At 67.2% G+C, this 57,671-nt stretch carries 40 protein-coding genes and 1 riboswitch (1 of these 41 running past the window's edge); of the genes, 10 read left to right on the top strand and 30 right to left on the bottom strand.

Annotation, left to right across the window (positions count from 1 at the left end):
- The 11 genes from BSZ40_RS07445 to dnaK all read right to left on the bottom strand — a co-directional run.
- Positions 1–2,267: the 5' portion of a transglutaminase-like domain-containing protein gene (locus BSZ40_RS07445; RefSeq protein WP_073824777.1), read on the bottom strand. 1 nt of this gene lie to the left of the window's left edge; 2,267 of the gene's 2,268 nt are visible here — the first part of the coding sequence; it begins with the start codon at positions 2,265–2,267; only part of the stop codon is in view: it crosses the left edge, with 2 bases visible at positions 1–2.
- Positions 2,267–3,433: a DUF58 domain-containing protein gene (locus tag BSZ40_RS07440; RefSeq protein WP_073824774.1), complete on the bottom strand. Its 1,167-nt coding sequence runs from the start codon at positions 3,431–3,433 to the stop codon at positions 2,267–2,269. The genes BSZ40_RS07445 and BSZ40_RS07440 overlap by 1 nt, the downstream gene beginning before the upstream one ends.
- A 9-nt stretch (positions 3,434–3,442) precedes the next feature.
- Positions 3,443–4,408, bottom strand: a complete 966-nt coding sequence (locus tag BSZ40_RS07435) for an AAA family ATPase (RefSeq protein ID WP_073824771.1) — start codon at positions 4,406–4,408, stop codon at positions 3,443–3,445.
- 9 nt (positions 4,409–4,417) lie between these two features.
- On the bottom strand, positions 4,418–10,495 hold the full coding sequence (locus BSZ40_RS07430; RefSeq protein ID WP_073824768.1) for an Ig-like domain-containing protein: 6,078 nt from the start codon (positions 10,493–10,495) through the stop codon (positions 4,418–4,420).
- 79 nt (positions 10,496–10,574) lie between these two features.
- Positions 10,575–12,311 (bottom strand): FHA domain-containing protein, encoded by a 1,737-nt coding sequence (locus BSZ40_RS07425; RefSeq protein ID WP_143180912.1) that lies wholly within the window; start codon positions 12,309–12,311, stop codon positions 10,575–10,577.
- Positions 12,312–12,501: 190 nt separating this feature from the next.
- The gene (locus BSZ40_RS07420; protein ID WP_073824762.1) at positions 12,502–14,580 is read right to left on the bottom strand and encodes a prolyl oligopeptidase family serine peptidase; all 2,079 of its coding nucleotides are present in this window, start codon (positions 14,578–14,580) and stop codon (positions 12,502–12,504) included.
- A 403-nt stretch (positions 14,581–14,983) separates the two neighbouring features.
- Entirely contained in the window at positions 14,984–16,402 is a 1,419-nt protein-coding gene (locus BSZ40_RS07415; RefSeq protein ID WP_073824760.1) for a L,D-transpeptidase family protein, read from the bottom strand.
- Between the two features lie 63 nt (positions 16,403–16,465).
- Entirely contained in the window at positions 16,466–16,966 is a 501-nt protein-coding gene (locus BSZ40_RS07410; RefSeq protein WP_073824757.1) for a heat shock protein transcriptional repressor HspR, read from the bottom strand.
- Entirely contained in the window at positions 16,963–17,946 is a 984-nt protein-coding gene (locus tag BSZ40_RS07405; protein WP_073824754.1) for a DnaJ C-terminal domain-containing protein, read from the bottom strand. The genes BSZ40_RS07410 and BSZ40_RS07405 overlap by 4 nt, the downstream gene beginning before the upstream one ends.
- Before the next feature lie 54 nt (positions 17,947–18,000).
- Positions 18,001–18,642: a nucleotide exchange factor GrpE gene (locus tag BSZ40_RS07400; protein WP_073824751.1), complete on the bottom strand. Its 642-nt coding sequence runs from the start codon at positions 18,640–18,642 to the stop codon at positions 18,001–18,003.
- Positions 18,643–18,697: 55 nt separating this feature from the next.
- Entirely contained in the window at positions 18,698–20,524 is a 1,827-nt protein-coding gene (gene dnaK / locus BSZ40_RS07395; RefSeq protein ID WP_073824748.1) for a molecular chaperone DnaK, read from the bottom strand.
- Between the two features lie 595 nt (positions 20,525–21,119).
- Between dnaK and BSZ40_RS07390 the strand changes: the two genes are divergently transcribed.
- The gene (locus BSZ40_RS07390; RefSeq protein ID WP_073824745.1) at positions 21,120–22,022 is read left to right on the top strand and encodes a PDDEXK family nuclease; all 903 of its coding nucleotides are present in this window, start codon (positions 21,120–21,122) and stop codon (positions 22,020–22,022) included.
- A gap of 170 nt (positions 22,023–22,192) precedes the next feature.
- On the opposite strand, the gene BSZ40_RS11595 is transcribed toward BSZ40_RS07390, so the two are convergent.
- The gene (locus BSZ40_RS11595; protein ID WP_143180911.1) at positions 22,193–22,480 is read right to left on the bottom strand and encodes a hypothetical protein; all 288 of its coding nucleotides are present in this window, start codon (positions 22,478–22,480) and stop codon (positions 22,193–22,195) included.
- 111 nt (positions 22,481–22,591) lie between these two features.
- Between BSZ40_RS11595 and BSZ40_RS07385 the strand changes: the two genes are divergently transcribed.
- The 4 genes from BSZ40_RS07385 (at position 22,592) to BSZ40_RS07370 (ending at position 25,648) form a co-directional block, all read left to right on the top strand.
- Positions 22,592–23,704 carry a methyltransferase domain-containing protein gene (locus tag BSZ40_RS07385; RefSeq protein ID WP_073824742.1) on the top strand — a complete coding sequence of 371 codons (1,113 nt, stop codon included), beginning with the start codon at positions 22,592–22,594 and terminating at the stop codon, positions 23,702–23,704.
- Positions 23,705–23,745: 41 nt separating this feature from the next.
- On the top strand, positions 23,746–24,231 hold the full coding sequence (locus tag BSZ40_RS07380; RefSeq protein WP_124851973.1) for a rhodanese-like domain-containing protein: 486 nt from the start codon (positions 23,746–23,748) through the stop codon (positions 24,229–24,231).
- Between the two features lie 93 nt (positions 24,232–24,324).
- Positions 24,325–24,768 (top strand): GNAT family N-acetyltransferase, encoded by a 444-nt coding sequence (locus BSZ40_RS07375; RefSeq protein WP_073824736.1) that lies wholly within the window; start codon positions 24,325–24,327, stop codon positions 24,766–24,768.
- 37 nt (positions 24,769–24,805) lie between these two features.
- Positions 24,806–25,648, top strand: a complete 843-nt coding sequence (locus BSZ40_RS07370) for an aldo/keto reductase (RefSeq protein ID WP_073824733.1) — start codon at positions 24,806–24,808, stop codon at positions 25,646–25,648.
- Here the strand turns inward: BSZ40_RS07370 and BSZ40_RS07365 are convergent.
- Complete coding sequence (locus BSZ40_RS07365) at positions 25,645–27,042, bottom strand: alpha/beta hydrolase family protein (RefSeq protein ID WP_073824730.1); 1,398 nt, start codon at positions 27,040–27,042, stop codon at positions 25,645–25,647. The genes BSZ40_RS07370 and BSZ40_RS07365 overlap by 4 nt on opposite strands.
- Before the next feature lie 125 nt (positions 27,043–27,167).
- Here BSZ40_RS07365 and BSZ40_RS07360 point away from each other — a divergent pair, with 125 nt between their 5' ends.
- A complete protein-coding gene (locus tag BSZ40_RS07360; protein ID WP_073824727.1) occupies positions 27,168–27,887 on the top strand; it encodes a M50 family metallopeptidase in 720 nt (239 codons plus the stop codon).
- Positions 27,888–28,322: 435 nt separating this feature from the next.
- On the opposite strand, the gene BSZ40_RS11320 is transcribed toward BSZ40_RS07360, so the two are convergent.
- Positions 28,323–34,103 carry an endo-alpha-N-acetylgalactosaminidase family protein gene (locus tag BSZ40_RS11320; RefSeq protein WP_084542704.1) on the bottom strand — a complete coding sequence of 1,927 codons (5,781 nt, stop codon included), beginning with the start codon at positions 34,101–34,103 and terminating at the stop codon, positions 28,323–28,325.
- Positions 34,104–34,273: 170 nt separating this feature from the next.
- On the opposite strand from BSZ40_RS11320, the gene BSZ40_RS07315 reads away from it, so the two are divergent.
- Positions 34,274–35,398 (top strand): oxidoreductase, encoded by a 1,125-nt coding sequence (locus tag BSZ40_RS07315; RefSeq protein WP_073824724.1) that lies wholly within the window; start codon positions 34,274–34,276, stop codon positions 35,396–35,398.
- Here the strand turns inward: BSZ40_RS07315 and BSZ40_RS07310 are convergent.
- Positions 35,395–35,835 carry a hypothetical protein gene (locus BSZ40_RS07310; protein ID WP_073824723.1) on the bottom strand — a complete coding sequence of 147 codons (441 nt, stop codon included), beginning with the start codon at positions 35,833–35,835 and terminating at the stop codon, positions 35,395–35,397. The two genes, BSZ40_RS07315 and BSZ40_RS07310, sit on opposite strands and share 4 nt — an antisense overlap.
- Before the next feature lie 97 nt (positions 35,836–35,932).
- Here BSZ40_RS07310 and BSZ40_RS07305 point away from each other — a divergent pair, with 97 nt between their 5' ends.
- A complete protein-coding gene (locus BSZ40_RS07305; protein ID WP_073824720.1) occupies positions 35,933–36,361 on the top strand; it encodes a cupin domain-containing protein in 429 nt (142 codons plus the stop codon).
- Between the two features lie 373 nt (positions 36,362–36,734).
- Entirely contained in the window at positions 36,735–38,042 is a 1,308-nt protein-coding gene (locus tag BSZ40_RS07300) for a DUF4921 family protein (RefSeq protein WP_073824717.1), read from the top strand.
- Between the two features lie 44 nt (positions 38,043–38,086).
- Here the strand turns inward: BSZ40_RS07300 and BSZ40_RS07295 are convergent, their stop codons facing one another.
- The 15 genes from BSZ40_RS07295 to BSZ40_RS07225 form a co-directional block, all read right to left on the bottom strand.
- Complete coding sequence (locus tag BSZ40_RS07295) at positions 38,087–39,736, bottom strand: dipeptide ABC transporter ATP-binding protein (protein ID WP_073824714.1); 1,650 nt, start codon at positions 39,734–39,736, stop codon at positions 38,087–38,089.
- A complete protein-coding gene (locus tag BSZ40_RS07290) occupies positions 39,733–41,403 on the bottom strand; it encodes an ABC transporter substrate-binding protein (RefSeq protein WP_073824711.1) in 1,671 nt (556 codons plus the stop codon). Before BSZ40_RS07290 ends, BSZ40_RS07295 begins: the two co-directional genes overlap by 4 nt.
- Positions 41,404–41,422: 19 nt before the next feature.
- Complete coding sequence (locus BSZ40_RS07285) at positions 41,423–42,424, bottom strand: ABC transporter permease (protein ID WP_073824709.1); 1,002 nt, start codon at positions 42,422–42,424, stop codon at positions 41,423–41,425.
- Positions 42,421–43,296: an ABC transporter permease gene (locus BSZ40_RS07280; RefSeq protein WP_245793956.1), complete on the bottom strand. Its 876-nt coding sequence runs from the start codon at positions 43,294–43,296 to the stop codon at positions 42,421–42,423. The genes BSZ40_RS07285 and BSZ40_RS07280 overlap by 4 nt, the downstream gene beginning before the upstream one ends.
- A 121-nt stretch (positions 43,297–43,417) precedes the next feature.
- Entirely contained in the window at positions 43,418–44,188 is a 771-nt protein-coding gene (locus BSZ40_RS07275) for a glutathione S-transferase family protein (protein ID WP_073824705.1), read from the bottom strand.
- An 80-nt stretch (positions 44,189–44,268) separates the two neighbouring features.
- Positions 44,269–45,009 carry an ABC transporter ATP-binding protein gene (locus BSZ40_RS07270; RefSeq protein WP_073824702.1) on the bottom strand — a complete coding sequence of 247 codons (741 nt, stop codon included), beginning with the start codon at positions 45,007–45,009 and terminating at the stop codon, positions 44,269–44,271.
- Entirely contained in the window at positions 45,003–46,646 is a 1,644-nt protein-coding gene (locus BSZ40_RS07265) for an ABC transporter permease (protein WP_222842757.1), read from the bottom strand. The genes BSZ40_RS07270 and BSZ40_RS07265 overlap by 7 nt, the downstream gene beginning before the upstream one ends.
- 5 nt (positions 46,647–46,651) lie before the next feature.
- Entirely contained in the window at positions 46,652–47,713 is a 1,062-nt protein-coding gene (locus BSZ40_RS07260) for a thiamine ABC transporter substrate-binding protein (protein ID WP_073824698.1), read from the bottom strand.
- 24 nt (positions 47,714–47,737) lie between these two features.
- A riboswitch (TPP riboswitch) is annotated at positions 47,738–47,846 on the bottom strand.
- A 76-nt stretch (positions 47,847–47,922) separates the two neighbouring features.
- The gene (locus BSZ40_RS07255; RefSeq protein ID WP_073824697.1) at positions 47,923–48,174 is read right to left on the bottom strand and encodes a DUF4235 domain-containing protein; all 252 of its coding nucleotides are present in this window, start codon (positions 48,172–48,174) and stop codon (positions 47,923–47,925) included.
- Positions 48,171–48,572, bottom strand: coding sequence for a monovalent cation/H(+) antiporter subunit G (mnhG, locus tag BSZ40_RS07250; RefSeq protein WP_073824694.1), 402 nt, complete (start codon positions 48,570–48,572; stop codon positions 48,171–48,173). The genes BSZ40_RS07255 and mnhG overlap by 4 nt, the downstream gene beginning before the upstream one ends.
- Entirely contained in the window at positions 48,569–49,096 is a 528-nt protein-coding gene (locus BSZ40_RS07245; RefSeq protein WP_073824693.1) for an MrpF/PhaF family protein, read from the bottom strand. Before BSZ40_RS07245 ends, mnhG begins: the two co-directional genes overlap by 4 nt.
- Positions 49,093–49,707: a Na+/H+ antiporter subunit E gene (locus BSZ40_RS07240; RefSeq protein WP_084542703.1), complete on the bottom strand. Its 615-nt coding sequence runs from the start codon at positions 49,705–49,707 to the stop codon at positions 49,093–49,095. The genes BSZ40_RS07245 and BSZ40_RS07240 overlap by 4 nt, the downstream gene beginning before the upstream one ends.
- Positions 49,704–51,338, bottom strand: coding sequence for a Na+/H+ antiporter subunit D (locus BSZ40_RS07235; RefSeq protein ID WP_073824690.1), 1,635 nt, complete (start codon positions 51,336–51,338; stop codon positions 49,704–49,706). Before BSZ40_RS07235 ends, BSZ40_RS07240 begins: the two co-directional genes overlap by 4 nt.
- Entirely contained in the window at positions 51,335–51,874 is a 540-nt protein-coding gene (locus tag BSZ40_RS07230) for a Na(+)/H(+) antiporter subunit C (RefSeq protein WP_073824689.1), read from the bottom strand. The genes BSZ40_RS07235 and BSZ40_RS07230 overlap by 4 nt, the downstream gene beginning before the upstream one ends.
- Positions 51,871–54,888, bottom strand: a complete 3,018-nt coding sequence (locus BSZ40_RS07225; RefSeq protein ID WP_073824686.1) for a Na+/H+ antiporter subunit A — start codon at positions 54,886–54,888, stop codon at positions 51,871–51,873. The genes BSZ40_RS07230 and BSZ40_RS07225 overlap by 4 nt, the downstream gene beginning before the upstream one ends.
- Before the next feature lie 153 nt (positions 54,889–55,041).
- Between BSZ40_RS07225 and BSZ40_RS07220 the strand changes: the two genes are divergently transcribed.
- Positions 55,042–57,360: a (Fe-S)-binding protein gene (locus tag BSZ40_RS07220; RefSeq protein ID WP_073824684.1), complete on the top strand. Its 2,319-nt coding sequence runs from the start codon at positions 55,042–55,044 to the stop codon at positions 57,358–57,360.
- Positions 57,361–57,671: the final 311 nt, after the last annotated feature.

Raw genomic sequence — 57,671 nt, 5'->3', positions numbered from 1 at the left:
TATGTCCGACGGTCGCGCCGCCCGTCGAGCTGCAAGAAGCGTTGCCGCTTGCGGGCCGCCAGGGACAACGGGGCGAGGGCTTTTCGCCACCAAGGCACTGGGAGCGACCGACGGGCCTCTCGCGCAGCTTGCCAGGCGGCAGTGACATCGTAAGCGTTGGGGACAGTCGGCCCATAGTCCCCTTCGTCTACCAAAGTGGCAAGGTGACGCACTTCATTGGTGCCCAGCTTTTGGGCGACCTCCCGCCGGGTGGCCCGCAGGGGAATCTCTATCCCCCGTTCCACCATTTGGTCAACAAATTCGTCAAACGATCCGCGCAGGGCGAGGCGCGGGGCGCGGCGCCGCCGATTCCAGGCCCGCCAGGCCTTGGCGGCGGCCAGGAGTGCCAGCGGCAGGAGCAGCAGCCCGAAACCACCGACCACGTACAAAACAGTACGGTCAATCAGCGCTGGTTCGTCTTGTTTGCTCTTGTCGGTGTCCTGATCGGCAGCCTCAGGGGCCAACTCCACCAGGCTCTTCGGCGGGGGCGGCGGCTGCAGCACCTGCGGCTTGTCGATCTGTTTGGGCGACTGGGACTGCGAGCGTGGCAGCTGGTCGGTGGGCGGGGTCGGGTCGAAGGGGACCCAACCGGCGCCCTCAAAGGCGATCTCCACCCACACGTGTACGTCCGAACCGTGCAACACCAAGGGCTGGCCGGGGGCCAGCTGCTCGGACCCCGAATGGTAGGCCCCCATCACTACGCGGGCGGGCAGCCCCACCGAGCGGGCCAGCAGCATCATAAGGACGGCGTACTGCTCGTCGTCCCCCACCAGCTGATCGGCGCTCAGCATGCGGCTAATGCGGTCGGCGCTGTGGCCCGGAATCGGATCGGTCTTGGGGCCAGCATAGAAGCCCTTGTCCCGCAGATACTGCTCCAGGGCCCGCGCCCGTCCCAGCGCCGTTACTTCGGACGAAGAAATCTCGGATGCCAGGGACGCCACTAGCACCGGCACGCCGGTTAACGGCGGCAGGGACACGTTGGCGACGTCAAGGCTCTTGAGCTGGGCATCGGTCCACGCGCGGGGGGCCACCCCGGTGGCCCGGTAGGTCGCTCCGTTCAGACCGCCGCTAGCCACGAGGGCGCTGTAGAGGTTCGAGTCGGCGTACAGCGAGCGGCCGTAGGTGGTCTCGCCCTCGCCCGCAAACTCCACCGACTTCGTCGCCCCGATTGTCGGCAGCCACGGCAGCTGATAGTTCGACAAGTGCACCTGGTAGGCCACCGGGTGCCCCTCGGGGACTTGCGCGGCGGGAAACTCGCTCCCGACCTTCCGGAAGCCCTCCCCAATATCGCGCCGGTCAGAGACCGAGGCGATGATGCCGTCGTAGCTGTCCATCGTGGCAAACCGGATACGTTCCCCGGGCGCGACCCCGGAAACCACCAGGATCTCGGAGGTGGCCAGCGTCCGATTCAAGTGAAAGAAAGACGCCAACGGGCTCGGGTACTCGTGCAGCTCCAGCGGTGGGGCGACGGCGGTGCGCAAGACGTCGCGCGAATTACCGGGCTGCAGCTGGCCGACGGCGAGAGCCGAACCGGCCCCGGCCACGGCCAGGGTGAGGGCGGCAGCTACCACCGTGCGCAACCGCCAGGCTGGCCTGCGGCGGGGGGAAGGGTCGGCGGCCAGCAGTTCGGCAGCCTGCGCCGCGCTGGCACCGAGTTTCCGGTCAGCCTGCAGGTGGGAGATCGCCCACCACGCCAGTACCCCAAGCATCCAGGCCGCAGCCCACGGGGCCCCCAACCGGGTGGTGACGGTGGAGAAGGCGATAGCCACGGCGTAGTTCGCCGCCAGGGGAAGTACCGCCCAGGCTCGTCCGTGCCGCACCGGCAGCACGAGCCCCGCTGCCAGCGACAAGAGCAGCGAGCTGACGTAGGGGACCACGGCCGGGCCAATGAAATTGCCGGCGGGCGGGGTCAACGTCAACAAATCCATCCAACCGTCCACCAACTGGGTGGCCAGCGTGACGAAGGTGGCGGGAGTGGGCACAAAACCCAACACCGTGGTAGACGGCACGGCGGCCACTCCCCCGCAGGCGAAGAAAACCAGTCCCGTCGCCGCGATGATGCCGAGCGCCGAAAATTTGAAGCGGTGCGCCAACCACGCCAGGATGCTGCCCAGCAGCAGCCCGCTGCCGGCCGGCAGCAGCGCCCTGACCCCGGTACCAAAGACTTCGGCGTGCACCACCACGGTGGGGAGGAACAGCAGCCCCAAGATGAGACGATCCAGCAGCATCAGGTGAGGCTCCTCGCGATGGCCCGCTGAGCAGACTTCAGGGATTCCACAGACAAGATTTCGATACCGAGGACGGTGTGGCGCAGCAACTTAGTGCCCGCCACGCGCACCCCCAATTTGCGCACGTTCGGTCCCGCCAGGCGCAGCGCCCCAGCGATCTCTCGCTCGGAGTTGGCTTGCCCCGTGATGACCGTCAGCATGGAGATCGACGGGTAGAGCCCGAGCGCCGCCGACACGGAATGGGCCAGGCTCTGCCCCGAGTCTTCCAGCTCCAGACGGGCGCAGGCATCTAGCAAAGCCAGCGGCGAGTGGCTGGGCAGCCGCAGCCCGTTGGCCACCACCGCTACCCCCCGCGACAGCAACAAGCCCTGGGTCGCCAGGGACGCGGCGACGGCGATGGCGATGTCTTCGCTGTAGTTGAGGTAGCCCGCGGCCTCCGTGTCGATGACGATGAGGTGGCGGGAACGCTTGGTGGCCTCAAACTGGCGCACCACCAGGTGCCCGACGCGGGCCGTGGAGCGCCAGTGCACCGAGCGCCGATCATCACCGGGCACGTAATCCCGCAGTGCGTGGAAGGCCACGTCAGAGGAGGTGCGTTCCTGGGTGACAACTCCCTCGACGTCGCGTTGCGAACCGGTGGCGTCGTGGGGAATGCGCGCGGTCTCGGGGTGCACGAGGATTTCCACTTGCTCCCCCCAGGACTTCTCCTGCCGCAGCAGCCCGAACGGGTCCTGCCGCACGGTGCGGGGAGGGCCCAGCGTGACCACGCCGCGCCGCGTGGTCGGCACCGCGAAGGGTTCCTCCGCTTGTTTGCCCGCTGGCAGGGCCCCGATGATGAACCGCTCGGCCACCCCGTTGATCGGCACCTCCAACGGCAGGTGCGTCACGCGCCGCGTGGTCGGGTTGTGCACGACGATATTGCCCAGCGCAATTTCGCCCGCCACGACCCGGCGGCTGGCTAGTTCCAGGTGGACGCTGTGCGGGCTGCGGCGCACGACGCTGACCAAAGCCGCCATTAGCGCCACCAGGCACACGGCAGCCACTGCCAGGCCCGAACGCCAGGTCCAGGCCCAGCTGGCTAGCGCGCCGCCCACCAGCAGGACCACGCAGACCCAGCCGGCGGCGGTCAGCCGCGGCCACGACGGAGGGTAAGGGATGCGATTCATGGGCGAGGTTCAGGCCCCTACGGTCGGCACAGCCACGTTGGCTAGGGCCCGCTCGACGACGGCGGTCGAGGTGGCACCGGTGAAGGCCGCGTCGGGGTCCATGATGATGCGGTGCGGCCAGACGACGGGCGCCAAGGCCTTGACGTCGTCGGGCAGCACGTAGTTCCGTCCCTGGGCGATGGCCCACACGCGCGCCATGCGCACCATGCCGAGCGCCCCCCGGGTGGAGACCCCGAGCAGCGTCTGGGGGTCGTTTCGGGTCGCCTCCACGAGCGCCTGAATGTAGGCCAGGATCGCGGGATCGGTGTGGTTGTGGGAAGCGACCCAGATCATCTCGGCCACCTCGCGGGCCGTGATCACGGGTCGCAGATTGAGGGAGCGGTCCGGGGTGGCTGCCCCCGCGAGCACTGCCACGGCCGCCTCTCCGCTCGGGTAGCCGACAGAGGCTTTGACCAGGAAACGGTCCAGCTGGGCCTCGGGCAACGGATAGGTACCGGCCTGCTCGACCGGGTTCTGGGTGGCGATGACCAGGAACGGCTTACCGGCGTCGTGCCGCACCCCGTCGACCGTGACCTTGCCTTCCTCCATGACTTCCAGCAGCGCCGACTGGGTCTTGGGCGAGGCGCGGTTGATCTCGTCGGCCAGCACGATGGAGGCAAAAATGGGGCCGCGGTGGAACTCCCAGTCCTGGCTCTTCTGGTCGTAGATCGTCACGCCCGTGATATCGGTGGGCAACAGGTCGGGCGTGAACTGGATACGCGAAGAGGTCGAGTCGATAGTGCGGGAGACGGCCCGCGCCAAAGCAGTCTTCCCGGTGCCGGGCGCGTCCTCCAGGAGCACGTGCCCTTCGGCGAACAGGGCGGAAAGCACCAGCCGAATGACTGACGCCTTACCGAGCAGGGCGTGGCCAACGTTCTCGACCATGCGCGCGTAAATGCGCGCAAACTCCACGGCCTGATCCCTCGAAACTTCCATCAAAACCTCTCATTGCCAATCGCAGTACAACTTGCCTGCGTTAATTGCGTAGTCGAAGAGCCCGGCGCTATCGAACGCGGTGCGCCAGTTGGTGGTTTGCACGCCGGCATTGGCTGGCATCGTAATGGTTCGGCTGGCGCCGTCGATATCCGAGGTGTAGGTGCACACCCCGGACTTGCCGGCCGGCACCCCCCGCAGCTGGAACTGCACGACGTTGCACGGTGGGGCGGGCTCGTCGTCTTCATCGTCGGCCGGGGGCAGCGCGGGCTGGGCCGCCCCCGGGTCGGGGCACGCCACCGCCGCCACGTCGGTGACCTGCAACTCCACCCGCACTTGGCTGGACGCCCCAACCCATCCCCCGCAGGCTCCATCAGCGACGCAGGCCCGGGCCTCAATGCTGCGCTCGGCAGCCGGGTCACCCGGCATCTCCACCACGGCGGTGGCACCATCGACCCGGGTGGCGGCCCCGCCCGGGGTGCGCCACTCGATGGCTACCACGCTCCGGCCGTTGCCCGCCTCGGCACCGTTGATGGCGAACACCACCTTGCCGACCTCGCTCTGCGCCGTGATCGTGGGCTGCCAGACGGGTCCATACGGCACGGCCTGCCCGGAGGCAGCCGAAGCCGCCGAGACGTAGGTGACGCCGTCGCGGTGCCCCACGGCCCGCACTTGGAAGCTGACTGGCACCCCGTTGGGCAGGCCGCCGACGACGGCGGACAGCGGGCGCCACGCCCCCGCGCCAGTGGGGCTGATCTCGTAGCTCAGCTCGGCCGCCGACCAGCCGTTGCCGCCCACAGACGGGCGGGAGAACGACACGGCCAACTCCCCGTCGTTACCGGTGGGGGTCAAGCCGACGGTGGGCGGCGTGGGCGGCGGCCCCAGCGCGGTCACTGGCCCGGAGGGAGTGAAGGTCGAGGTGCCTCCCTCGCTGCGGGCAGCCACCGCGGCGGAGAAAGCCGGCCCGAAGGGCACGTAGACCGTGTGGGTCAACTGGCCGGCAGGCACCTCCACCTCTGTGGCGCCGTAGCGGACCAGGTAGGACTGGATCGGCCGCCCGTTCGCGTTGAGCGGGGGATCCCAGCTAATGGTCATGGACACGGTGCCGCCGCCGATGTTCTGCTCACCGGATGTCACCCGCACTGCCGCGGGCGGGCCGGGCATGCCGAACGGGATGGCGGGGACCGACTGCTCGGAGAACTGGGACGGCTCGCTGGCGGCGTTAACTGCCTGCACGCTGGCGGTGTAGGCGGTGCCATTGGTCAGCCCCGTGAACTCGGTCTGCAGCGTCGCCGCGTCGACCTCGCGCACCTCGCCGGTCGGTTGCAGCACGACGACGTACTTCCGGATGGCCGAGCCTCGGTTGCCGGGGGGCTGCCAAGACACCCGCACCAGCCCATCCCCCGGGCTGACGCCGGGCGCGGCCGGGGTGTCGGGCCGCTCGTCAACCAGCACCGTGTTAGACGGCCCAGACGACGGCGACAGGCCGACCGCGTTGCGGGCCACCACCGTGAAGGTGTATTCGACCCCGTTGGTGAGCCCGGACACCGTGCACTTAGTGCCGCGGCAGGGGAACGTCTCGCCGGACGGCTGGGCGGTGATGATGAACTCCTCGACGGGGGCCCCGTGCGGGTCTCCCTCGATCCACTCCACCACCGCGGTGGAGGCGCCCTCGGCCCGCGCAAAGACGGAATGCGGGGCCTCCGGCACCGAGCGGACGGTCAGGCTCACGGTGCCCTCCACCCGTCGCGACGGGTCACCGGTGGCATCAACCACGAAGAAACGCACCCGCATGGTGCCCACTTGACTCTCGTCGGGGCGGATAGTGATCGTGCTGCCTTGGGCATCGACCTGCCCGTTGCCCACCGAGACGGCCACGGACGAACCGACCACCTCGATGGGGCTCTCGGGGAACGGGTTAGTGGCGTAGGACGCCACGTCCACCGTCACCGGTTCTCCCGCGTTGACGCCCCCCAGGTCGATGGGCGCCACCTGGATGAGGGGGCGCGACGACGGGGCGATCGTCACGGGAATGCTGGTCGATTTGGTCCCGGAGGGGTCCTCCACCGTGATCTCGATGCTGCCGACCGGTCCCTTATTGCTTTGCGTACCCGCCGACACCGTCAACATGTAGCCGTTCAGGCTCGCCGAGACTTCCGACGGGGAGGAGCCCATGCGGTAGGTCATGGCGCTCGGATCGTCCCCATCTGGGTCCTCCACCATGAGCCGCAGGTCCACCTCCACGGGCGGCTCGCCCGCCCCCACCGTGATCGGCGTCGGACGCAGCAGCGGCGGCAGGTTACGGGTCGCCCGCACATCGATGGGGACGGTGAGGGTCGAGGTCAGGCCCGATCTGTCCTCTCCGGCTGCCCCGTCCGTCACCTCAAAGCTAATGGAGGTACGGCCCGAGAACTCGGGATCTATCTGGGCCACCAGCACGTTTTCGTTGCGCACCTGCACCTGACCGGCGATCCCGGGGGCGGTGGAGATGGTTGCCGGATCGGTGATGCGCGGGGTGGTGCCCTTGCGGGTGATCACGAAGCCCCGCAGGTCTATCTGCACTTCCTGCCCGGCCTTCACCCGCAACGGAATACGGGCCGGATTAATGCGGGGGCGCTCCTCGATGCGACCCGGGACGTAGACGAGCGCCGAGGCGGACAGTCCATCGGTGTCGGTAATGGTGTAGACCAGGGCTTGGCGCTGCTCCTTCACCTCCACCAGCAGCTGGTTATCTTCCACCCGCACGCCCGGCTCGTCGCTGGAGACGGTGAGGGCTTCCACCTCGCCGTCGGGGTCATCGTCGTTGGCGCGGACATCCACCCGCACGATGTTGTTTTGGGCCCCGACCACCTGCTCGGAGGTGACGATGTCGTCGCGCGCCTGCGGGGGGCGCAGCTCGGCGTCCTGCTCCACTCGCACCGTCAGCAAGCCGTCTGCCACCCCACCCCGGTTGTCGGTGATCTGGTGCAAGATCCGGTAGGTTCCCGGCTGCGACGGGGACACGAAGACGATCCGGTTGTCGCGCAGGCTCGCGGTGATCTGCCCCTCCGGGGTCTGCACCGAGTTGCGCACAACGGCGATCGGGTCCCCGTCAGGGTCGATATCGTTGGCAGTAACCGGCATCGACACTTCACGGCTCGGCCGCACCACGAGGACGTCAGCCACGGCGGTCGGCACCTGGTTGCGCTCCGAACGCGGTGCCACCCCGACCCGCACCCGGCCGATGCCCTGCCCGCCGAGTCGGTCCTCCACCACGTAGGTGAAAGTATCGGTGCCGCGAGCGCTCTCGAATGGGGTGTACTCGATATAGCCCACCCCCAGACTGACGGTGCCGTGCGTCGGGGTCTTGTCGATAGCCACCAGCGAGACCGAATCCCCATCCGAGTCGATACCGCTGAGCGGCACCGGGATGCGCACCGGCACCCCCGCCACCGCCCAGCCGGTCAGGTCCTGGGGGGTCGGGGCCGAGTTGGCGGCCGACGCGGCGATGATCTCTATGGAGACGCTGGCCGACGACACCCGTCCGGCCGTGTCCTGCACCGTGTAGTTCAAGGTGACGGTGCCCGGCGTCTGCCCGGCCCGGAACCGCACCTCGTTGCCCGTAACAAACGCCAACCCGGTGGAAGCCTCCACGCTGTGCTGCAGCTCCGGCAGCAGGCTCAAGGCCAGCCCCGAGGGCGACAGGTCGTTGTCCAAGACCGCGATGGAGGCGACATCACCCACCCGCACGCGGGCCTTATCTTCCTGCGCCACGGGCGGCAAATCGATCTCGCCGTCCCCGCCGGGCAACACGGTGACCCGCCCGGTGGCCGAGGCCGCCCCGTTGGACACCACGTACGAGAACCAGGCCGGCGCCTCCAGGCCGCTGGGGGCCGTGACCCGCAGCAGGTGGTGATCCACCAGGGTGACGATCAGCGGTGAGCCGGCCGGGACCGACACTGACTGGATGACGAGCACCCCACCCGAGGGATCGATGTCGTTAGCCAGCACCTCGCCCAGACCGATACCCCCGGTCGGCAGCACGATCAAGTCGTCCTCCGCCACCGGCGCCGCATTGGCGTCCACCGGCTCCACGTCGATGCGCACGATACCCGTGGAGGTCTCGGGGCCATCGGTGACGGTATAAGTCAGGTAATAGGTGCCCACGCGGGAGGCAACAAAGTCAAACGTGCCCGTCTCAATGCTCGGGTTGACGCTCGAACCGGCCGGTGGGGTGGACAGACTCACCAAACGCAGCCGGTCGTTATTGGGATCGACGTCGTTGGCCAACGGGGAAACCGTCAGCGTCTCCCCCACCCGCGCCACATAGAAGTCGCCGTTGGCAACCGGGGCGGCATTGCCCTGCTCCCGCACGTTAATGCGCAGTTCATCTTCCCCCACCTCGCGGCCATCGGACACGCTGATGCGGGAGGTCTTCACCCCCGGCTCGGAGTTCAGGTCGCGTACCACCACCTGGCCTTCGGCCCGGTGCTGCACCTGCATCGACTCGGGGCTGGTGGCACCCGCCAGGTAGAACGGATCCCCGTCTGGGTCATACCAGTCCGTCAACACGTTGTACTCCACGCGGGCCCCCTGCACCACCGTCGTCTGCGACGGCCGCAACCGGGCCGGGGCATTGTTTTCGTCCTCGGCCCGCACCGTCAGCCTCACCGTGGCGGTGTCCGTTCCGCCGCGCCCGTCAGAAGCCTCGTAGACGAAGGACGACTGTCCGCGGGCGTCGGCCGCCACCTCGATCTGCAATGCTGCCCCGCCGCGCACCTGCCGCACCTTGCCGAGGGACGGTTGTGTTTGCGCCACCGCCGTCAGCAGGTCGCCGTCAGAATCGGAGTCGTTGGCATGCACCGGCAGCAACACGGTCCGGCCCGGCCGCACCCCAAACTCGTCATCCGTGGCGTCCGGCGGGGTGTTATTGGCCTGCCGGTTACTCTCCGCGATCTCGTCCGTCAGCTGCGGCGACAGCTGCTCTTCGTCGTTCTGCTCCAAATCCTGGTCAATCTGCACCCAGTCATCTATGAGCACCATGTTCTCGTCGGCCAACCACACCGGCCCCGACTTCGTGTCGTTCAAAACAATCAGGTCCCGGTTGATGCGGAAGCGCGGGTCGCGGGCCTTGTCCAGGTTTTCGGCCTGCAACGCCACGGGCGGCGCCCCATCGTTGCACAAACGCAGAAAACGACCCGAGCCTGCCCACGCCGCGTAGTCACACCCCTTCACGCGCGCCGGCGCCGCCGGCGCCCCGGGGACCGGCCCCGCCTCCTGCCCGCCCGCAGGCAGCTTCTCCACCGCCGCCGACTGCAGGTTGACACGCAGCAGGTTGGCGTCGGAGGCCACCAGCACGTGCGAGGCCTGCGGGCCAGGCAGCTGCAACCGGGTATTCGACTCCCCCAGGTCTATGACCCGGTCCGGCAGGTGCAGTTGATTGTTCTGTTTGTCGAGCACCACCGGCAAGCTGCCCACCAGCGAGACCTCGATCTCGGTGCCCGCCTGCAGTTGCGCCAACGCGAACGGCTTAATGGCACCGGCCGGGTCGATGACGACCCCCCGGCCACTTTCCGCCGAGGCCGCCACCAGCGTGCCATCGTAGGCCGCCGCCACCTGGCCATTGGCCAGCTCCGCGGCCACCGCCTGCGGCTCCTCCGGTGCAAACCCTGCCAGCTCGCCCACCGACATGGCCCACAGCAGGCCCTTCTTCGGGTCCAAAATTGCCACCCGCTGCCCACCGTGGGCGGCCCGAGCTCCCTCCGGCAAGGACGTGGCCACCCCGGTTTTCACGATCGCCGGGTCGATCGGCGACATCGCGCCCGACGACAAGTCGTTAAGCAGCACCGTCGTGCCCGCCTGCGACACGTCGAACTCAGTGGTCGACGTGCGTAACGCCGAGTCGATGCGGCGCGCCGGGTAGTTCAACCGGCCCACGATCCGCAGATCCTGGTTCGTCACCCAAATGCCGCCATCGTTCAACTCGACATCCGCGTTAGCCACCCCCCGGTGTGTCACCGCGAAATAGGCGGCCACCAAAGACACGACCACCAGCACCGTCCACGGCAACCGCGAGGTTGAAAAAATGCGCGACGCGCGGCCCCACTTCATCAACTGCCCCACCCTGTAAACCCGGTCCCCGCCTGCGCGGCGGGGCCGGGGACAACTCTGCCTACCGTCAGCTCGCTCGTCAGGACTCCAACGAAGTGCCGATCCGATGGTTGCCGAGCCAAATCACCGTGCCCGGCTCCACGTCCATGCCCGGGCCCGCCGCATCGACCTTGTAGACGCCGTATGTGGTCTGCACGGTCGTGCCATTGGTGGAGCCCAAATCCCGCACGTGGATGACCCCGCCATCCCAGTTGAGGACCACGTGCTGCTTGGACAACGTGCGGGTCTCGTCGGGAATAGCCACCAAATGCTTCGGGCTCAGGCCCGCCGGCGGGCTGGGGCGGCGCCCAATGATGACCATGCCGTCGACGACAATCTGCTGCCCCGCGGGCATCGTCAACACCAAACGCTTGCCCTCCTGCCCCGGCGCACTCGGTGCCAACTGGCCCTCCGGCGTCGGGCCGCCCCCCGGCGGCAACGGCAACGAGTCGGAGTCAGCGTGCACCGCCGGCGCGATCGGAGACGCCGCAGGCGTGAAAGAACCATTAGCCGGGAATGCGGCCGGAATGGGCGATCCCGGCGGCGCAAACGGCGAAGCCCCGGGGGCCGACGGCGGCCCGGGACGCTGCGGCGGCGGCGGATTCACCCCGCTCGGCGGCTCCGCTGGCGGCGCGGGCATCGCGGCGATCGGATGCGCGGGGACAAACGGCTGCGTGTTCGACGGCGGGGTGTAAGGCTGCCCCTGGCCCGGATAGCCGAACTGCGGCCTGCCAGAGCCGTCCGGCACCGGCAGCGGGCCCGAATCGGGGTCAGCGAAGAACGTCTGCAGGTCGGCAGTGTGTCCACTCGGGCGCGACTCAAACGCCTCGCCGATGGCCTGCCCGGCGCCCGCCACGTCACTCACGGCAGCCTGCCAGTCCTCCCCGGCGGCCTCCACCGACCCGAAGGCGTCCTGCACCTTGCCGAAAGCCTCCTGCGCCTGGGAGACGCGCGCCGCTCCCTTGCGCAGCTTCCCGAAGAAAGACTTCTTACCACTGTCCTCACTGGTGGCGGGCGGTACCGCCGGGCCCGGCCACGGCGCCGCCGCCTGGGCAGGCAACGGCCCCGGCGCCCCCTGGGCAGGCCACGCCCCGGGGGCAGGGGCCGCGCCCGGCGCGACCGGCGGCCACTGGCCACCCTGCGGCCACTGCGCACCAGCCCCGTCCGGCAGCGGAGTCTGACCAGCGTTTTGCTGCCACGGGTTGTTCATGCTACTTGCCCCCAAATCGAGAAGTTTCGTCGCTGCTGTGGAAGGCGGACGCTCGGATTCATCTGGCGGCTCCTGCCGCAGTTCTTCGCATCCCAGACGGCTTTCCAGCGTGGGGGTTCCCCCCACCACTGGGCTGCCTGCCTGCTGGCTAGCAAACTTTACTGGCCCATCATCGCTCGTTGGACCGGAAAACGCCACCGCCGTTCCGGCGGCCCAGGACGGAGAGGAGCCAGCCGGGCCAGCCACCCGCGTATCGCGCAGATAGGCCCCCACCGTCTCCCCCAGGGCACCAGCAGACCAGGCGGTCGCCAGCGCCGCACCAAACCCGGCCATGCCGCCGTCGCGCCGCACCACCGTGCCTCCCAGCACCGCCAAGCCCAGGGTGCGCGAATTGGCCAACAGCATCCAGGTGCCAATAGCGGCCACCAAGGAAGTGGCCACCAAACACGTGGCGACCACCACTTGGGTCTGCCGCCACCCGTAGGCAACCGCCAGCGGGAGCGCCACAGCGAGCAGATCGAGCAACACCGCACCCACTGCCTTACCAGTCGGTAAACGCCCGGTCATTCCCGTAGCACCCCCTTCCGAGGCCAAAACCAGCTCATCCAGCCTACCAACCGGAGCCAGGGCCATCGGACCCTAAACTCCCCCTGCATTGTGCCCCACAAACGCCCCTAAAGTCAGGGGCCGCGAGACAAACCCGGTATATAACGGCTCAGCGCCAGCCTGCACCAGATAAATCAACTAAAACGGTCGCCTACAGGCGGGTCAGAAAGAACTGTTTCTCCAACGCCCCCATGAAAGCTGCCTGCGCATTGGTGGAGGCCCCTCCGTGACCGCCCTCAATGTTCTCGTAATACGTTACGTCTTTGTCGGCGGCCAACATCTGGTGCGCCATGGTCCGCGCATGCGCCGGGTGCACCCGATCATCTTTCGTCGAAGTGGTAAACAAAATCGGCGGGTAGGTGCGCTCCGGGTCGAACAGATGATAAGGAGAAAACTTAGCGATGAACTCCCACTGCGCCGGATCGTCGGGATCCCCATATTCCGCCATCCACGAGGCACCCGCCAGCAGCCGGTTAAACCGCCGCATGTCCAGCAGCGGCACCTGGCACACGATCGCACCGAACAACTCCGGGTACTGCGTCAACATGTTGCCCATCAGCAGCCCACCGTTGGAGCCGCCCTGCGCCCCGAGGCGGGCGTGCGTCGTAAACCCGCGCGCCACCAAATCCCGCGCCACCGCCGCGAAATCCTCGTAAGCCCGGTGCCGATTTTCCTTCAACGCCGCCGCATGCCAAGTCGGCCCGTACTCACCACCGCCCCGAATGTTGGCGATCGCATATACGCCACCCCGCGCCACCCACGTGGCCGCCGTCGCCGCCAAGTAAGACGGCGTCAAAGACACCTCAAAACCGCCATAGCCGTACAACACCGCCGGAGCAGACCCGTCCGCCACAAAATCGGGCGGAGTAATCACAAAATAGGGCACCCGCGTGCCATCAAGCGAAGTAGCAAAAAGCTGCCGCGCTGCCATGCCGTCCGCAGCGAAATGCGTGGGCGCTTGGCGCAACACCTCCCAGTTCTCCACCCGGCCATCCGCCGACAATTGCAGCAGTGCCAGCGTCGTCGGCGTGAGAAAACCCGTGGCAGTGACCCACACCTCATCCTTGGCGTCTGCATCCACTGGCGCCAGGCTCACCGACAGCTGATCGGCGCCCGCCCCCGGGATCTCTACCGGGCGGCGCAACCACTGACCTTCCTGCCGATAGTGCGCCTCCACCCGCGGCACCACGTCCTCCAGCACCGTCAACAACAGCAGATTGGCGGTGGCGTGCCAATCCTCCAACGCCGCCGTTTCGGTGGGGGCAAACAGCACCGTGGCCTGCCCTCGCCCCGCCAAAAACTCCGACAACTCGAAAGCAAGCAGCGTGCCCGCCGGGTAGGTCTGCCCGTCGACCTCCCACTCGGCGCGCGTCCGCACCAGCAGCTGATCCCACACCGGCACCGCCTCGTGTTCGGTCGGCACCTCCAGCCAGGTGATCGGTGCCTGCGTCGGATCCGCATAGGCGGCAAACCCCTCCGGGACGAACCCCGTGCGCATGGTGTAGAAATCCCGCATCTGCGTCACCACGTCCCGCACGTAGCCAGGACGCCGCGAATGCCACACCTCAATCAGCATGTCGGTGGCGTCCACCGCCGCGACCTCCACTGCCTGCGGCAACTCTTGCCCGCGGCGCCACACTGCCACCGTGCGCGGATAACCCGAGTCCGTCAATGTGCCTTCACCACGGTCGGTAGTCACCAGCACCGTCTCGCCCGTGTCATCGGCCCACTGCAGTGACCCCTTTGCCAGCGGCCGCGTGAATCCGTCCGCCACGAACTGGCGCGACTCTAAGTCGAACTCGCGCGTGACGTCGGCGTCCGATCCTCCCGGCGACAGCGCCACCAGCGCACGGCGGCACTCGGGAAGCAACACCTGCGCCCCGTGCCACACCCATTGCGTCTCCTCGGCCGCCGCCAACGCGTCCAGGTCCAGCAGCACCTCCCACTGCGGCTCACCACTGCGGTAAGACTCCCAGGTGGTGCGGCGCCACAGCCCCCGCTCGTGCTCGGCGTCCCGCCAGAAGTTGTAGAGCAGGCCTCCCCGCTCGGTAACCAGTGGGATCTTGCGGTCGTCGTCCAGAATTTCGCGGATCGTCCCCTCGATCTCGGCGAAATCCCCGTGCACCAAGCGCTGGCGGGCCGTGGCGTTTTGTTCCTCGACCCAGGCCAGCGCCTGCGCGCCCTCCACCTCGTCGAGCCAGTGATCAGTAAAAGGCGGGTGTTCAGTCATTCCCCCATCCCACCACATTTGCGTACCACAGACCCGGGTCACAGACGTGTCCCCCTCCACAAAATGCCGCCACCCGGCCTAGCCCTCGCAGCCATGCGCCCCTACCCGGCCGGTAGCCCCTGCTTGGGGGCATGCGCGCCCCCTCTACCAGACACCGCCACCCGGCCTAGCCCTCACCTGCGGCAATGGGCGCGCCCTCCATGAAACATCGCCACCCGGCCTAGCCCTCGCAGCCATGCGCCCCTCACCGGACCGATCTCTCTCTCTCCCCCCCCCGCACCCGCGCCTGCCCCACCCCAGTTGTCACCAGGGCGAACCGTACTCGTGTAGAACCGAGATGAGACCGCCCTGGTGACAACTGGAAGCATGCGGACAGGGAGCGTCCCGTCCACGGGGAGAAATATCAGCGGTGGCTAACCACCGGGGTGCCAGCCTCCACGAACTCGTAGACCCACTTGGCCTCCGCCACCGGCATGTTCACGCACCCATGCGATCCATTTGGGCCCGACCACCCGAAAGACTCCTGCCACGGGGCACCATGGAACGCGTACGAGCCGTGGAAGTACGTCACCCACGGCACATCCTTCGCACAGTACGGCCACTCCGGCGTGCATCCCATGTCCTGCTTCTCGTACTGCAGATAGACGTGGAACAGGCCCGTGACGGTCTCGTGGCCCGGTTTACCCGGCACAATCAGCACCGGACCGTGCACCCGCTCCCGGCCCTGGTAACCCGAGACCGTGTTATTGCCCAGGTTGATTTCCAGCCATTTTTCTCCGGCCGCGGCCGGGTATGGATCGTTCTCGGCCCCTGGCAACACCTGCCGCTGCGTATTTTGGGCCTCGATCTTGTCGTAATCGAAGTCGCCCGAGAAGGCTTGCCCGCCGTGCAGCGCCTGCACCACCTGCTCCGCTACCTCCTCCGCGTTATTCACGCGGTAACCCGCCACCCCCGGTTTGGCCTCCACCAGCACCTTCCCGGCCGCGTTGACATTGTCGATACCGGGTTTTGGCTCCACATTGGTCTGCCGAGCTGTCTCCAGCACCCAGGCCCGAATCTTCGCGTCCGCAAACACGGCCTTTCCCTGCTCACTATCCAGCGAAACCCAGGCCGCCCGCTGCGTCACATCCGCCGCGAAATCCTCCTGCCCGTCGGTAATGACCACCGTCTGCGCCAGCATCTCATTGGCTTGCGCAGCCAGCCGCTCCGCCTCGGCCGTGGTGAACTGCGGTTCCACCTGCCGCGGTTGCACGGAAACTTCTTGCGAGGACAACGACGTGCCCGCCCGCTGGAGCGCCTGGCGCACCAGCGCTAAATCCACGCTCTGGCCCACCTGTCCCGGCTGGGCAACGAAACTCTCCGACTCCGGCGAGAATTCGACGCTGGCCTCCCGCTTCCCAGGGCCTGCCGCCTGCTCAATCCGCTCGAGCAATTGCTCCAGTTTCGCCTGGTCGAACTTGACCTCCACCGAGACATCCCGACTCCCGAACAACGAGCCCAGGCGCCCCAAAACTGATTCCGAGCCCGCCAGTGCCTCAGCTTGCAGGCTCTCGGCGTCAAAAGTTGGCGATAAGTCTGGCAGCGCCACCGTCACCCGCTCATCACCGATCTGCACATCAAGCTGGGCATTTTCCAGACGTTTTTGCACCGCCAGCGATATTGCGGGCCCGTCCAAACCGGTCACGCTCTGGCCTGCCACCGACACGTTCGGCAGCGCGACTCCCGCAAACTGGGAGGTGTAGGCCACGGCCGCGCCCGCCCCACCCAGCAGCAAGACGGCAGTCACCCCGCCGATCCATAGCGCTTTTTTCGACTTGCCCATACGTGTAATCCTAAGAAAATCACCTAAGAAAGCCAGTGATTGCCCAGCCGGTGTGACAGATGTCTAGCGCACTGTAAACCCTGGACGCCACAAAACCAAGGCGGTTTGCGCATTGCCAGCGGAAGACGACGGCCCCACCTGGGCTGCCCGTCGGCCCCGCACCCCCCGTTCCGCAGTCCGAATCTCCCCGGAAGCCGACGCCGTGAAGACTCGATTATCGCGCGCCCGTAACTGCGCCAACTCGCCTTCCACCAACCGCAACCGCTCCCGATCAGCGGCCAGCTCGGCTTCACTACGCGCCAGACGCTCTTCCAAAGACAAAATCTGGGCAATCCCCGCCAAATTAATGCCCTCAGCACGCATCTGTTGAATGCGTCGCAGCAAATCAATATCGCCGCTCGAATAACGCCGCCCCCGGCCAGCCGTCCGCCGCGGCGAGACCAACCCCAGCCGGTCGTACTGGCGCAAAGTCTGCGGATGCATTCCCGCCAGCTGGGCCGCGACCGAAATCACGAACATGGCGGACGAGCGGGACGCACCCGCCCCGCTCTCGCGCCCATTCATCGCTGCACCGCCGCCGCCAACTCCGCGCGCGGATCCGGCTGCTGCACCGCCGCCGCCAAGTCCTCGGCTGCCTGCCGGGCCGCACCGTCGGCCACCGTCGGCAAAACCAGCTGGAACTCGACATACAAGTCGCGCTTAGCGGCCGCCGTCGAGGCTCCGCCCTTGACCCGCAGCACGGTACCGGGTTGCGTGCCCGCCGGGACCTTCACCTTGGCGCGTGTCCCATCCAGCTTCGGCACCTCCACTACTGCTCCCAGCAGCGCCTCCGCCAAGGTCAACGGCACCCGCATCCGCACCCGGCCATCCACCAGGTGCAGCACTGGATGCTCCTCGACCTCAACCGTGACAATCAGGTCGCCAGCAGGCGCGCCGTGCCCGCCCGGTTCGCCCTTGCCACGCAAACGAATCTTTTTGCCGGTCTCCACCCCGGCGGGGATCCGTGCCTTCACGCTCCGCCGTCCCACGGACAGCGTCACCGTGTCACCGTCCAAGGCCTGGAAGAAGCCCAGCCGCACCGAAGCGCGTATGTCTCGCCCGGGCTCCCCAGGCGGGAAGCCGCCCCCGAAACCATTCGCCGTCGGGCCGCCGCCGAACATGCCAGACAAGATGTCCTCAAACCCGCCAGCTCCACCGAATCCGGCAGAACCACCGGTGGAGAAACGCACATTCCCACCGCCGAACATGCCAGACAAGATGTCCTCAAATCCAGCGCCGCCCGCGCTCCCCGCACGGAAACGCGCCCCGCCGCCCGCCATCGCCCGCAGCGCGTCGTACTGCTGCCGCTGCTCCGGATCCGACAAGACCGCGTAAGCCTCCCCGACGTTCTTAAAACGCTCCTCCGCGTCCGCAGACTTGTTGTGATCCGGGTGCAGTTCGCGGGCCAGCTTCCGGTAAGCCGATTTTATGGTCTTCGCGTCAGCATCCTTCGCCACCCCTAAAGCGGCGTAAAAGTCCTTCTCCAACCAGTCCTGTCCAGTCATCCTTTACCTCCTTTCCCAAAAACCACACCCGGTCACCTCGCCCGGCGCCCGGCCTCACTCAGTAGGCGTGTGCACGGCTACGCGTGCGGGGCGCAAGACCCTCTCGCCTGCCCGATAACCCGGCTGCAACACTTCGTGCACCGTGTCCTGCTCCACCTCGGCGTGCGGCATGGCCACCAGAGCCTCGTGCTGGGTCGGGTCGAACGCCTCGCCCGCCTCCCCAAACCGGGCGAAACCGTGCTGCGAGGCCAGGGTGGCCTCCAATTTGTCGGCAATCGCGGCAAACGGCCCGTGCAAGTCCCCGTGCGCCCGCGCCAAATGCAGGTCATCAAACACCGGGATCAACGCCTCTATCACCGCCGCCGCACCCGCCACGCGAGCCGCCGCCAGTTCACCCCGCGTGCGCCGCACGAACGCGTTGTACTCCTGCTGCAGGTTGTACAGATCCGCCCGCGCGCGCGCCAAATCGTCGCTCACCTGTGCCAGCTCCGCAGCCGACACCGCCGCAGCTGCCTCGCCCTCGACTTCCGCGCTCGCCTCCGCCTCGTCCGACGTCGGCTCCTCCGGGGCGCTCTCTGTCGGTTCTGCCGCTGCTTGCGCTACCTCCGCCTCGGACAAACCCGCCTCCGCGTAGGCCTCATTTACCGCGCGCGCCAACTCCTCGTGGCCCGACAACTCATCCCGCTCCGCCGCCATGACAACTCCTTCCAGCGGTCAGGGGTGGGGCCTAGGGCCCCACCCCACGCCAAACTCAGGCCTGCTCGTCGTCGACGATTTCGGCGTCCACCACGTCGTCGTCCGCAGCCGCGCTCGGCGCCTCCTGCCCAGACTGCGCCGCGTTCAACGCCTCACCGATCTTCAACGACTTCTCGTTGAGCTCCGCCAGCGCCGAGTTGACGGCCTCAATGTCATCACCCTCCAGGGCCGTACGCACCTTGGCCACCGCGTCCCGCACCTCGGTGGCGACGTCCTCCGGCAGCTTGTCGGCGTTCTCGTTCAGCAACTTCTCGATCCGGTAAGTCTCCTGCTCAGCCATATTCCGGATGTCGGCCTCCTCCCGGCGCTTCTTGTCCTCCGCGGCGTGCGCCTCGGCCTCCTTCACCATGCGGTCGATCTCCTCCTGCGGCAACGCCGAGCCACCGGTGATAGTCATCGACTGCTCCTTGCCCGTCCCCCGGTCCTTCGCCGAGACGTGCACGATGCCGTTAGCGTCGATGTCGAAGGTGACCTCAATCTGCGGCACCCCCCGCGGCGCCGGCGCAATGCCGTTCAACTCGAAGGTCCCCAAAGGCTTGTTGTCCCGCGCGAACTCCCGCTCGCCCTGGAATACCTGAATCAGCACGCTCGGCTGGTTGTCTTCAGCGGTGGAAAACACCTCACTGCGCTTAGTCGGGATAGCCGTGTTGCGCTCAATCAGCTTCGTGAACACCCCACCCTTGGTCTCGATGCCCAGCGACAGCGGCGTGACATCGATCAGCAGCACGTCCTTCCGGTCCCCCGTGATGACCCCCGCCTGGATAGCGGCACCCACAGCCACCACCTCGTCCGGGTTAACGCCCTTGTTCGGCTCCTTGCCCGTCAACTCCTTGACGACCTCCGAAACCGCAGGCATACGCGTCGAACCACCAACCAAGATCACGTGATCGATCTCGCTGACCTTGATGCCCGCGTCCGAGATAACCGCCCGGAACGGGGCCTTGGTACGCTCGAGCAGATCCGCCGTCATCGACTCAAACTGCGCCCGCGACAGCTTCTCATCCAAGTGCACCGGGCCGTTTTCCGACATCGACACGTACTGCAAGGCAATGTTCGTCGAGGTCGCAGTCGACAGCTCCTTCTTCGCCTGCTCGGCCGCTTCCTTCAAGCGCTGCAGCGCGATGCGGTCCTTAGACAGGTCCACCCCGTCCTTGTCCTTCACCTGCTTGACCAGCCAGTCCACTATCCGCTGGTCCCAGTCGTCACCACCCAAGCGGTTGTCACCGTTGGTGGCCCGCACCTGGATCGTGGAAAAGCCGTCGTCGTCCTTCCCGACTTCCAGCAGCGAGACGTCGAAAGTGCCACCACCCAGGTCAAAGACCAAGATCAGCTCGCCGTCCTTGCCCTTCTCCAGCCCGTAGGCCAGCGCGGCCGCAGTCGGCTCGTTGACGATGCGCTCAACCTTCAACCCGGCAATCTGCCCGGCCTCCTTGGTGGCCTGTCGCTCAGCGTCAGAGAAGTACGCGGGCACGGTGATAACAGCCTCGGTGACCGGCTCACCCAGGTAGGCCTCCGCGTCGCGCTTCAGCTTGCCCAGAATACGCGCCGAGATTTCCTGGGCGCTGTAGGTCTTGTCGTCAATGCTGACCGTCCAGTCCGTACCCATGTGACGTTTGACCGAAGAGATGGTCCGGTCGACGTTCGTGACGGCCTGGCGCTTGGCCACCTCCCCGACCAGCACCTCCCCGGCCTTGGAGAAAGCCACCACAGACGGAGTGGTGCGGGCCCCCTCCGCGTTCGCGATGATCGTTGGCTCGCCACCCTCCATGACGGCGATGGCCGAGTTCGTGGTGCCGAGGTCGATGCCTACTGCACGTGCCATGTTTGGCTCCTTATTCGTTGAGGGTGGGCCAGTCGCCCACACTAGTTGAGTCTGTTGCACTCAATGCTGCGGGGTTGAGTGAACTCCTGTCAACTTCACTCCCCACAAAGTTGAGTCTACATCGCTCAACGTAGGGTGACTGGGGGCTATCCCCAAGGCAGGGCCGCCCTAATATGACGCTCGGCACACCCCGTTCTCGACCTCGCCTAGCCCCCGGGCGGCGCGCCCCCAGCCTCAGCCCGGCCCCCAGCCTCAACCTGACTCCAGTTGTCACCTAGCCTGCCCCACCCCGCGCTCGGCCGACCCCGCACCGCCCTGGTGACAACTGGAATACCCACCCTGCGAACTGGATCACAATTTTCAGCGGAACCCAACCGGCAGTCCATCGAATGCTCAGGTTGTCCAGGCATAGTTCTTCATGAGGGATGCAAGAAGGCGGGGCCACTTCGGGGAGGGAGTGGTCCCGCCGCCTTATGCCCCCAACGGGCGTCAGCGCTCGCGTGCTAGTCATCCCCAGCCCGGATCAGGTAGTGGCTATCCACACCTTGTCCTCCCTCGTCTGACACATCCGCGACCAACCTGGCACCCTGCCCTCATGGAGGAGATCTACCAAATCCTGGCCGTCAACTTCGGAGTGGCAAGCCGTCGGCAACTACTGGCAGCCGGAGTGTGCCGCTCCACCATCGCCCAAGCGGTACGTCTGAAGCTGCTGCGCGTAATTCGCCGGGGCTGGTATTACGCCCCCGGCGTTGTCTCCGCCCCCAGCCTCGTAGTCAGTGCGGTGCGTGCCGGCGGCGCCCTCACAGGGCTCGCCGCCCTCGCCCTGCACCAAGTATGGACAATGCGGCCTGCCACCCTGGAAGTGCGAGTCACACGCCTGGATCGGGCCAAACACAACCCAGAGGCACGATTCCACACCCTCCGCAAGATTCGCTACGCCCCGGTCCATGCCGCCGTTGACGATCCCGAAACGGCATTCTGCGTAGTACTCCAAAGCGAAACTCGGGAACAGGCCATCATCGCTGGGGACTCCATGCTGCGCCCCCACTTCCATGATGCGCTGCCAGTGCGCGGACCTCTCCTCACCCGGCTACGACTGCAACAGCTGGCTGCCCGCTACAACAGGCATGTCCGCCAGACCGCACAATATATAGACGGCTTGCCCGAGTCGCCGCTAGAGAGCCTGGCCAAAGCCCGCCTCCTCGCACGGCGGATTAACTTCCAGCTGCAACATCGTCCCACGGGGGAAAACTGGCGTTTAGACGTTCTCATCGGCCGCAGCCTCGTCCTAGAGATAGATGGCCGGGCCTTCCACAGCGACCCCATCCGGTTTGAGGCGGACCGTCTGCGCGATCAACGCCTCCAGGTGGCCAACTTCGTGGTGCTTCGCCTGACTTATCAGCAGATCGTCAACGACTGGCCTCTAGTCTTCGGCCATATTCAGGCTCTGATGCGACGTAGTGTCCATCGCCGACGCACTTTCACTCTCGCGGCCTAAACCCGCCCGGGGCGTCTTTGCCCAAGGGCGCAAGTTGAATATGCCCTAGATCATGCTGTGCCGCTTCCGCCTGCCTTTTCACTTGGGGGGTAGGCGGCCCCGAGGGCTCAGCGCCGACCCAGCAATCCCCTCAACTGCCTGGCGCAGTCTGCTGCGCACTGAACCATAAGTCACACCAGCCGCGTTGCCGCTCTCCGCCCGGGCATCGGCACCTTGTTCACGCGCCAGTTGTCACGTAGCCGGTTAGACAGCGGGCTGACACCGGAAAGCACCACCCCGGTGACAACTGGCAGCAGCCGCTCCGCCGAACGCAGGGCCTCCCGGAACAGCGAACCCCACCAGGCACGTGGGCCACCAGGCGAACCGCCCCCACCAGGCACGCGCCCCCACCAGGCACGCGCCCCCACCAGGCACGTGGGCCACCAGGCGAACCGCTCCCACCAGGCACGCGACCCCACCAAGCAAGCAGACCCCACCAGGCAAGCCGCCCCACCAGGCACGCGACCCCACCAGGCAAGCCGCCCCACCAATGTTCCGGGCCCTTGCCGCCCATCCCTTAGGCTGACGGTGTGCGCTGCACATACTTCGACACCCGCGCCTGCGTCTCCTGCTCCGCGCTGCCCGTGCCCTACCGGCAGCAACTCGCAGCTAAAGCCGCCCGGGTAAGCGCCCTTCTCCCCCCGTTGGAGTGGCTTGCCCCGTACGCCTCGCCACCGACCGGTTTTCGCACGAGCATCAAACTGGTGGTCTCAGGCAGTTCACGCTCCCCCAAATTAGGAATCCTGGGGAGTGACCAGACCGGGGTGGACCTGTCGCGCTGCCCCATCACCGACCGGCGGCTGCTGGCGGTGTTGCCGCCGATAAAGTCTGTGATCCACCAGGCCAACCTCACCCCGTATTCGGTTCCCGCTCGCCGTGGCGAGCTAAAGAACGTCTTACTTACGGTGGGCGACGACGGGCACGTAATGGCACGCTTCGTGCTGCGCAGCAAGCAACGTTTGCCCGCCTTGCGACACGCTGTTGCCGACCTGCAAACAACAGCGCCCGCGGTCCGAGTAGTCAGCGCGAACTTTCTACCGCAGCATGTGGCATTGCCAACAGGCCCGGAGGAGATATTGCTCACTGAGCAATCGACCTTACCGATGACTGTTGGTGACGTGCGTCTCTACGCTCACCCCGGCAGTTTTGTGCAAACTAATTCGGTTGTAGCGGGCTCCCTCTATCGGCAAGCAGCCGCCTGGCTGGCCGCCCGCGCACCGCAATCAGTGTTGGATTTATTTTGCGGCATGGGCGGGTTTGCGTTGCATTGTGCGGCGGCAGGCACCAGCCGGGTGTCGGGAATTGACGTGTCTGCGGCATCTATCGCCTCCGCCCGTACCGCTGCCAGGGAAGCCGGAAGTTCCGCGGTTTTCTCGGTGGCGGATCTGACAACACTGCCCGTCAACGACGCCTCCGCGGAGGCCGTGGTGGTCAATCCCCCACGGCGGGGCATCGGCCAGCTGATGAGCGATTGGCTGGCAACTTCTTCCGCCGACACGTTGCTTTATTCGTCCTGCAATCCTTTATCGCTGGCCTCCGATTTAGCCGCGTTACCCGATTGGATTCCACGCCGCGGACGCGTGTTCGACATGTTCCCCCACACGGACCACGCCGAGGTATTGGTGGAGCTGACCCGGAAGTAGCCGATTTTTGCTCAGTGGCCGGGCGCGGCACAATGAGCCCCATGAGCAGGTTGGGACGCGCCTTGTATGTGGCAACAGTGGTGGTGACGGTGGCTGCTTGTAGCGGCCAGGATACGGTTACCCAAAATGCGTACGTCTCGTCGGAGATTGTCACGGTCGGCTCAGCCGACCCACTGGCGACCTCTACCCCGCCCCCGGCGGGAGCAGGCATCGAGTGGACTGGCGATCATGTGGCGGCAGATACCTTCGCGGCCGCGATTGATGCAGGCGCGCAGATTCTCGATGTGCGCACGCCCGACGAATTCGCGCAAGGCCACATCCCGGGTGCGCACAACCTGGACCTGACCGCCCCTGACTTCATGTCGCAGGTCAAGGAGTTGGATCCGGCAGGCCTTTACGCCGTCTACTGCCGTTCAGGCAACCGGTCCCGCACCGCGATAGAGGTGCTGCGGGCTGAGGGCATCACCCAAACCGTGGGGCTAGCGGGCGGTGTCGGGGCCTGGCCCGGGCAACTCATCACCGACTGACCTGAAAAACGACCGCCCGGTGCCGCGGGGTCTTCCCGCGAGCCACCGGGCGTTTTATCGTTCAGGTGGTACATGACCGAGTGAGGAGCAGGTATGGCAGTGGAACTGATTAGCGAGGTAGGCGACGAGCTGGCGGCGGAACTGAATGGCTTGTTGCCACAGTTGTCGCGCTCCGCGACTGCTTTGAGTACGCAGGAGTGGGGGGAAGTCGTCTCCCAGCCGGGAGTTTTTCTCTTCGTGTTCCGGTCCGACGACGACTCCGCTCACCGCGCCTTGGGCATGCTGTCGTTGGCGACTTTCCGGATCCCAACCGGACTGCGCGCCTGGGTGGAGGACGTCGTCGTCGACGAGGCGGCCCGGGGCCAAGGCGCGGGCGCAGCGCTGGTGGCTGCGGCCGTCTCCCACGCCCACTCTTTGGGGTGCCGGACAGTGGACTTGACGTCCCGCCCCTCCCGCGAGGCCGCCAATCGCCTCTACGTGCGGTGTGGGTTTGCCGCCCGCCAGACGAACGTGTACCGGCATTCATCTGGGGCGTGAAGCGGCGCAGCCCCGCCTCGTGCAGTAGCCTCATGATATGGAACAGCTACCTTCCTTGCCGTTACCGTCCGGGGCGCGAATCCCGCAGTTAGGATTTGGGACTTACAAGCTCACTGGGCAACAGGGACACGATGCGTTATCCACGGCTTTGCAGCTCGGCCATCGTCACCTGGATACGGCGCAGATGTACGGCAACGAGGGTCTTATCGGGGAAGTGCTGGCAGCGTCTGATTTGCCGCGTTCCGAGCTTTTCCTCACCACCAAGCTCAATAATGGGTTCCACGCGCCCGACGATGCCCGTACATCTTTCCGGCAGTCGCTGCATGAGCTGGGCACCAGTTACGTCGACCTGTTTTTGGTGCATTGGCCGGTGCCGGAGCGCTGGCCCCTGGCTGAGACGTGGGCAGTGATGGAGGAATTCAAGGACGCAGGCTTGGCCCGCGACATTGGGGTGTGCAATTTCCATGCGGAGCATTTCGCGGAGATCCTGCCGACAGCCCGCCACTTGCCTGCCCTTAACCAGGTCGAACTACACCCCTACTTCGGCAACCAGGAAGTGGTTTCGCTGTGTGCCGAGCTTGGGGTGACGGTCGAGGCGTGGTCTCCGATTGCCCGCGGAGCTTGCCTGGCGGACAGCGTGATCACCGATATCGCAAAGCGATTGGCGGCTACCCCCGCACAGGTGGTCATCGCCTGGCATCTGCGTGCGGGCCGGGTGGTAATCCCCAAGTCGACTTCGCAACAGCGCACGATGGAGAATCTCGCGGCCCTGCAGGTGGCGCCGTTGTTGACCGAGGCCGATATTGCCGCTCTGGCTGGTCTGGACCGCGGCGAGGCCGGCCGACTCGGCGCCAATCCAAGCGACGTAATTACCTTCTAGTCTTCCCAAAGTATTTCGGGAAACTCAGGCAAGGTCTGGCCCACTAACTGCAGCTGCTCACCGCGTAGATGGTGATCGAAGTAGTCGCGAATATGCCGACGTAGCAAGTCAGCGCTACGCGCGGGAGATAGACCGTCACCCACGATGGGGGCGATAGCCAACGTGTCGTTGTAGTTCAGATGCATGGCATTTTCCACCATCGCCACCTGATAGTTTGGACCACTCAATTGTCGCACCCGGTCAATCACCTGTTGCTCACTTTCAGCGATTTTCGCGTACCGCGACGGCAGCGAATCCGGGTCGAACCGAAAATGCAACAGCGGTTTGCTCACCCCCTGCTGCGCCACCGGCCCCCAGTAGGAACCATCCAGATTTACCGCCGCCCGCACCCGCGGGTCCGAATATAGGACCTGAGCCGCGGTCGCTCCCCCGTAAGAAAACCCAAAAATACCGACCGTTTCGAGGTCCAGATGGTCACCCAGGGTAGTTTCCGCCAGGGAATCCAGCACGAGCACGACATCCTGCGCCCGCTCCGCAATCTGTTGTGTCGACAGCTCCGCTATTTCTTCACGCGGCCCAAACGCTGTCTGCCAATCGGCCAACACTTCCTCACCATTTTGCACTGACACGACAGCTGACGTGCCCGGGTGATCCATCCCCACCACCACGTAACCATGGCTCACCAGGTCACTGACAACAGCCATGTTCTCGTTCCGGGTAGATCCGAAACCGGGCGAGTAGAGCAGCACGGGGAACTTGCCTGCAGCGGGCGGCAGCTCCGCGAAGGTATGCGTGTTGATGCGCGGCAGATAGTCGAAAACTAGCCCTGGCACTCCCAGTTCGGTGGTCAGCGCCCCCACAACTTGCGGATCGTAACCTACTGCGGGCCGCCCGTCGGCCGATTCCGCTGGATACCAGATGGTGGCGGGCACGCTGCGCGCGACCTTGGCGTCGGTGACCCGCGATTCAACCCGCCCGTTGTCGAGGAACAGCACACTGTGCGCGCCCACCGCGTACGGCCCGGTGGGCGCGGGCACCGCGAAAACCGGCAGCGCCCAGGCCGCCACCCCACTGACCGCCACCGGCACGAGTCCACCCAAACTTGCGGCCAGGCGCCGCAGGATACGGGCCCACCGCCGCCCACCGCCGCGTCGCACGCCCGGCCGTGCAGCTCGTCGCCAGCTCACCGCCGCCAGCACCGCGAACACAGCCACCGCGGGCAACAGTAAGAATCGTGGGAATTCGAGGAAAGTGTGCGCCAACAGCACCACCGCAGTTACCGCAACCAGTGTCTGAGTTGCCCGCAGGCGGCCCGCAGTGCGGGCGGGCCACCACACGACCAGCACCAGCAGCAGCGCGGTCAGCGCCACGACACTCAACTCACCAATACGCACAAGCAAATCCTCCCGGCGGGTCTCGGCGCTAAGCGGCAACAATCCGCCCGGCAGTCTAGGTCAAAACAGTGCCCAGGGTCTGGCGGTGCCTGCCGGTGCCGAGATAGCGACGTATTGTCGAGCCCATGGACAAAACCGTGGTCGTGATGTGGACGGCGGCCCTCGTCGGCAGTGCGTTGGCGCTCAGCCCGCCGACCTGGCGCATAACTCGGCTGCTGGTCACCACCTTCCATGAGGCGGGCCACGCAATATTTAGCCTCCTCACTGGTTCTCCTGTCTCGGGCATTAGGGTGCGGCTCGATTCCTCCGGGGAGACCATCTCCCAAGTGGAACGAAGCGCCCGCGGGAAGCTCTCGCGCGTCATTGCCTTGCTGGCGGGGTATCCAACACCGGTGGCTCTCGGGGCCTTGGCGCTTGCCACCCCAACCCTGGCCCACAATCCCGCCTGGGGATGGAGCATTGTGGCGGCCGCTTCTTTCCTAGTGCTTGTGTTGGCCCGTTCGCTGTTCACGTTCCTGGTGGCGGGGGTACTTACAGTTGTTGCCGCAGTTTTCTCCCCATTTGGGCCACAATTGCTGCGCTGGTTGGGGTTATCGTCCCTGGACTGGCTGCATAACCCGCAGGTGTCTTGGCCTGCCTTGGTTGCATTGTCCGCCCTGCTGTTGGTGGGCGGGACTCGGGACACTTTGGCACTGTGGCGCCTAGTGCAGCGCACCGCTGGCGGCAACGACGCCGCCTATTTGCGGGCAACCACTGGGATACCCGCCCAGTTGTGGGCGGGGCTATTCGTAGTCATCGCCGGCGGCTGCCTAGTGACTGCGGTGTTGGCATTGTTGGGCTGGTAACGCCGGGCGAGCCGCCAGGCTCGGGCCCGCGGCTTCGCCGCGCAGGCTAAGTCCCTGGGGGACACCGGGCGAGCCGCGGGGCTCGGCCGTCGCTGCGCCAGTCTTGGAGGCCCCTTTCGCTCCTCCTCCCATCCTGCTAGCAGTCGGCGCACTCCAGTTGTCACCAGGGCGGTTGTATGTCGGGCAGACACCAGATCACCCTGCCCTGGTGACAACTGGAGTGCGCGTGGGGTCGCTGCGGCAGGCCGGACAGCGACGGGGCAGGCGGCAGGCCGGACAGCGACGGGCACCAGGTCTTCGCCCCATCCCTACCGCCGTCCGGCCTGCCGCGATAAATCGGGGGCTTGTTTGCCTGCGACCTGGGCGGCTGACTAGCTGTGTAGACATGACAGGGGCGCGGTGCCAACTGCACCGCGCCCCCGCCTGACTCAGGCGCTACTTGAGCAGCTTCTCAAGCTCAGCCTTGATTGCCTCACTCACCGACGCGGTCCCACCCACGATGGTGATGTGCTTGACGCTCTGCCGGTCCGCCAGGAACTTGGCGGCCGCCGGGGCCAGTTTGCCCGCCGGGGTCAGCAGGAGCACACCCGCACGCTGGTTGGACAGCGCGCCACCAGCCAAGGCGTCCGGGAAGTTGGAACCCGAGGCCACCACGATCTGCTCGACATCCTTCCCGAAGGCATCAGCCAACGCGGCAGCGGTGGCGTACCGATCCCGGCCAACAATCGCCTGGAACGTCACTCCCGGCACCAGCCCCATGTCGGTGGCAGCCTTGCGGGCGTTGCCCCCCACCGTGACGATCGAGCGAGTACGCATCCCGGCGACGATGAACTCCTCTGTCGCCCGCGGCATCTTGCCCTTGTCCGTTAGGACAAGGACGGCGTCAGCCCGGTTAGCGGCACCACCGGCCGCCAGAGCGTCAGCGTAGTCAACGCCATCAGCCACCAGCACCCGTGCGGCTGGGTCGACAGCCAGCGCCGCCTTGGCTAGGGCCAGCGAGGTCTCGTACCGGGACTTGCCGGCGTGCCGTTCGACCTGGAATCCGGCCTTCTTCAGGTCGGCCTCCACGCGGGCGGATACCGAACCGGTACCACCGGCAATGACAACCTTGGTCTTGCCGCCATCGGCCAAGGCCGTGGCGACCTCCCGCTCGAGCTGCTTACCGCCGGTCAACAACACCGGGGCATCCAGCGCATCCGCCAACGGGGTGGCGGCCAGGGCGTCGGCGAACGACGACGCAGTCGCCAACACCACCACATCGCTGCGGTAGTTGCCGCTCTTCATGGCCTCCAGGGCAGTCAGCACCCGGTTGCGGCCAGAGACTCGGTCCACCTTGGGCTGGTCTGCCGGTGGCTCCGTGGGCGTGACAGTCGGAGTCGGCGTGACAGTCGGACTCGGCGTCGCGGTCGCCGTGGGCGTCGGACTCGGCGTGGCAGTCGCCGTGGGCGTCGGACTCGGCGTGGCAGTCGCCGTGGGCGTCGGACTCGGCGTGGCCGCCCCACACGTCACCTTGGCGTCACCCCAGTTACCGTGGTCGTTGCCAATCCCGTTACCACCGTCGTTGACGACCAACCGCAGCGTCCGCACACCGGTGATGTCGACGTTGAAGTTGTGCGTCACCTTGCGGGCAATGACCGGGGACTCGGCCAACTTCTGCCCGTCGCCCCACACCTCAAAGCCCACGCGGCCACGGCCCTGCTGGACATCAGCCAGACCCACGTGCGCGGTGAACGCCTCACACTTGCCCGCCAAGTCGAACTCAATGGACGAGTTGGCGTGCGTGCCCAAGCCCTTGGGGTAGGCAACGTTGTCACCGATGACGATCGGCAAACCGTCGTTTAGCGCCTGCTCCCCGTTGGACTGATCCCGCTCGACCGGTCCCCACCCGTTGGTCGACCGCAAGAACGGCAGATCCGACAGGTAGTTGATGCCGCCCTGCAGCCCGCGCAGCACCGTCAAGGTCGAACTGGCCTCCACCGACCGGGACTTGCCGTCGAACTGGTAGGTGGCCCGGGCAGTGACCTCCGTGTTACTCGGGACGACCGGCGGGGTGATCGTCCACGCCGCGTAGGACGTGGCCCCCGGCGCCAGGCTCGCCACCCGCACCGGGTACTGCGGGTCATCCGCGGGCACCACGGTCCAGCCTTCCGGCACCGCCAGGGTGTGGACGACGTCGGTGATGGCGGCCGCTTCGTTGTTGGTGATCGCGGTGAAGATCGGGGCTGCTTCTCCCCCGGTGTAGGTGCTCCGCCCCTGCGGCAGCAGGATGTCAGCCGCGGCGCAACCGGGCAGCTCGTCAGCGGAACGTCCCAGGTCTTCCACTCGCAGGTTGTCGATCGCGAAGTCGCCCTGCTTGCGGGCCGAACCGTCGGAGCTCACCCCCAGCCAGTAGGCACCACAGTTGCCCGCGACGAACTCGTGCGTGAAGGTTTCGGTCGTGTGCCGGGCCGGCACCGGGATGGAAGTCACCACGGTGTTGGCCGGGTCGGCACCCGCGCGCAGCGAGTCGTAGCCGAGCACCACGTTGTACATTCCGTCGAGCCCGTTTTGGTACTCGAAGGACACGCGGTAGCGGTGTCCCGGCGTGAACGGCATGGACTGCGGGGTGGTCTTCAGCACCAGGCCAGTGTTCTCCTCGTGCAAGCGCAGCGACCAGTCGCCCGCCCACACGTCGTCAATCAACTTGCCGTCCGGCCCGTAGTTGCCCGGGTTCCAGCCCTTCTGGGTGAAGGGCGGGTTCTTGCGCGCCAGCTGCGTGCGGGCGTCGCCCCCCTGCGCGGGGCCCGTGACGAACGGCCAGTAACCGGTGTCGGTGTGCTCGAAGTCCTCGAACAGCACGGTCTGGTCGGTCGGCTGGGGGTCGTTGGGTTCCGTGAACTTCACGATGCGCAGGTCGTCAACCAGCACCGGCACCTGCCCGGCCCCGGCCGCCACCTTGAAGGTGACCGCGGTCGGGGTCTCGACCTTGAAGGTCACGCGCACCCGCTGGTGGTAGAAGCGGAACTTCTGGTCCGACGCGGTGGCGTTCTTCGTGGTGGTTTGCGTGATCTGCGTCGTGGGCACACCCGCGACGACAGGCTGGTACTTGGTGGCCTTCACGCCCTGACCGGTGACGGACACGGCCACGGGGCGCCCCCCGACGGTCGGGTCCATGGCGATGTAGGCCCACGCGGAGTAGGTGCCGGCCGGCAGCGGCTGCCCGCCGTTCAGCACCTGGGCAACCGAGCCTTCTGCGGCACCGATCTTGGCTTCATACTGCCCGCGCTCGTTGTAGCTGACGGTGACATCACCGGTGGTCTGGTAGGCCTCCAGGTTGCCAGCGTTGAACCCGGGGTCAGCAATCAGGGAGCTCTGGCCCCACCGCGGCTGCTGCGCGTCCAGCACCTTGCTGCTCGGGTAGAGCACGTAGGGCTGGTTCGCTTCCGCCGTAATGGTGACGTTGCCGCCGTCGACCGGCAGATCGGTCACCTTGACGCGGCCCTGGTTGGTGAGCTTGTACAGGGCCAACGACGTCTGCCCGCGCCAAGCGTTGGTCAGCGTCCAGGTGGTCTGGCCGCCAGCCGGGTTGAAGTGGTAGAGGCGGTCCTGCCCTTCCTCGGTCCCGTTGTCCTTCCACGGCAGCAGGTAGGTCTGCCCGTTCAGCACCTGGGCCCCGTCATAGGTGAAAGTGGTGCCGCTGCCCGAGTTGAAGCGCCCGGTCATTCCGGACTGCCCGCGTGCAACCGTGCCGTTTTCGAAGGTGATCTGCCCCGCCGCGTCGTCCCACTTCATGATGGCGGACTGCTGGAGGAACTTCACCGGGAGGTTGTTTTCCCAAATGTTGAGGTAGAAGTCGTTCCAGTTGACGTGGCCCGTCCAGCCTTCGAAGTCCTTGATCTGGGAGTAGCCCAGGACCGGGTGCGGGTTGAAGTTGTCCTTCGAGTGGTTGTCGATGAACCGAATAATCTGGGAGGTCAGGCCCTTGTTGCCGGTACCGCCGTAGTTTTCGTCGTTGGCCCAGTGGGACCACATCGAGTAGCGCTCGAACTTGTCGGCCCATTCGGAGCCGACGCGCCACCCCTGCTTGTTGAGCTCGCGGGCGAGGCGGTCCGCCTTCCACCCGGAGTCGTAGAACACGTCAATGTAGAGCCAGTCGAGGTTGGCGGGAGCCTCGTCGCGGAACTGCTGGAAGCGGCGGAGCACCTCCCCGGTCCCGAGGTCGGCGCGCCCGTCAATGATCCAGGCCTGGTTCATCCAGTTCCAGCCGGGCCGGTCGGCGAAGAACGGGGTGTTGCCGAAGTTCTTCGCCTCGGAGTACTGCTCGGTGACGTTGACGTGCACACCGATGGAGGCGTTGTAGTTGACGGCTTCGTTAGCGAGCGTCTTGATGTCTTCCAGGCCCCCGGCGCGGAAGTTGTAGTTGTCCGCGTAGTCCGGGTGGGCGGAGTCGTGCCCCTCGGCTTGGTAGCCCTTCAGCATGACCTGCTGACCCAGGTTATCGGTGGCCAGACCGATACGTTTGGTGTCGTCCAGGGTCTTCAGGAATGGGTGTGTGGCCTGCGAGACGATGTTGAACGGGATGCGGGTGATGACGGTGTCCTTCACCTTGTCCCAGCCCAGTCCCTTGATCTCGATGGCGCGGAAGGCGATGGCGGCGTCCTGCCAGTCGATGGTCGAGTCGGCGTTCTTGTCGCCCGTGAACTTCAGTTTCACGTACGGCGCAGGCTCGGTCATGGTCCCGTACTTGGAGTGCGTGGCCAGACCTTCGCGGGCGTTAGCTGACTGGTAGGTGAAGGCCCCCGGGCGGATGGCACCGACCTTGGCGTCGCCTTCTGCCCGCACCGAGTAGAACCAGCGGTGGTTGTCCTTTTCCGCGATCTGGTTGCCTTGCGCGTCGTTGTTGTCGTAGATGGCATTGGTTTCCAGCGCCACGGCCACCGCGTCCGTGTTGGCGAAGGCGTAGATGGCGCCCTGCTCCCGCCGCGGGGCGCTGGCGGCAGTGATGTCGAGGAACGTGTCGGACCTGCCTAGGGTGGCGCGGTCCACGGAGCTGATGGCGGTCGCCAGCTTGGCCCCCTGCTGGGCGGAGCTGACCGAGACGATATCCAGGCCCGGGATTTCCACCATGTGGAGCGGGTTTTCGGCAGGGGCCACGATGTTGTCGATCTTGTATTCGACTTCGTCTCCGTCGACGGTGACGACGACGTTGAAGGACACGCCCGCCAGGTCCGCGAACGTCACCGGGTAGGTGGCCCGGTTGGGGGCCTTGTTTACCTCTCCCACGGTCGCCACCCGGTCCTGACCGTTGATGCGGAAGGCCTGGATGGGGTTGCCCACGCGCCCCAGCACCTCAGCATTGGAGCCGGACAGGCGGTAGGAACGCACCTGCGGGAAACGCGAGTCGAGGGTGACGGTGAGGTTGTCGGAGGCGATGGTGAAGGTCTCCACCGGGTCGGACGGCCCAGCGGGCGGCGGCGGGGGAACGTCCGGGCTGCCGGTCTGGGTGTAGACCTCGAACTCGCCCATGGAGCTGACGGTCTCGTTGTAGCCCTCGAACCCGCCCCAGGCGGAGAGCACCTTGAACTTCAAGAACTTGGCGGTCACCGGGTTTGCCAGCTCGATCGAGCGGGTCTCGAACCGGCGCGCGTAGTCCTCTTCCCACTGCCCGGTGGCTACCTGCTGCCACTGGGCGGAGGCGGGGTCGGCGTCGTTGGTGGCGTAGACCTCGAACTCGTGGGCCCGGCCGGAACCGTTGCCTTGGCGGGGCACGATGTCGATCTTGCCGATGTTTTCTTTCCCGTTTTGGCCAACCTGGACCACCAGCTCGTGTGGCATCGGGTCCTTGGTGCCTTGCCACCGAGTGTGCCAGTAGGTGGCGGGGTCACCGTCCGCGACCAGTTCTTTGCGGCCGTTGGTGCCTTCTCCGGTGAGTTCCTCGGAGTCAGCGGACACGACGGTGAGTTCGGTGTGGGGAATCTTGTGGTAGGTGACGGCGGCGGGGTTGACGGCAGTGGCCTGCGGGGCCTCCTCCGGGGCGGCTACTTCTTCCGCTGGCGCGGAAGTTTCCGCCTCAGCTTCGGTAGCTTCGCCCTCGGGGGTGGTCGTCTCGACCACCGCGGGGGTTGATTGGTCGTCCGTGTCTGGCGTGGCATAGGCGACTGGCACCAGGGCCGCGGAGGCGGCTAGCGCGAGTGACGCCGAGCCCGCAAGCAGGCGGACGTGACGGGCAAGAGACATCCTTGGCTCCCTCAAAGTGTTGGGACTAAGTGGCAGTAGTCTAGAAAACAAGCGACCCGAACTGCAATGTGGTGAGCCAATGAGCTCATATTGATACAAAACCGATCAAGCAGCCTCCCAGCGCGGCCTCAGCCTCACCAGCCCACACCCCCATCGGGCACACTGGCCCCATGACTACCCCCCTACTCGCCACCCCCATCACCCTGCGCGGCCTGACCATCGCCAATCGCGTCTGGATGTCGCCGATGTGCCAATACGCTGCCCCCGCCACCGGCCCGGACGTCGGCTGCCCGGGCCCCCACCACCTGACGCACTACGCCGCCCGCGCCCAAGGCGGGGTTGGCCTCATCATCGTGGAGGCCACCGCCATCTGCCCCAGCGGCCGCATCTCCGCCTTCGACCTCGGCCTGTGGGACGACCACCAGATCCCCGCCCACGCCGCCCTCGTTGCCGCCATCCACGCCGCCGGAGCCAAAGCCTGCCTCCAGCTCGGCCACGCCGGCCGCAAGGCAGGCACCCCACCCCGCTGGGGCAGCGACCGCCCCGCCCCGCAGGCTCCCGCCCGCGTCGGCCCCAGTCCCGTGCCCTTCTCGCCCACGCTCGGCACCCCGCGCGCCCTCACCCCCACCGAGATCGCGCAGCTGCCCCAGCAATTCGCCGCCGCCACCCGCCGCGCGCTCGCCGCCGGGTACGACAGCGTCGAAATCCACGCCGCCCACGGCTACCTCCTCCAATCCTTCCTCTCCCCGCTCTCCAACCACCGCACCGATCAGTGGGGTGGCGACTTCACCGGCCGCACCCGCATCGTCCTCGACACGGTCGACGCGGTACGCGCCGCCCTGCCCGCGCAAGCCCCCCTCCTGCTGCGCATTTCAGCCACCGACTGGGTCCACGAAAACGACCCCGCTACCCCCGCCTGGACCAGCGCCGACACCGTCGCTCTCGCCCCGCTACTGGCCGCCCGCGGCGTCGACCTCCTGGACTGTTCCGCCGGGGGCGCCACCCCCACATTCCCGCCCAGCGCCACCAGCCACGACGGCTATCAGCGCCACCTGGCGCGCGCCGTCGCCCACACCGACACCACGCCCCGCCTGGCCGTCGGTGCCGTCGGCCGCCTCAACTCCGCGGCCCTTGCCGAAGAGGTCCTCACCAGTGGCGACGCGGACGTGGTCCTCGTGGGCCGCAAGCTGCTAGCCGATCCCTATTTGCCCCACCGCTGGACCACACAGCTGGGGGGCGAGCCCCGCTGGCCCGCCCCCTACACGGGTGCCATACCCGCCGCCTGGCTCGACTAGCCGCAGCGCTCCCCCGACGGGCTGCGGCGGCCGCCGCAAGTCTCCGCGAAACCCCGGTAGGCCGACTTTTGCGGGGCCTCGGCGGCCAGCTCATCGCAGGCCTGCAGCTGCCCCTCTTCGCACGCTAACCACAGGCGATCCAACGCGGCGTCCCAACCAGGCACCGGCATTTCCCGCCACTGCAACACCTCTTCGTCCACTGGCGTCACCGCGTTCAGCGTGGGGGTGGGCGCTGGTTTGGGCGCGTCGTCTCCCACCTGCCAGGCCGCAAAGGCCAGCCCCACCACCAACAGCAGCACGGCTAAGACGGTGCCCACCACCGCGGCAGGGGTCGGGCCGTGCGGAATCGGCGTCCCCACGCGTGCAGGCGGCACGTCGTCGGGATTAATGACGATCGGCCTGGTGACCGCCCCGTCCTCTTCATCGCTATAACTCACAACACTCCTTAAAGATCCCTGAAGAAGTCTACGGGAATACTTTCGCCACCCCGCTCGCTACTATGCGAGGTAAGACCCCCAGCCCTAAGGAGGAAGCATGGCCATCTCGCACGAAGAGGACTTCGGCGGCAAGCCGTACGTGATCGACCTGGAGGACGTCACCGAGAAGAACGACAAGTTCCGGCGCACGCTGTGGACTGGCAGCCACCTGCAGCTGACGGTCATGTCCATCCCGGTTGGCGGAGACATCGGCCTGGAAGCCCACGAGGACGTTGACCAGTTCATCCGCATCGAGGGCGGCAAGGGCAAGTGCGTCATGGGCGAGTCCGCGGAGTCGCTGACTTTTGAGCAGGAAGTGGCGGACGACGACGCGATCTTGGTGCCCGCCGGCCTGTGGCACAACATCGTCAACACCGGTGATGAGCCGCTGCAGCTGTACACCGTCTACGGGCCCGCCGACCACAAGCCCGGCACGGTGCACGACACCCAGGAGGACGCCGAGAACGACCCAGACGAGCAGCACTGAGCTTCCCGTCTTTAGTGGGCCCGCAGTTAGCGACTGCGGGCCCACTTTTGTGTCAGGAGAGAGCCTGGGAGTACCTCCTCAGGTGCGGGCACCTGCGGGGAGCGCCGCCTCGAGCGCCCCAAAACCCGCCGCGCACTCCAGTTGTCACCTCTCCGGTGTTATCTCGGCTCTACCCGAGATCGCCCCGGAGAGGTGACAACTGGAGTAGGGGCGGACGACGGCGGGGGCGGACGACGGTGGGGGCGGGCGGGGGCGGACGACGGCGGGGGCAGACGGGAGCGGGCGCCGGGTGGCCGGGCGGGGATGGGACCCGGGGCGGGGCGCCTCCGCCCAGGACCAGCACCGACACGGGCGGCGTGGCAGACTCTTGCCTATGGCTGGATTAGTCCCTGAGCCGCTGACCGTCATGGCCGACGGCACCGTCAAGCAGTTGAACCCGTTTTCCGGCACCGAGGTGTGGACGGTCCCCGGCCGCGCGCACCGCCCGCTCGGCCAGCCCCCCGCGCAAGCGGCCCCCCTCCGGTCCGACGCTCACACCATGACCTGCGCGTTTTGCCCTGGTCGGCTCGCCGAGACGCCCCCGGAGAAGGCCCGCATCACTGCCGGGGAGTTGTTGCACCATCCGTCCCCGACCCAGGCGCTGGACCCAGGCGCCGACTTCCGGCGTATCCCGAACCTGTTCGAGATCGTCTCGTTCGACTATTGGCGCCGCAACTACGACTATGACCTCTCCCCGGCCGCCGCGCACCGTTTGGCCGAGTGGGCCGCGGACCCGCTAGGGCGGCGCAGAATTGCAGACCTCACGCGGGCCCGCACCCGCGCCTCCCACACCGATGCGGAATGGGAGGCGCTGTCTGAAGCGGAGCGCCTGGATTTCGCGCGCGGCTTCTTTGGGGGCTGTCACGACGTCATCGTGGCCCGCCGCCATTTCGTGGACGGAGCTGAGACCGACAGCGAGTTGGCGTCGGCGGGGTGCCTGACCCCCGCCGAGCACGCCGACTACATCACCCTGACGATCGACGCACTGCGCGACATTTACGCCACCAACCGCTACGTGCGCTACGTGCAGGTTTTCCAGAACTGGCTGGCACCGGCGGGCGCCAGTTTCGACCATTTGCATAAGCAGCTGGTGGGCATTGACGAACGGGGCGCCAGCGCCGAGGAGGAAATTCGGCGGGTGAGCGCCGAGCCCAACATGTATAACGATTGGGCCATCAACTATGCCCACCGCCGCAATCTGGTGGTGGCCGCCAACGAGCACGCGGTCGCGTTTGCTGGTTTCGGCCATCGTTTTCCGTCCCTGGAGGTGTACTCCCGTGCGCGTGCCACCTTCCCGTGGGAGCACTCGCCCGCCCAGCGCCGCGGCATGTCGGACTTGCTGCACGCCTTGCATGCGGCGGCCGGGGCGCACCTGCCGTGCAACGAGGAGTGGCACCATCAACCGCCGGACGCGATCACGCCGATGCCGTGGCGCATCGTCATTAAGTGGCGGGTGTCCACATTGGCGGGCTTCGAGGGCGGCACCAAGATCTACACGAACACGATTGATCCGTGGGCGTTGCGGGATCGGGTGACGGCCCACCTCCGCGATTTGCGCGCTGCTGACCGTCTGGCACCCGGCATCGCGATAGCGGAGGAATGCGTAATTCCGGTCAATCCGCTGCGCTACAACGCCCGCTAGGGCGGGCTCCCCTCACGGGGCGGAAGCCGGACGCATAACGCCCGCTAGGGCAGGGTGGGAACCGCGGCGAGGAGCTGGCGGGTGTAGGGATGTTGGGGCGCCCCCAGCACCTCGGCGGCGGCTCCTTGTTCGACTATTTCGCCGTCCCGCATCACGACGATGTCGGTGGCAAGTTTTTCAATTACCGCCAGGTCGTGGCTGATGATGAGCATGGCGAAGCCGTGGGTGGCTTGCAGGCGGCGCAGGGTGGCGATGATGCTGGCTTGCGCGGTGACGTCGAGGGCGGAGGTGGGTTCGTCCGCGACGACGAGCCGCGGCGAAAGCAGCAAGGCCCGCGCGGTGGCCACGCGTTGCCGCTGGCCGCCAGACAGCTCGTGTGGGTAGCGCGCGAGAAACGTCTCGGCTAGCCCCACTTCGGTGAGCGCCGCCGCTAGTCGCTCGCGTCGCTGCGCAGCGGTCAGCTGGGTGTGGATGCGCAGTGGCAGGGCCAGGTTTTCGGCGATGGTGTGGCGCGGGTTGAGGGCCGAGGCCGGGTCTTGGCCGATGATGCCGATGGCGCGTCCGAGGTGGGCGCGGCGGGCGCGCCCGGAGGCGGGGTCACGTCCCTCCACCCGCACCTGGCCACTGGTGGGGCGGAGGAAGCCGGTGACGAGGTGGGCGAGGGTGGATTTGCCGGAACCGGATTCGCCGACGACGCCGAGCACCTGGCCCGGGGCCAGGCGGAGGTTTACCCCTGTGAGGGCCTGGACGGGCCGCTGCCCGGCGGGCCGGTAGGTGACGGTGGCCTGGTCGATGGTCACGAGCGCGTTTGAGGACTGGGCCGCGTCGCCTGGCTCGTTGGGTGCGGCGGCGGGCTGGTCGCCAGCGGAGGGGGCGCCACTTCCCGCCCCGCCCCCGGCGCGCTCCAACCGGGGGACGGCCGCGATGAGCGCCTGCGTGCGGGGGTGGGTGGGGCGGGTGAGGATTTGCTGCACGGGCCCGCGTTCAACGAGCTGTCCGTTGTCCATGACGGCGACACTGTGCGCGGTTTGGGCCACCACCCCGAGATCGTGGGTGATGAGGAGCACGGCCATGCCCTGCTCGGCCAGTTCGGTCAGTAGCCGCAGGATGCCGGCTTGCACGGTGACGTCGAGGGCGGTGGTGGGCTCGTCAGCGATGAGGATCTCTGGCTGCCCGGCGAGAGCGAGGGCGATGGCGACGCGCTGAGCCTGGCCGCCGGACAGTTCGTGCGGCCGGGCGGCCAGGATGCGGTCGACTTGGCCGTCCGCGCCGAGCCCTACCCGCGCCAGCAGGGCGCGGGCCGCGGCGGTGGTGGCGGCCCGCTCGCGCCACTTGGGGCGCCGCAGGGCCAGGCGCAGGTGGGTGTATACCGACAGGTAGGGCGAGAGCGACCGCACGGGGTCCTGGAAGACGGCGGCGATGCGGCGCCCGCGAATGTCGCGCCAGTGGTCGGCGGGGCCGGTCAGGAGGTTGCCTGCCTGCCCGGCGAGCGTGACCGTGCCGGAGACCTGCGCGCCGGGGGCGGTAAGCCCGAGCAGCGCGAGTGCACTGACGGTCTTGCCGGAGCCGGATTCGCCGACGAGGGCGAGCACTTCGCCAGCGTGCAGGTCCAGGTCTAGCCCTTGGGCTCCCTTCCCGGAGCTGGCGAAGGTGACGGTGAGGTCGGTGGCCCTTAGCAGCGGCTCGGCACTCACGGGGTTTGTCCGCTCAGGCCGACGACGAGGTAGTTCTGGTACGCGGGGAAGGGCTCGACGACAACCCCGGCGACCCCGGGGCCAGCCACGAAGGAGTTGCGGGCGTAGAAGAGGGGCACGCTGGGGGCATCAGCGGCGATCTGTTGGTCGATGGCGGCCCATTTTTCCCCGGCTGCTGCCGGGTCGATGGTGCCCACAGCGTCGGCGATGGCCTGGTCGACTGCCGGGTTGGCGTAGCGGGAGACGTTGTACCCGCCCGCCCCTATCTGGCTGGACTCGTACAGGGGGTAGAGGTTGGCGTAGGGCGAGGGGTAGTCGGCGTTCCACGATTGCAAGGTGAGGTCGTAGCTGCTGCCGTCCCCCTGGGTGGTGCGCTCGGTGAACGTGCCGGTCTCCACGGGGTCGATCTGGACGGTGATGCCGACGCGGGCCAGGCTCTGCGCGACAGCCTCCGCAATGGCGACGGAGTCGGAGTCGCTGCGCACCAGGAAGCGCAGGGTGAGGTTGCTGACGCCCGCTTCGGCCAGCAAGGCTTTGGCCTTTTCAGGGTCGCCCGCCGGGTTGGTGGCGTAGAGGTTGTATTCGACCCGCCCGGGGATTCCCGGGGTGATGTAGGTGGTGGCGGGGCTGCCGCCGAGTTCCCCACCGGCGGCGAGCACGACGGCGTTCTTGTCGATGGCGTAGTTCAGGGCCTGGCGTACGCGCACGTCCGGCACGGTCTGGGTGTTGATGGCCAGGTACTGCAGGGGCCCGGGGTCGGAGGTGTGCACGAGGGCCTGCGCGCCGGGGTCGGAGGCGAGACGGGCGAGCTGGGAGGCGGGGACGCGGGCGGCCCCAAAGAGGTGCGGGTCGCTGCCTTGGAGGATGCGTTGGGCGGCGGTGGTGGGGTCCTGCCCGAGCTGGAAGACGATTTCGTCGGGCAGGGCGGTGCGCACCGGGTCGGTGGCCGGGTCCCAGGCCGGGTTACGGGTCAGTGTCAGGGAGATGCCCGGTTGGGCTTCCTTGATCTGGTAGGGCCCGGAGGCCACGGCCTTGACGGAGTAGTTCTCAATGTCTTCGCTAGCGGCGGGCACGGGGGCGAAGGCGGGGGTGGCGGCGATCCACGGGAAGTCGGCGAACGGCTGCTTTAGTTGGAAGACGATGGTCTTGTCGTCTGGGGTCTGGATGGAGTCCAAGTGGGCGCCTTCGAAGGGGCCGGGGTAGTTGTCGCCGCCGACGAGGAGGGCCTTGTGGTAGGTCAGCCCACCGGAGAGGGCGGGGGCAAAGCTGCGTTCGAGCCCGTACTTGATGTCGGCGCTGGTGATGGGGGTGCCGTCGGCGAACTTGAGGCCGTCTTTGAGGGTGAAGGTCCAGGTTTTGCCGTCGTCGCTGGGCGTGCCGGTGTCGGTGGCTAGGTCGGGGACGACGGTGGGGGCGGCCCCGGGTTGAATGTCCCAGGTGGTGAGGCGGCGGTGTACCAACGCCAGGGAGGTGATGGCCAGGGATTGGCTCTTGGCCGGATCGTAGTTCTGCTCGGTGGACGAGGTCAGGATGGTCAGGGTGCCGCCGCTGGTGGGCGTGGCGGCGGGACCGGTGGACTCGGCGGCGGACGACGAGCCGCCGCCGCAGCTGGCCAGTAGCAGGGTGAGGCCGCTCAGGGCGGCGGTGAGGCGGAGGGCGCGTTTCATGCGGATCCTTTCTGCGGGCCTACCGGTACAGGCGGCGGGGGTCGATGGCGTGGGCCAGGGTGTCGGCCAGCGCGTTGGCGAGCAGCACGAACGCGGCGGCCAACAGGGTCAGGGCGACGATGATGGGCAGGTCGGTGACGTCGACTGCTTCGATGAGCAGCGAACCGATGCCGTTGAGGGAGAAGACCTTTTCGGTGATGACGGCCCCGCCGAGGAGGGCCCCGAGGTCGAGGGCGGTCAGGGTTATGACGGGGACCGCGACTCCGGGCAGGGTGAAGTGGGTGAGGATGGTGCGCTCGGATAGGCCGAGCGCTCGGGCGGTGCGCACGTGGTCGGTGCGGTCCTGTTCTAGCACGGTGGAGCGCACGAGGCGGGCGTAGATGGCGGCGTTGAGGAGGGCCAGTATTACCCACGGGGTGATGAGATGCTGGAACCAGCCGACGGGGTCGGTGCTGAAGGGCACGTAGCCAGCCACGGGAATGACGCCGAGGCCGAAGCCGAGGATGGCCAGGGCCAGCAGCCCCAGCAGGTAGGAGGGGGTGGAGACGCCAAGCACGGTGCCGCCCAGCAGCACCCGGTCGAGGAGGGTGCCGCGGCGGCGGGCGGAGAGGACGCCCACCCCCACACCGATGAGGAGCCACAGCACCATGGCGCCGAGGGCCAGGGAGAAGGTGGCGGGCAGTCGCGCGAGGACGAGGTCGGTGACGGGGGCACCGAGGCGCACGGAATACCCGAGGCAGGGGGCGGAGCAGTGGATGGCGCCTGCTCCCTCTCCGAACGTGCGTCCGGCGAAGATGCCGACGAGGTACTGCCAGGCCTGGGTGTACCAGGGTTGGTCGTAGCCGAGGAAGGTGCGGGCGGTGGCCAGGCGCTGCGGGGTGCAGGGGCGGCCACACGCGAGCAGGGCGGGGTCGGCGGGCCACAGGGTGAACACGGCGAAGGTCGCGAAGGTGACGATGAGCAGTACCGCGAGGGCACCGAGAAGGGGACGCAGGCTGGTGAGCAAGCGAGCGGGGTTCATGCGGCCACCTCCGTCGGGTCGAGAGCGTCACGGAGGGTGTCGCCGAGCAGGTTGAAGGCCAGCGTGAGGCTCACCAGGGCGAGACCGGGGCCCAGGAGGTACCACGGGTCGGTGGAGATCCAGTCGACGGCCTGTTTGATGGAGCGCCCCCAGGAGGGGGTGGGGGGTCGCAGGCCAACGCCGAGGAACGACAAGGCGGCCTCGGCCCCGATTTTGCCGGGCACCGACATGGTGGCGAACACGATGAGGGTGGCTGACAGCTGGGGCAGCACCTGGGTGGCCAGGACGCGCGGGCGGGAGGCCCCCATCGCTTCCGCGGTACGGACGAAGGTGGCGGTGCGTACCCGGATGGTCAATGCCCGCACGACGCGGGCGATGGTGGCCCAGCCGAACAGGCCGAGGATGAGGATCATCACCAGGGGCCGGTTGGTTTCGGGAGGCAGGATGGCAGCGATGGCGATCATGAAGATGAGGGACGGGAAGGCGAGCAGCACGTCGATCAGACGGCTGAGGACGGTGTCCGTCAGGCCGCCGAAGTACCCGGCGGCGATGCCGACGAGGGCCCCGAGGGCGACGGCAACTAGCGTGGAGCCGATCCCGATGGCGAGGGAGGCGCGGGCCCCGTAGACGGTGATGGCCAACAGGTCACGGCCGGTGCCTGGTTCGACCCCGAGCGGGTGCTGGAGGCTCATGCCACCGGCGGGGCCCAGGGGCAGCCCGCGTGGGTCGAGCAGCTCAGCGTGGTAGGTGTGGGGGTCCAGTCCCGTAAAGGGGGCCAGCAACGCCAGGGCGGCCAGGAGGACAATGATGAGGACGCTGGCGCAGGCCCAGCGGTCGCGGCGCAGGGCCTGCCACAGGCGCGATGCGCCCACGCGGGGGCTGGTGGTCTGGAGCACGGGGAACCTCTCAACGAGCGAGGTTCACAGATTAACTATTTAGTTCATCGGTAAACAACTTCCGGCGCCGTGCGATAGTTCACAGCTCGACTCCGTCTCAGCGAGTGACGTGCACCCGCAGCCCCGGCAACGCCGCCTCCTCCTCGGGCACCAACCAGTCAGGCTGCATCATCAAACCGTGCACGTAGGCGCGCAGATTATCCAGTGAGAGATCCTGCGGCCGGCTGCCGACCGGCAGCTTTTCGTCACCGAGACCAAAATAAGTCGTTAATGCCGAGAACAGCACAACATCGGCCAACGTATTTTCCCCAAAACGCACCAGTTCCGCAATTACCGCATCGAACTTATCGTTCATCTGAATTAAAGTCTGTGTTAACTCCGCGGCCGCTGCCTGCCGCTCGGCGGGGTCGGTGGCGTGTATCGCCCGCCCGAAGGGCTTAGTCAGGCTCTCGTCCGTGCCGTGCCAAAACTCGGCCACCCCGCAGGCCACGTGCGGTAGCAACAGCGGTGCCCCCGGTGCGTGGAACGCCTCCATCGTGCGAATCAGCCACCACAAGATACCCGCCGACTCGACCTGCACGAGCCGCGCGGTCGCCAGATCCGCCACCGCCGGCACAGTGGCCCGCCCGGAGAACTCGGGGTCACGCGCGTAGAGGTCACGCAGCAGCGTCACCTCGCCCAATGCCGCAGGCAGCCCTTGCGCAAACTCCCATCCGTGCTCGCCCCGGCCCGACGCGTAGGTGATGCCCACCGCGTCCGCCAGGCCCAGCAGTCGCCGCGTGATAGTTACGCGCCGACACCAAGGGCAAGATCCCGCCACTAACAGGTGGAACCGTTTAGCCGCCGGCGGCAGTTTTACTTGCGTCATTGCTGTCCTCTTTTCGTTGCCACCCTTCCCAATTTAGCGAACGAATTAGCTAGCCGTGGCGAAACGGTCGCCCCAATTCGCTATTGCGGTAGCCCAGCTGCCAAGAACTGCGCCACTTCTGGACTGCCCGGCCGCTGCAGCAGCTCCTGCGGGGGGGCCAAGCGCACCAACTTGCCCGCGAGCAGCACCCCAACTTGGTCCGCCACCGCGAACGCCTCGGCATGGTCATGGGTGACATAGACGGCCCCGATGCCCGCGTCGTGCACCAGCCGCTGCAGCTGCCCCGCCAGCCGCCGCCGCAGCACCAGGTCGAGGGAGGCCAATGGCTCGTCAAGCAGCAACAGCCGCGGCTGGGCCGCCAACGCACGCGCCAGCGCCACCCGCTGCGCCTGGCCGCCCGACAGGGTCGTCACCGCCCGCCGCTGCGTGCCCGGCAAGCCCACCAGCTCCAACAATTCGGCCACCCGCGCCGCCTTGGCGGTCCGCGACAGCCCCTTCCCGGCCAACGGATAGGAGACATTGCCCGCCACGTTGCGGTGGGGGAAAAGCTGCCCGTCCTGGAACATGAGGGCAAAGCCACGCCGGTGCACCGGGGTGGCGGCAATGGACTGCCCGTCCCACAGCAGCTGCCCCCCAGCCAACGGCTCCAGGCCCGCAATCGCCCGTAGCAAGGTGGATTTGCCGGACCCAGACGGCCCCAACAAGGCCACGATCTGACCGTTGACCCGCAAATCCACCCCCTGCACGGCCAGCAGTTCCCCGTAGCGGACCTGCACGTCCAGCGCCTGCAGCCCGCGCGCAGCGTCCTTACCACTCACCATGCTTCCTCCGTCTCCCGCGGTCGCGCTCGCTCCGCCACCAGCATGAGTGCCGCCGTCACCAGCGCCAACACGACCGAGGCCGCCACCACCATCCCCTGGCTGGCGGCGGTCGGCTTGCCAAGCAGCCGGTAGATCATCACCGGCAAGGTGGGGGCGTCCGGCCGGGCCAGAAAAGCTGTGGCCCCGAACTCGCCCAGGCAGACCGCCAGCGCGAAACCTGTCGCCAGCGGCAGCGCCCGCGCCAAAACGGGCCCCTCGATGGTCCACAACACTCGGCCGGGCCCGGCACCCAGGGCCGCCGCGGCCTGCAGACGCCGGGCGGGAATGGCCCGCAGCGAGGGCAGCAGGGTGCGGACCACGAGCGGGATAGCGACGATAGCCTGCGCTAGCGGCACCAGAATCTGGGAGCTGCGCAGGTCAAATGGGGGGCGGTTGAGGGCCAATAAGAAACCAAACCCGACCGTGACGGCCGAGACTCCCAGCGGCAGCATGAAGGCGGCGTCCAGGCTCGCAAGCAACACCCGCCCCGGGCGACGCGTAGGTCGTCGCGACAGCACCAACGCCACCAGCACGCCCAGGGCGACGGCCAGCGTGGCCGCCAGGGCGGCGGAGCGCACCGAGTTGCTGATTGCCTCCCCGATGGTGACCCGCAGGCCCGTCTGCCCGCTCCACAGCTCGCGATAGTTCGCCCACGTCCACTGGCCGCGCCGCTGGCAGGAGCGGATCACCAGCTGGAGCAAGGGCGCGGCGAGCCCCGCCATGGTCAGCGCGGTCACGGTCAACGCGGGCCAATCCCCCCAGGTGGGGCGCCGTCGCAGGCCGCCCCCGCCCGCCAGGCCGCCGCGCCGGGCCCGGGCGCGGGCGCTGACCCACAGGGCGGCGGCCACCACCACTAACTGCAGCAGCGACAGCACCGCCGCCGCCCGCAAGTCGAACAGTTGGGTGGCCTGATAGAAAATCTCGGTCTCCAGCGTGCCCGCCCCGCGACCCCCCAGGATGAGCACCACCCCGAAAGCCGTGGCACAAAACAGAAAAACGACGGCCGCCCCCGCCGCGATGGCAGGCATCAAACTCGGCAGGGTGACAGTAAGGAAGACCCGGCTCGGGCTCGCCCCCAGCGCGGCAGCGGCCTGCGCGGGGCGCGGATCGAGGCCTACCCACGCCGCCCCGACGGTGCGCACCAGCAGCGGATAGTTGAAAAACACCATGGCTGCCACCACCGCCGCGAAGGTGCCATCCAACTCCCAGGCGGCCAGCGGCCCGTTGAACAGGAGGCGGAACGCCACCCCGACGACGACGCTTGGCAACACGAACGGCACCGCCAACAGGCCGCGGGCCACCGCCTGGCCGGCAAACCGCAACCGGTAGAAAACGAATGCGCCCGGTATCCCCAACAGGATGGTCACCGCAGTGGCCACCGCCGCCTGGGTGAGGGTCAGCTGCACGACCCGCCACACCCGCGCCCGGGTGAGTACCTCCCACACGGCCGCCGGATCAAAGGCTCCGCCGGTGGTTAATCCGCGCTGCACCAGGGCGGCCACCGGCCAGAGGAAAAATACCGTGAGCACGGCCAGGGGCAGGAGGGCGGCCAGCAGCCAGGCTGCCCGCCACGCCCTCCGTTCCCAGACCGCACGCACCGGCCTCACTTAGCCACGGCCTCGCTCCACTTGGTGATCCAGTCAGCCCGGTGGGCGTCGATCTGCTCCGGGTCCACCGTTATCGGGTGAGGCGAGAGCGGACCAAACTTGGCCAGTTTCTCCGGTAGGACAGCGTCCTGGCGCACCGGGTACATGTAGATGACGTCCGGGAGGACCTCCTGCACCTCTTTACTGAGCAGGAACTCAAGGAAGGCCTTGGCACCCTCCGGTTCCTTGGCGCCGGTCAGCACCCCGGCGTACTCCACCTGCCGGAAGCAGGTGTCGGGCAGGTTGACGACGGTGGTGGCGGTGGCGTCGTCATTCACGAAATAGGAGGGGCTGGAGGCGTAGGACACCATCAACGGGTACTTACCTTTGCCCTCACCGGCGGAAAAGTCCGCACCGAAGGCCTCGCTCCAGCCGTCGGAGACCCGCAGGCCGCCGTCGGCAAGCTGCCGCCAAAAGTCGGTGAACTTCTCCTCCCCGAAGTGGCCGACGGTGGCCAGCATGAACGCCAAGCCCGGCGAGGAAGTGGCCGGGTTGAGGGCCACCAGCAGGCCGCGGTACTCGGGCTTGGTCAGGTCGGCGAAGGTCTGCGGCACCGCCAACCCCTGGGCGTCAAACCAAGCCTTGTCGGCGTTGACGCACACGTCCCCCATATCGATGGGGGTCAGCTCCGAACGGCCCGCCACCTGGTAGTCGGCCACCCCGGCGGGCAGCTCCAGCTCCACGGGTGCCACCACGCCCTCCTGCAGGGCACGCGAAGCAAAAGTGTTGTCCACGCCGTAGACGGCGTCCCCCAACGGGGCATCCTTGGTCAGTGCCAGCTTGTTAACCAGCTCGCCGCCATCCCCACTCGGCACCAGTTGCAGCCGGTAGCCGCTGGACTGCTCGAACTTGGTGATGAGCTCGGCGGGCAACTCGAAGGAGTTGTGGGTCAAGACCACCACCTCCTTGTCAGCGCCCCCAGCCGCAGCGTCGCCCGCGGTAGGCGCGGGCTGCCCGCCAGCGCAGGCCGCCAACAGACTCGCCGCACAGGCGCTGGCCAATAAACGTGAAATACGCATTTTGTTCCTTCACAGTCGGAAGGGGCGCTAGAGAACTCGACTCCCTTCGCCGGTATTACCCGGAGCAGGTTCGAGGGTCTGCCCTGTGGCACTCTCAGCTCAGCCAGTTGGCTGTGCTCCCCTGTCGTGCCGCCCAGTCTACCGGGCGGGCGGCAGCTGGTCGCGCGCAGCAAAATGGCCGGGCGCGCGCCCGGCCAGTGCGGCCACACTCAGGCCGAATGCTTGGGAACCTCACCCAGCCACTTGGCGGTCTGGCGCGAAGCCGTGCGCTGGAACAGCGTCAGCACCACCCCAGAAACGGCCGCAAACACCAGCAGTTCGCCCAAGTCAACATCCTGCGTCTCGTCAAAGGGTGCCTCATGACCGGTAACTGCCCGCCAGCCCTTCTTCAACACGAAGTTCGCTGCCATGCCGGCCGCCGTCGCCGCCAAGCCGCTGGCAATCTTAGCCCCAATGTTCATTTGTCCTCCTCGGTTTCTGGCGCGAGCTTACCAAGCGCGCTAGGCGGCTGGGCCTCCAATATTTTGATCAAATCGTGGGTCAGTTCGTCGACGCTTAGGTCCTGCCGAGGGATACGTCCCGTGCGGTAACCGGCCCGGGCCACCATATGGGCCGACACGGGCGCCGTCAGCACCGTCAGCAACACCACCAGCAACAGCATCCAGTGCAGCCCGGAGCTACGCATCGTCAGCGCCAAACCGATGCACAGCAACAGCAGGCCGCTGACCTGCGCCTTGGTGGCCGCGTGCATGCGGGACAGCAAGTCGTTTAACCGCACCAGCCCCAACGCGGCAACCAGCACCAAACAGGTGCCCCCCAAAATCAGCAGGGCCCCGAGCAGGTCGAGGAAGTACTTCACGCCTCCTCCTTTCGCAGCGGGGTATCTTCGTCGTCCAGATCCACGCCCTCCAGGTCGTCGACCTTCCGCGACTCGCGCGGCTCCGGCAGCGCGCCCGCCTGCCAGCCTCGCTCGGCCGCCCCAACCGTGGGGGTATCCTCCGGGGCCTCAGCGGCGGCGTCCGCACGCGCCGCCCGCTCGGCCTGCAAGGCGGCGGCTTCCGCCTCCTCCCGGGCCGCGTCCAGCCGCTGTGCCTCCTCCACCGTCAGCACCCGGGCGTCCTCGTCGCGCTCCCGGGCCACAAAACGTGCGATGTAGGTCGACGACATGAAGCTGATGATGGCCAGCACCACCAGCAAGACCACCAGATCCGTGCGGCCGGTCAGGCTCGCGGTCACCGCCAGCGCCCCGATGACGACGGCGGCAAAGACGTCGAGTCCGATGGCCCGGTCCAGCATTGAGGGGCCGCGCTCAATGCGGACAATCACCAGGAGCGCCGCCACGGCCAAAACCAGCGCCGCCGCGCAGTAGATCGCCGTGATCATGCCGACTCCTTTCCGCGCCACGGTGCCCACCACACCGGCGGGCTCACGCCGGCGGCCGCCAGCTCAGCCTGCGAACCCAACGCCCGCAAGATGCGTTCTTCCTGGGCCAGCACCGCCTGGCGCACCGCGCCCACCCCGCCTGCTTGCTCAATGTCGAGCACGTGCAGGTAGACCAAAGACTGGCGGCGGTAGGCCTGAATGACGACGCTGCCGGGCACGAGCGTCGTCATGCCCGCCACCATCGTCAAAAACAGGTCGGAATCGCAAGCCAGTTGCACCCGCACTATGGCGTTGAGCGGCTGACGGCCCCGCACCACCGCACCGGCAACCTGGACGGTCGCCACCGCCATGTCCCACAGGAAACGCACCACCAGCCAGACAAGGGCGGTGATCCGCATGTGGCTGCCCAGCCCGGTCCGCGGCAGCGGCAGCACCACCTGGACGGCGAGCGCCAAGGCCAGGCCCGCCAGCAAGTTCACGAGGGAGAAGTCGGAGTAGAGCAGTGGCCACAGCAGCGTCAACCAGATCGTCGACGTCAAGGTGACGCGGCGGCGCCACTTCCAGGCCCGGCGGTGGGCCCGCACGGAGAGACGTTCGTCAGGGCTAGTCACTTGTCACCTCCCACCGAGGGGGTGGGGCTCGGGTCACCGAAGGTCACGGGTGGGGCGGGGGTGTTCTTGACCAAGCGGTCCTCCTCCACCTGCGGTAGCTCGTCCTTGGTGCCCTCGTTCTGGCTAGTGCCGCTGCCCCGCTCGCCGTCCGGTAGCACCGCCTGAATGTACGGGCTGCGCTGCAGCAACGCGGTCGCGGTGCCGGTGGCGTAACCCATGAGGGGACCAGCCACCACGGTCAGCAGCAGCGAGACGGCCACGATACCGGTGGCGGCGGCCGACATGATCCGCGGGGTGCGTGGGGCCCGGTAATCCTGCGGCGCTTCCTGCCAGAAAGCCATGTTCCACACCCGCAGCATCGCCAGCAGGGTCAGGAGGGACGACAACAGGGCGACGGCGATCATCGCGTAGTCCCAGCCACTGGCCCGCGTCGCGGAAGCCGACAACAGCCCCAGTTTGCCGACAAAACCGCTAAATGGTGGAATCCCCGCCAGGTTCAGGGCCGGCACCAGGAAAAGGATGGCCAGCAGCGGGGCCTTTTTGGCCAGGCTCCCCAGCTCCCGCAGGTCGGTGTAGCCGCCCTTGCGCTCCATGATGCCGGCAATGAGGAATAGGGCGGTCTGCACCGTAATGTGGTGGGCGACGTAAAAGATGGCCGCTGCCAGGCTGGCGCGGCTGGCCACCGCCACCCCCCAAATCATGAAGCCGATATGCGACACCAGGGTGTAGGACAGCAAGCGTTTGAGATCGTCCTGCGCCACCGCCCCCAAAATGCCCACCAGCATCGTCGCCATGCCCAACACGATCAGCACCGTGTCGAGCTGCCCGGACGGGAACAGCAACACCTGAGTCCGTATGATGGCGTACACCCCCACCTTGGTCAGCAGGCCCGCAAAGACGGCGGTGACCGGAGCCGGCGCGATCGGGTAAGAGTCGGGCAGCCACGCCGACAACGGGAAGACGGCGGCTTTCAACCCGAAAGCCGTCAGCAGCAGCACCTGCAAGAGCAGCGCCACGCCCGGATCGATCTCCGGCAGCCGCTGGGCCAACTGCGCCATGTTGACAGTGCCAGTGGCGGCGTACACCAGCGCCAGGGCCGTGAGGAACAACACCGACCCGAGCAGGGAGACCACGATATAGACCGTGCCGGACCGGATCCGCGAGCGGGTGCCGCCCAGCGAAATCAGCACGAACGACGCCACCAGCAAAATCTCAAAACCGACGTACAGGTTGAACAAGTCCCCGGTGAGAAACGCGTTCGACACGCCCGCGCTCAGGAGCAAAAAGGTGGGGTGGAAGATCGCCACCGGGGCGCGCTTAGCGCCGTCAGCCAACCCCTGACCGATGGCGTAAATCAACACCCCGAGCGTCACCGCCACCGAGACGACGAGCATCAACACGCTCAAGCGGTCGGCCACCAGCGTGATGCCGACCGGCGCCGCCCAGCCACCAATATCAAGCACCAGTGGGCCTTGCCCCACCGCGAACAGCATGGTCACAGCCGAAACCAGTGACGCCGTCAAGGCGGCCACCGAGATGACCTGCTGCAGCCGCGGCAAGTGCGACAAGGCCAGCACCAGCCCCGCGCTGAGCAACGGTATGAGCACCGGCAACGGCACAATCCAAGTCACGCCTGCTCCTCCCCGTCACCCGTCTGGCGGCCAAACATTTGCGAGACCGTCAACATGGTCGGCGTGTCCTCCACCGCCGCCTGCTCCACCGCCACTGGGTCGACGGCGGGTTCGTCGTCCGTCTCGTCCCGCACCTCCGCGGCAATCGCACAGTGGCTTTCCTCCCGGAACACCCGGGCTGCCAGCCGTGCCACCCGGCGGTCTTCGACGTCGTTGACCACTTCGTCGTCCCCCGCCACCTGGGCAGCTCGCAGCGCCAAAGCCAACAGGAAGGCGGTCATTCCCAGCGTGATGACGATGGCGGTCAGCACCATCGCCTGCGGCAACGGATCCGACATCGTCTCGATCTCTGCGGTGCCCAGCAGCGGCGGGTTACCGGCCGCGCCGCCCGCCACCAGGAACAACACGTTGACCCCGTTAGACAAGATCGCCAAACCAATGATGATGCGTGTCAAAGTGCGTTCCAGGACCATGTAGATCCCGACGCTGACCAGCACCCCCGCCAGTAGCAACAGCACCAAAGAAATCCCGGTCATTGGCGGGCCTCCCGTCGCTGGCGCACATTGTCGATGTCGAGCGCGTCATCCGGACCGGCAGTGGCGGGGGCAATCTCCGGGGCCTGCATGCCCGCCAACTCGGCCTGCCGGTCAGCCTCCGCCCCCAAGGACCGCAACAAGTCCAAAACCAGGCCGATCACCAACAAATAGACCCCGATATCCAGCAAGAGCGCCGTGGCCACGTGCATCTGCCCCAGCGGGCCGAGCGAAATATGGAAGATCGCCGACTGCAGCACCGTGCCACCGAACGCTAATGGCAATGCGCCGGCCAGGGCGGCCGTGAACAGGCCGCTGCCCAGCAGCAGCCCCGGGTTGACCGGCAACGCCTCCCCCAGCTCGTAGCGGCCCCCCGCCACGTATCGTAAAGCCAACGCGATCCCAAAGACGATACCCCCGGCGAAACCGCCCCCCGGTCCGTTGTGTCCCGCAAACAGCAGCCACAACGACAGCACCACAAACGTGTGGAAAACCAGGCGCGTGGTGACTTCCAAAATCACCGAGCGGCGGTACGGGCTGAGCGTGGCCGAACCCCGCAACCAGGTTTGCCGCCCCGGCAACGCCGACGACGCCCCAGCCGGTCCGGACAACTCCAACAAAGTTGCCGCCCGCAGGATCGCCTGCCCATCGGTGCCCAGCGGCACGTGCCAGACCCCGCCCGGCGCGGTTTGCACCCGATCCACCCGATCGATCGTGCCCGACCGGGAACGAATGAACACCAGCGACGCCACCCCGGTGGCCGCGGCCAACAGCACCGACAGTTCACCCACCGTGTCCCACGCCCGGATATCAACCAGCGTCACGTTCACGATGTTGCGGCCATAGCCGAACGTGTAGGCCTCCTGCGGGAAGTCGACACTCACCGGCTCCGCCACCCGGGCCCCGGCCGCCATCGCGGCCGCCACCACCACCGTGGCTCCCACCGCCACAGCCAAAGCCAGCCGCCACCGGCGCGAGGCGGCCAACGGCCGATCCGAGAAATAGGGCGGCATGCGCCGCACCGCCAACACGAACACCACGAGCGTGACCGACTCGGCCAGCAGCTGAGTGATCGCCAAATCCGGGGCCCCGTAGGACTCGTACAGCAGCACCATGCCGAAACCCGACACGGACGCCAACAGCACCGCCTTCAAACGCCGCCGCGCCCGCGCCGCGAGCACCGCGCCCGTCGCCGTCACCACGGCCGCCCCGACCTCCAGCCACGAATTTGTGAGCACGACGCTGGCAGGCAACACCCCGCGGGTCAGCGCCACCCCGCCGACCCCGAGCACCACCACCACCAAGATCACCATCAAGTCCCAGGCCAGCGAACCGCGCTGCACCACCGCGGTGGTGGCCCGCGCCACCCGCTGCACCCCCCGGATCAGGTGGCGGTAAACGTCGTCCGCCTCCACGCGTCCGGTCACCTGCGCCACCGTCAGCTGTCCGCGCGAGACCACGCCCCGCACCACAAAGAGCACGATCCCCGCCAGCAAAATGCCGAGCGTGAGGTAGAGCGCCGCACCGAACCCCCCAAAGAGCGTCAAGTGCCCGGCCTGCCCCGGCACGCTGGCCGCATACGGTGCCACCACCGTCTCAAAGGCCCCCGGTAGCAGCCCCACCAGCAGGCCAAAACCCGCCAAGATCAACGGCACGGCCCCGATCTGGCGCGTCGGCCGGTCCACCACCGTCGCCACCAAGTCTGGCTTCGCAGCGAAAGCCCCCCACACAAAACGCAACGTGTACGCCACCGTCAGCACACTGCCCGCGACCACGCCGCCCAGCGCCAGCAGAGCCAACGCCCCCTGACCGTGTACCAACGCCTCCAGTGCCGCCTCCTTCGCCACATACCCCGCGAAGGGCGCCACACCCGCCATCGAAGCTGCCGCCAAGCCCCCGGCCAGCGCCAACCCCGGCCGCGTGCGTCCCAAGCCGGACAGCTGCCGCAAATCCCGGCACCCCACCGCCCAGTCGATCGCCCCCACCGTCAAAAACAGCGACGACTTAAACAACGAATGCGCAATCAGCATCGCCAAACCGGCCAACGCCACCGCCCGCGCCCCGAAGCCCACCAGCACCATCAAGAAACCCAGTTGGGAAACAGTGCCGTAAGCCAACACCAGCTTCAGGTCATACTGGCGCAGCGACCGGTAACCACCAATCAGCATGGTCACCACCCCAATGACCACCACCAACCAGCGCCACACCGGAAAAGCAGCCAGCCCCGGCGTAAAACGCGCCACCAGGTAAACCCCTGCCTTCACCATCGCCGACGAATGCAGGTAGGCCGACACCGGGGTCGGCGCCGCCATCGCTGCCGGCAACCAGAAATGGAACGGCACCAACGCCGACTTTGACAACGCCCCCAGCAGCACCAACACCAGCGCCGTGTTGGTCGCCGCCGACGGCCCCAACTGCCCGGACGCGAAATTGGACACGAGTGTCGACAACGAGAAAGACCCGCCCGGCGCCACGCCCAGCATGGTCAACCCACCCAGCATCGCCAACCCGCCGAAAGTGGTGACAATGATGGCTTCCCCTGCCGCCCGCCGCGAAGTCGCCCGGTCGAAATAGTGACCGATCAGCAGGTAGGAGAAAACGGTGGTGCCCTCCCACATCACGTACAAGGCGATGGTGTTATCGACCGTGACCAGCCCCAACATGGCGCCCGCAAACCCCAAGAATACCGCCGCAAAACGCCCCAAACCCGAGGCCTTGGCAGAGAAGTAGACCGCGCAATACAGCAGCACCAGGGCCCCCACCCCGGACACAATAAGGGCCATCACCCAAGACAGCGGATCCAGCCGCGTGGAAATCTCCACCCCCAACTCGGGGATCCACATGAAACCTTGCCGCGGTGGGCGGCCCGCCAGCACCGCCCCGCCCTGCCACAGGACGTACCCCGCCGACACCCCCGGCACCGCCGCCAACCCTACGAACGCTCGTCGCCCAAACCGAGAGAGCAAAAAAGGCGCGACAACTGCGGCCAGCGCGTGCAAGGCCAGCAGATACAGCATGCAGACTCCCATCCGCTAAGCGAACGTCGGGGCAGGGAGACAAGTTTAGCAACGAGTACTTACCCTAACCGGGTGGGCTTTTCCCCGGCCTGCCGCCCGCCAGGTAGATTGACTAACTGCTAGCCACCCCCGTCGTCGTTCTCGGAGCCTTAGTTGACCCCCCTTGCCGCCATCGCGCTCGCCATCTCGCTAGCTGCCACGATTGCGGGCGTCAGCTGTTTCACCTACGGCGTCGTGCGCCTCAGCAAGCGGCTGCGCCTCGGGCAGGGCGCCCAGGAACGGCTGCGTCCCGTCGGCAAACGGACCTGGGGGCTCCTGCGCGAGGCTCTCTCCCACCGGGCCTTCAAATCCCGCCCCGTGGTGCGGGTCGCCCACTGGTTCGTCATGCTGTCCTTCCCGGTGCTGGTGTTGACGCTGGTGGCTGCCTACTTCCAACTCGGCGATCCCCACTTCGAGCTGCCCGGCCTCGGCCGCTTCGCCCCCTTCACCTGGCTAGTGGAGATCTTCGCCTGGGGCGGCCTGTTCGGCATCAGCGCCCTCATGCTCGTGCGCACCCGCGCCCGCCGCCACAGCCAAACCGACAGCCCCACTCGCTTCCGTCTGTCCCGCTTTGCGGGTTCCACCAGTTGGCACGCCCGCTACGTCGAGTGGACCATTTTGGCGGTGGTGGGCTGCGTGCTGGCCCTGCGGGCCCTGGAGTGGGCGTTGGCCGGGGGCAGCGGCCACGAAAACAAGTGGCTCTTCCCCCTGACTTGGTTCGTCGGGCAGCCCCTAGTGGGCACCTCCGCCGCGCAGCTGCGCACCGCCATCATCCTGGTGGCCCTGGGCAAAATCCTGGTGTCCAACGCGTGGTTCATCGTCGTGGGCCTCTCCCCCGCGATGGGGGTGGCCTGGCACCGTTTCCTCGCCCTGCCCAACCTGTACGCGCGCCGCGAAGCCGACGGCGGCAAGGCGCTGGGGGCCGCCGCCGAGCTGCGCGTCGACGGACAGGCCGTCACCGCCGAGACCCTCGACGACCTCCCAGACGACGCCCCCCTCGGCGTCGGCACCATCACCGACTTCACTTGGAAAGGTCTCCTCGACTTCAGCACCTGCACCGAATGCGGGCGTTGTCAGGAACTGTGCCCCGCCTGGAACACCGGCAAACCCCTGTCCCCCAAGCTCTTCACCTTGGCGCTGCGCGACCATCACCACGCCGTCGCCCCCTTCCTGCAGGCGGCCGCTGACGCGACTGGCGCCACGCCCGCGGCGGCGGACGGCGGGCAAGCGGAAGAGGCCACCGCCGGGGCGGGCGGCGGGCCGGAGGTGGTCCATAGTGGCGACGTGCTCGGAGCCCTGCTCGCGGCAGGCGCAACCGGGCAGGCCCCCGGGCAGCCGGGGCCCCTGATCGACAATGTCATCCCCGCCGACGTGCTGTGGAGCTGCACTCAATGTGGGGCCTGCGTCGACCAATGCCCGGTGGACATTGAGCACGTCGACCACATCCTCAACCTGCGGCGACACCAGGTGCTGATGGCCTCGGCCTTCCCCAGCGAACTGGGCAAGGTCTTCCGCGGGTTGGAAACCAAGGGCAACCCGTGGAATGCCGCCGCCCGCAAGCGCCTGGACTGGGCCAAGGGCCTCGCATTCGAAGTTCCCGTGCTCGGCGTCGACATCGAAGACGCCACAGAGGTGGACTACGTGCTGTGGGTTGGCTGCGCCGGGGCCTTCGACGATCGCGCCAAGCGCACCACTGCGGCGATCGCGGAGCTGCTGCACACCGCGGGCGTGTCGTTCGCGGTGCTGGGCGACGGGGAGTCGTGCACGGGCGACCCGGCGCGGCGCGCAGGCAACGAGGTTTTGTTCCAGATGCTGGCGGCCGCCAATATCGAGGCCCTCAACGAGGCCCGCGCCCAGCGGATCATCGTCTCGTGCGCGCACTGCTTCAACACGATCGCGCGCGAGTATCCGGCACTCGGCGGCCGCTACGAGACGCTGCATCACACCCAGGTCTTGAACGCCCTAGTGCGCGATGGACGCCTCCGTCCCGTGGCGCCCCCCGCAGACCAGCGGCGCGACGTGACCTTCCACGATCCCTGCTTCCTCGGCCGCCATAACCAGATATATACCCCGCCGCGGGAACTGCTGGGGGCAGCAGTCGGGGGCGAGCAGGTCGTGGAGATGCCGCGCACCCAAGAGCGCGCCATGTGCTGTGGTGGTGGCGGGGCCCGCGTCTGGATGGAAGAGAAGCTCGGGGTGTCCATCGGGGCAACCCGGGCGGCCGAAGCCATCAGCACCGGGGCCGAGGTCATCGCCACGGCGTGCCCGTTCTGTACCACCATGCTCTCTGATGGGGCCGCTAAGGCGGCCAGTGCCGCGGATGGTGCGCCGGGAACCGCGCCGCAGGTCAAGGACGTGGCGGTACTCATGCTGGAGGCCGTGCGGCGTGGCCAGCCCGCCGCGCCAGACGCCGACCAGGCCCCGAGCGACTAGGCGGCGCGCCCGGGCGCGCCGGGCCAGCCACGCCCCAGGACCTGCCCTGCCCTCCTCCAGACCCAACCTCCCTGCCGCCCTACTCCAGTTGTCACCACCCCGGTCCCATCTCGGCCCCACCCGAGATAACCCCGCCCTGGTGACAACTGGAAACACACACCCGCCCACAGCCGCCCCAAAGTCGGCCCTCGTCTCCAACCCACCCCCGGCCGAGCCGCTTCGAACCCACCCTCCCCACTCCGAACAGCCCCGCATCCTGCCGCCCTACTCCAGTTGTCACCACCCCGGTCCCATCTCGGCCCCACCCGAGA

Source organism: Buchananella hordeovulneris, assembly GCF_001907235.1.
Lineage (GTDB): Bacteria > Actinomycetota > Actinomycetes > Actinomycetales > Actinomycetaceae > Buchananella > Buchananella hordeovulneris.
This window is presented reverse-complemented; position numbering and strand designations above follow the sequence as displayed.

Bases quoted from the DNA above. Each gene is read 5' to 3' on its own strand.
- BSZ40_RS07440 (WP_073824774.1), bottom strand. From the start codon at position 3,433: ATGAATCGCATCCCTTACCCTCCGTCGTGGCCGCGGCTGACCGCCGCC.
- BSZ40_RS07435 (WP_073824771.1), bottom strand. From the start codon at position 4,408: ATGGAAGTTTCGAGGGATCAGGCCGTGGAGTTTGCGCGCATTTACGCG.
- BSZ40_RS07430 (WP_073824768.1), bottom strand. From the start codon at position 10,495: ATGAAGTGGGGCCGCGCGTCGCGCATTTTTTCAACCTCGCGGTTGCCG.
- BSZ40_RS07425 (WP_143180912.1), bottom strand. From the start codon at position 12,311: ATGACCGGGCGTTTACCGACTGGTAAGGCAGTGGGTGCGGTGTTGCTC.
- BSZ40_RS07420 (WP_073824762.1), bottom strand. From the start codon at position 14,580: ATGACTGAACACCCGCCTTTTACTGATCACTGGCTCGACGAGGTGGAG.
- BSZ40_RS07415 (WP_073824760.1), bottom strand. From the start codon at position 16,402: ATGGGCAAGTCGAAAAAAGCGCTATGGATCGGCGGGGTGACTGCCGTC.
- BSZ40_RS07410 (WP_073824757.1), bottom strand. From the start codon at position 16,966: ATGAATGGGCGCGAGAGCGGGGCGGGTGCGTCCCGCTCGTCCGCCATG.
- BSZ40_RS07405 (WP_073824754.1), bottom strand. From the start codon at position 17,946: ATGACTGGACAGGACTGGTTGGAGAAGGACTTTTACGCCGCTTTAGGG.
- BSZ40_RS07400 (WP_073824751.1), bottom strand. From the start codon at position 18,642: ATGGCGGCGGAGCGGGATGAGTTGTCGGGCCACGAGGAGTTGGCGCGC.
- dnaK (WP_073824748.1), bottom strand. From the start codon at position 20,524: ATGGCACGTGCAGTAGGCATCGACCTCGGCACCACGAACTCGGCCATC.
- BSZ40_RS07390 (WP_073824745.1), top strand. From the start codon at position 21,120: ATGGAGGAGATCTACCAAATCCTGGCCGTCAACTTCGGAGTGGCAAGC.
- BSZ40_RS07380 (WP_124851973.1), top strand. From the start codon at position 23,746: ATGAGCAGGTTGGGACGCGCCTTGTATGTGGCAACAGTGGTGGTGACG.
- BSZ40_RS07375 (WP_073824736.1), top strand. From the start codon at position 24,325: ATGGCAGTGGAACTGATTAGCGAGGTAGGCGACGAGCTGGCGGCGGAA.
- BSZ40_RS07370 (WP_073824733.1), top strand. From the start codon at position 24,806: ATGGAACAGCTACCTTCCTTGCCGTTACCGTCCGGGGCGCGAATCCCG.
- BSZ40_RS07360 (WP_073824727.1), top strand. From the start codon at position 27,168: ATGGACAAAACCGTGGTCGTGATGTGGACGGCGGCCCTCGTCGGCAGT.
- BSZ40_RS11320 (WP_084542704.1), bottom strand. From the start codon at position 34,103: ATGTCTCTTGCCCGTCACGTCCGCCTGCTTGCGGGCTCGGCGTCACTC.
- BSZ40_RS07315 (WP_073824724.1), top strand. From the start codon at position 34,274: ATGACTACCCCCCTACTCGCCACCCCCATCACCCTGCGCGGCCTGACC.
- BSZ40_RS07305 (WP_073824720.1), top strand. From the start codon at position 35,933: ATGGCCATCTCGCACGAAGAGGACTTCGGCGGCAAGCCGTACGTGATC.
- BSZ40_RS07300 (WP_073824717.1), top strand. From the start codon at position 36,735: ATGGCTGGATTAGTCCCTGAGCCGCTGACCGTCATGGCCGACGGCACC.
- BSZ40_RS07290 (WP_073824711.1), bottom strand. From the start codon at position 41,403: ATGAAACGCGCCCTCCGCCTCACCGCCGCCCTGAGCGGCCTCACCCTG.
- BSZ40_RS07285 (WP_073824709.1), bottom strand. From the start codon at position 42,424: ATGAACCCCGCTCGCTTGCTCACCAGCCTGCGTCCCCTTCTCGGTGCC.
- BSZ40_RS07275 (WP_073824705.1), bottom strand. From the start codon at position 44,188: ATGACGCAAGTAAAACTGCCGCCGGCGGCTAAACGGTTCCACCTGTTA.
- BSZ40_RS07270 (WP_073824702.1), bottom strand. From the start codon at position 45,009: ATGGTGAGTGGTAAGGACGCTGCGCGCGGGCTGCAGGCGCTGGACGTG.
- BSZ40_RS07260 (WP_073824698.1), bottom strand. From the start codon at position 47,713: ATGCGTATTTCACGTTTATTGGCCAGCGCCTGTGCGGCGAGTCTGTTG.
- BSZ40_RS07255 (WP_073824697.1), bottom strand. From the start codon at position 48,174: ATGAACATTGGGGCTAAGATTGCCAGCGGCTTGGCGGCGACGGCGGCC.
- BSZ40_RS07245 (WP_073824693.1), bottom strand. From the start codon at position 49,096: ATGATCACGGCGATCTACTGCGCGGCGGCGCTGGTTTTGGCCGTGGCG.
- BSZ40_RS07230 (WP_073824689.1), bottom strand. From the start codon at position 51,874: ATGACCGGGATTTCTTTGGTGCTGTTGCTACTGGCGGGGGTGCTGGTC.
- BSZ40_RS07225 (WP_073824686.1), bottom strand. From the start codon at position 54,888: ATGCTGTATCTGCTGGCCTTGCACGCGCTGGCCGCAGTTGTCGCGCCT.